Below are 49,812 nucleotides of genomic sequence, written 5' to 3' on the forward strand. Positions count from 1 at the left end.
CTGCATGCCGAGCGCCCAGCTGCCGATCAGCCAGGCCACGCCGGTGATGACGACGACCCCGACGACGTTCACCCACGCTCCCGCGCGCGCCATCTGGCCGATGGTCACCGCGCCGGAGCCGAACACGATCGCGTTCGGCGGTGTGCCGACCGGCAGCATGAACGCACAGGTCGCCGCCATCGCCGCCGGGATCAGCAGGGTCGCCTCGTCGATCCCGATCCCGAGGGCAACCGCACCCAGCAGCGGGATGAAGGTGGCCGAGGTGGCCGTGTTGCTGGTGACCTCGGTCAGCAGCAACACGATGGAGACGACCGCGAACACCAGCAGCAGGGTCGGCAGCACGCCGAGCGCCCCCACCTGGCTGCCGATGAACTCGTCGAGCCCGCTCGCCGACACCGAGCCCGCGAGCGCGAGGCCACCACCGAACAGGACCAGGACGCCCCAGGGGAGCCCCTTCTGCGCGTCGTCCCAGACCAGCACCATCGGGTATCGGGCACGACCCTCGCCCGCCGGACCCGCCGGGACCAGGAAAAGCACGATGCCTGCGGCGATCGCGATGGCGGTGTCGTTGAGGTTCCCGAGCCACGGCAGCGCGGCGTCGACGGCGTCGAACTCGGAGAGCAGGGCGGGGACGATCCAGAGGAAGGCCGCGGCGCCGAACACCGCGAGCACACGCTTCTCCGCCGAGCTGATCGGTCCCATCTCGCGAAGCTGCTCGTCGATCATCTCCCGGCCGCCGGGGACCTCGGGCAGCGCGGTCCGGAACAGGAACTTCGTCAGGACCAGCCACACCGTGATCAGCAGGATCACGGTGACCGGGACGCCGATGAGCATCCACTGCAGGAACCCGATCTCGCGGTCGAACTCGTCGGCGAGGAAGGCGACGACCATCGCGTTCGGGATCGACCCGACGATGGTTCCCAGCCCGCCGATCGACGACGACCAGGCGACGGCCAGCATGAGGCTGATCCCGAACCGTCGGACGTCCCGGTTGTGGATGACCTCGGACACGGCGGACCCGGGGGTGAGCTGCTCTCCGCTGACCCGCTCGGCGACCAGCGCCAGCACCGACAGGGCGATGGGCAGCATCATCAGTGCGGTGGCGGTGTTGTTCACCCACATCGACAGGAAGCCGCAGGCGATCATGACGCCGAGCACGATCCGGTCCGGGGTGGTGCCGACCGCGCGCAGTGTGAGCAGCGCGATCCGCCGGTGCAGGTTCCACTTCTGCATCGCGATCGCGATGAGGAAGCCACCGAGGAACAGGAAGACGATGGGATCGCCGTAGCGGGCCGCGGCGTCGGACACGGTCACGATGCCGAACGCCGGGAAGGCGACGATCGGGATCAGGGCGGTGGCCGGGAGGGGCAGCGCCTCGCTGACCCACCAGGTTGCCATGAGCACGCCGATCGCGGCGACGACGCGGGCGTCGGGCGCGATGGTCCCGGACAGGCCGAGTGCCAGCCAGGTCAGCCCGGCCAGCGCGAGGCCGAGGGCCCGCAGGCCCCACACCACTGCGGGTGCCCGACCGGTACCGGGCTCGCCTGGTGGACCGGATTCCAGCCGCTGCTCAGAGGTCGTCTCGGTGGGCATCCATGTCCTCTCTCCGCACCCCGGTCGGGGCGAGCTGGGGGGCGGGCGCGGTGCATCCCCGACCGGTGGACGGTGGCACCCCTCGCCGATCAGAACTGCAGGCCGAGCGCCCAGCCGCCGAGCAAGAAGGCGAACAGGGTGATGAGCAGGACGCCCACGATGTTCAGCCAGACCCCGCCACGGGCCATCTGCCCGATCGTGACGACCCCCGAGCCGAACACGATGGCGTTCGGAGGTGTCCCCACGGGGAGCATGAACGCGCACGTCGCCGCGAGAGCGGCCGGGATCAGCAGGGTCATCGAATCGGCCCCGATGCCGATCGCGACCCCACCGAGGACCGGGATGAAGGTGGCCGCCGTGGCGGTGTTGGAGGTGACCTCGGTCAGCAGCAGCACGATCGCGACCACCGCTCCGACGAGGAGCAGGATCGGAAGCACCCCGAGCCCGGCCACGCTGGTGCCGATGAACTCGTCCAGTCCGCTCGCCGAGACCGCGCCGGCCAGTGCGAGACCGCCACCGAACAGGAGCAGGACGCCCCAGGGCAGCCCCTTCTGCGCGTCGTCCCACACCAGCAGCATGCGGTAGCGGCGGGGCGGGCCCCCCTGCGCAGCGGGCTCCGGGGAGGTGCCGGCCTCTCCGGGCGGTGTGCTGCCGGCCGGCATCAGGAACAGCACGATCCCGGCGAGGATGGCGATCGCGGTGTCGTTGAACTCGCCGAGCCACGGGAGTGCGTTCTCGATGACGTCGAACTCGGTGAGCAGGCCCGGCACGATCCAGAGGAAGGCGGCGCCGGCGAACACACCGAGCACCCGCTTCTCGGCCGCGCTGGCCGGGCCCATCTCGTGCAGCTGCTCGTCGATCATCTCCCGGCCGCCCGGGATCTCGGTCAGGTCGGTCCGGAACAGGAAACGGGTGATCAGGTACCAGGCGATCGCCACGAAGACGATGACGATCGGGACGCCGAGCTGCATCCAGCCGAGGAAGCTGATCTCGCGCTCCAGCTCGTCCTGGACGTATCCGGCGACGATCGCGTTCGGCGGGCTGCCGAGCAGCGTGCCGAGTCCACCGATGGACGACGCCCACGCGATCGACAGCACCAGGCCGATGCCGAAGATCTGCACCGACGGGTTGCGGATGGTCTCGCTCAGCGGTGCGCCGCGTCGGACGGCGTCGTCCGCGCCTCCGGCGCGTTCGGCGACGAGGGCCAGCACCGAGAGTGCGATCGGCAGCATCATCAGGGTGGTCGCGGTGTTCGACACCCACATCGACAGGAACGCGGTGGAGATCATCATGCCGAGCACGATGCGGGTCGGCGTCGTGCCGACCGCACGGAGCGTGAGCAGGGCGATCCGCCGGTGCAGATGCCACTTCTGCATCGCGATCGCGATGAGGAAGCCGCCGAGGAACAGGAAGACGATGGGGTCGCCGTAGCGGGCGCCGACGTCGGACACGGGCAGGACCCCGAAGGCGGGGAACAGCACGAGCGGGAGGAGTGCGGTCGCCGATAGCGGGATGGCCTCGGTCACCCACCACGTCGCCATGAGCACGCCGATCGCGGCGACCGTGCGGGCGTCCGGGTCCAGGGTCTCGGCCAGCCCGAGCAGGAGCCAGGTCAGCAGGCTCAGCCCGAGCCCCAGGGCGCGGAAACCCCAGGTGCGGCCGGGGGAGCGCCTGTCGGCAGCGGTCGCACCTCCGGTACCGGCAGGTGGATCGTCACCGGAGATCCGGTCCTGTTCGGTCTCCGGATCACGTGCATCGGAGTCGGTCGTCGCCATGCTGATGCCCCCTCGCTGCAGCTGAGCCACGGACCGTCCGCGCGCGGCGTGCCGGGAACCTACCTGATCGGGACAGCCTGTTCGCTACACACGGTATGCCGGAAACCTCCGGTGGGGACGACGCGGGTGAGCCGGTCCGGGAGCTCGGCGACCGGCATCCCGCGCCCCAGCGCCCGCCCACCCCATCTCCGGCAGCGCGTCGAGGGGTACACGGGTGTCGCCGAGACCGGCCTCGACAGCCCTCAAGTGCCGCTCGAGCTGTCCGACGGTGGGTCGGGGGAGGAGTTCGGTCAGGGGACGCGGCGGAGAGATCCGTGCAAACGTCGGGCAGCACCCCCTACGACGCACCGGAGCCCCGGTCCGCATCACGCGGACCGGGGCTCCCGGGGTGCGGTGGAACTCAGGCGGCGCGCAGGACGCCCTGGATCTCCAGGTTGACGCCCACCTTCTCGCTCACCACGACACCGCCGCCCTCCATCGGCAGCGAGATGTCGACGCCGAAGTCGGAGCGCTTGATCATGGTGCTGGCGCTGAAGCCGGCGCGGGTGCCGCCGTAGGCGTCCGGCCCGATGCCGACGACCTCGAGGTCCAGCTCGACCGGCTTGGTCACACCCTTGATGGTGAGGTCACCGGTCAGGACGTACTCGTCGTCCTTGGCGACGATCCCGGTCGAGGTGAACGACCAGGTGGGGTACTTCTCGACCTCGAAGAAGTCGGCCGACCGGATGTGCCCGTCGCGCTGCTCGTTGCCGGTGCTGATGGAGGTGGCGTCGATGGTCGCGGTCACGGTCGAGTCCTCCAGCTGCTCGCCGGTGACGATCTCGCCGGAGACGTCGCCGAACCGCCCCTTGACCTTGCTGACCATCATGTGACGGACACTGAACGAGACGTCGCTGTGCACGGGGTCGATGTCCCAGGTGCCTGCGACGTAGTTGGGGATGCTGGTCATGGGGAACGCCTCCGATGTGGTGGGGTACTTCAGACTCTTAGTTGAACTCTCACTTGTTGAGAGTGATACTAGAACCAACAAGATGAGCGCTCAACAATTCCGGAGGGTGACGTGGAGCACGCGCGCTGGCTCGACGACGACGAGCAGCGGACCTGGCGGTCGTTCCTGGCCGCCCAGCGTCTGGTGCTGGACCGCGTCGAACGTCGCCTGCAGTCGAACGCGGGGATGCCGCAGGCGTACTACGAGATCCTGGTGCGGCTCTCCGAGGCGCCCGGGCGGACCCTGCGGATGAGCGTGCTCGCCGAGTCGGCGTGGTCCTCGCGCAGCCGGCTGTCGCACGCGGTCGCCCGGATGGAGGAGGCCGGCTGGGTGGTCCGCCGGTCCTGTCCCACCGACCGTCGCGGCCAGCTCGCCGAGCTGACCGACGAGGGGTTCGAGGTGCTCCGCAACGCGGCGCCCGATCACGTCGAGAGCGTGCGGGAGGCCGTCTTCGACGGGCTCACCGCGGCGCAGCAGGCCGGGCTCCGGGAGGCCTGCGAAACCCTCGTCGAGTACCTGTCCGGAACCGGGCAGTGGCCGGTGACCCGTGACGCAGGACCGGACGGCCCCGGCTCGGCCCGAGCGTCCTAGGCTGGGCGCATGCCTCATTTCGACGTCGTCGTGCTCGGAGCCGGACCCGGTGGATACGTGGCGGCCATTCGTGCCGCCCAGCTCGGCCGCAGTGTGGCGGTGATCGAGGAGAAGTACTGGGGCGGCGTGTGCCTGAACGTCGGCTGCATCCCGTCGAAGGCGCTGCTGCGCAACGCCGAGATCGCGCACATCGTCACCAAGGAGCAGAAGACCTTCGGGCTCTCCGGCGACGTGACGCTGGACTTCGGCGCCGCCTTCGACCGCAGCCGCACCGTCGCGGACGGCCGGGTCAAGGGCGTGCACTTCCTGATGAAGAAGAACAAGATCACAGAGATCGACGGCTTCGGCCGGTTCACCGGGCCGGGCGAGATCGAGGTCGACCTCACGAAGGGCGGCTCGGAGACCGTCACCTACGACGACGTGATCATCGCCTCCGGTTCCACGGTCAAGCTGCTGCCGGGCACCGAGCTGTCCGAGCGGGTGGTGACCTACGAGGAGCAGATCCTCACCCGCGAGCTCCCGGAGAGCGTCGTCATCGCCGGTGCCGGCGCGATCGGTGTCGAGTTCGCCTACGTGCTGGCCAACTACGGCGTCGACGTCACCATCGTCGAGTACCTGGACCGGCTGCTCCCGCTGGAGGACGCCGACGTGTCCAAGGAGCTGCTCAAGCGCTACAAGAAGCTGGGCGTGACCGTCCGCACGTCGACCAAGGTGGAGTCGATCGCCGACGACGGCAAGGGCGTCACGGTCACCGTCTCCGACGCCAAGGGCACCCACGAGCTGCGCGCCGACAAGGTCGTGCAGGCCATCGGCTTCGCCCCCCGGGTGGACGGCTTCGGCCTCGACAAGCTGGGCGTGGAGCTGACCGAGCGCGGCGCGATCGCGATCGACGACCGGATGCGGACCAACGTCGAGCACGTCTACGCGATCGGCGACGTCACCGCGAAGCTGATGCTCGCGCACGTCGCCGAGGCCCAGGGCATCGTGGCCTCGGAGACCCTGGCCGGGGCCGAGACCCAGGAGCTCGACTACAAGATGATGCCGCGGGCGACCTTCTGCTCGCCGCAGGTCGCCAGCTTCGGCTACACCCAGGCCGAGGCCGAGCAGCTGGCCGACGAGAAGGGCTGGAAGGTCAAGGTCGCCCAGTTCCCGTACACCGCGAACGGCAAGGCGCAGGGCATGGCCGAGCCGAACGGCTTCGTCAAGCTGATCTCCGACGACACCCACGGCGAGCTGCTCGGCGGGCACATCATCGGTGCCGAGGCCACCGAGCTGCTGCCCGAGCTGACGCTGGCCCAGAAGTGGGACCTGACCGTCCACGAGATGGCCCGCAACGTGCACGCCCACCCGACCCTGTCGGAGGGCCTGCAGGAGGCGATCCACGGCCTGGCCGGCCACATGATCAACCTCTGACACCGCCGTCACACGGCCGTCGGGCCCGTACCCCGCCCGGGGTGCGGGCCCGACGTGTGCGGTGCGGGGGTGCGGCCGGTGTCAGTCGGTGGGCCGGCCGGGCTCGCGCCCGGCGGAGTGCTCGCGGCGCGTCGACGGGCGCTGCGCGTCGCGCTTCTTCTCCTGGCGCTCCGCGGCGAGGGCGGCCTCCACCGCGGCCTGCACGGCGGCGGTGTTCACGTCGGGATCGATCAGCCGGGCGGCGGCGAGCGAGCGGGCCGAGACCGAGATGCTGACCATGCGGGACTCCAGAGTGTTGCGTGGGGTACTGGCGGCGGGTGCCGGTGCGGACCGGGAGGCCCCACGCTGGGCCCTCCCCGTCGTGTCGTCGCGCGACCCGCCGGGTGTTAACCGATCCAGTGCCCGGTGTGGGTGATCTGCATTACCCGTCGGTAAACGGGCAGGCGGGGGACACTATCCGACGGCGTCGTCGAGCCATCGGCGGGTGACCACGCGGCCGTCGGGCGCCCAGGGGTAGGCCGGTGAGTCGAGCCGGGACCGCAGCTCGTCGAGCGTCCACCAGCCGCCCTCGGCGACCTCGGCGGGCTGGTGCACCACCGGACCGTCGCAGAACGCCTGGTAGGCGTGGATGTGCGCGCGCAGCCCGTGCGGGCCGGTCCCGGGGCCGGTGTCCACCTCGAGCGCCGCGGCGTCGAAGGCCATCACGAACAGCGGCTGCAGGGCGACCCCGGTGACGCCGAGCTCCTCGGCCAGCTCTCGGGCCGCACCGGTCCCGGGGTCCTCACCGGTGCCGAGCACGCCGCCCGCCCAGCTGTCCCAGCGCCCCGGCATGGTCATCTTCGAGTCGGTGCGGCGGTGCACGTAGATCCGCGCGCCGTCGGTGCTGCGCAGCGCGACGGCGGTGCTGGCGTGCCACAGCGACCGGGCGTAGACCTCGCCCCGCTCGGCGACGCCGGTCGGCCTGCCGTCGGCGTCGAGCACCGTCAGACGCTCGCGTGCGGGGTCGGTCACGCCCGCGATGATCGGACAGTGGCCGATGCCGCCGCGCGGCGGGGTCGCGCCGGGCTCGGTGACGGTTAGGCTCGGGTAATGCAGTCTCGCGCAGGGAGCCGGTCGTGACGGCGCGGCGGATCATGGGCACCGAGGTCGAGTACGGCATCGCGGTGCCCGGCGACCCGACCGCCAACCCGGTGGTGACCTCCACCCAGGTGGTGCTCGCCTACGCCGCGGCCGCGGACGTGCCGCGCAACCGGCGGGCCCGCTGGGACTACGAGGTCGAGTCGCCGCTGCGCGACGCCCGCGGCTTCGACCTGTCGTCGCCGTCGCTGGCGCCGCAGCTCGACACCGACCTCGACGACCTCGGCGCGGCCAACGTCATCCTGACCAACGGCGCCCGCTTCTACGTCGACCACGCCCATCCCGAGTTCTCCACCCCTGAGGTGCTGACCCCGCGCGACATCGTGATCTGGGACAAGGCCGGCGAGCGGATCATGCTGGAGGCCGCGAACCGGGCGGCGACCGTGCCGGGCGCGCCCCGGATGCAGCTCTACAAGAACAACGTCGACGGCAAGGGCGCGAGCTACGGCTCGCACGAGAACTACCTGATGGCCCGCAGCACGACGTTCCCGTCGATCGTCACCGGGCTCACCCCGTTCTTCGTGTCCCGCCAGGTGGTCTGCGGCTCCGGCAGGGTCGGGCTGGGCCAGCAGGGCGACGATCCGGGCTACCAGCTGGCGCAGCGCGCGGACTACATCGAGGTCGAGGTCGGCCTGGAGACCACCCTCAAGCGTGGCATCATCAACACCCGCGACGAGCCGCACGCCGACGCCGACAAGTACCGCAGGCTGCACGTCATCATCGGCGACGCGAACCTCTCCGAGGTCGCCACCCTGCTCAAGGTCGGCACCACGGCACTGGTGCTCGACATGATCGAGCACGGCCGGTCGTTCGAGGACCTGCGGCTGGCCGAGCCGGTGAAGTCGGTCTCCCGGATCAGCCACGACCCCAGCCTGCGGCAGACCGTGCCGCTGGCCGACGGCCGGCAGCTGACCGGGCTGAACCTGCAGGAGGAGTACCTGACCCGGGCGGTCGCCCATCTGGAGCAGACCGTCGGGAACGACCGGGCCGGCTGGGACCCGGACACCCGTGAGGTCGTCGAGGAGTGGGAGTCGGTGCTCACCGACCTGGCCCGGGACCCGATGCTCACCGCGGACCGCCTGGACTGGACGGCGAAGCTCAAGCTGCTCGAGGCCTACCGCGAGCGGGACGGCCTGACCTGGGCGTCCGGCCGGCTCGGCATGGTGGACCTGCAGTACTCCGACGTCCGGCTGGCCAAGGGCCTGTACAACCGGCTGGTGACCCGGGGGTCGATGCGCAGGCTGGTCTCCGAGGAGCAGGTGATGGCGGCGATGACCGAGCCGCCGGAGGACACCCGCGCGTACTTCCGGGGTACCTGCATGAGCCGCTACCCGGTCGAGGTTGCCGCCGCGTCCTGGGACTCGGTGATCTTCGACCTGGGCCGCGAGTCGCTGGTGCGGATCCCGACGCTGGAGCCGCTGCGGGGCACCCGCAAGCACGTGGGGGAGCTGTTCGAGGCAGTGTCCAGCGCCGAGGAGCTGGTGGACAAGCTCACAGCCCACTGAAGCGGCACCGGCCCGGCACCGGCGACCCACCACCGCGCAACAGGCGATTTTGTCGGTGCCGATCGGTAGGGTGAGTACGTACCGGATGTGCTCCGGTGCGCTCCGGTGGTGGCCACCGGTCGCACCGGTCGGGTCCGGTGGGTCTCGAGTGACTCAGCGCGAGGAGGAGACGTCATGTCGCAGGAGCAGACGAAGCGCCAGGGCGGTGGCGACGGCGACGACGAGTCCGCCGAGGGTGCCTCCGGATCCGGGCAGGAGCGCCGCGAGAAGCTCGGCGAGGACGTGGACACCATCCTCGACGAGATCGACGACGTCCTGGAGGAGAACGCGGAGGACTTCGTCCGGTCCTACGTCCAGAAGGGCGGCGAGTGACCCGATCGCGCCGCGCCGGCTGACCGGCGTCGCGCGGGCGCCAGGTCCGTTCCCGTACTACCGTCCCGGCCGGGTCCGCACCAGCGGGCCCGGCCGTGCCGGAGGCCCCGCCGCCCGGCGGCGCGTCCGGCGCACGCAGCTCGAACGAGAGGCACGTACCCGAAGATGGAGTTCCGGCCGTCGGTCACACCCGGGATCGTGCCCGGGCACCACACAGGTCAGCTCGGCACCTTCCTCACCGGATCCGAGTCGTTCACGGATTTCGTCGGGGCCACAGCACCGCACCTGCTGCCGGGCGCCGGGATCGCGGCCTCGCCGGCGCACGGCGGGAACGCCGCCGACACGCTCGGCGTGCCGCACGGCACCACGATCATCGCCCTCACCTACTCCGGCGGCGTCGTCATCGCCGGTGACCGGCGGGCCACCAGCGGCAACATGATCGCCCAGCGGGACATCGAGAAGGTCTTCGTCACCGACGAGCACTCGGCCGTCGGCATCGCCGGCTCGGCCGGGATCGCCGTGGAGATGGTCCGGCTGTTCAGCGTCGACCTGGAGAACTACGAGAAGCTCGAGGGCGTGCCGCTCTCGCTGGACGGCAAGGCGAACCGGCTTGCCGGGATGGTCCGGCAGAACCTCGGCGCGGCGATGCAGGGCTTCGTCGTGGTCCCGCTGTTCGCCGGGTACGACACCGACATCGCCGACCCGGCCCGGGCGGGCCGCATCGTGACCTTCGACCCCACCGGCGGCCGGTACGACGAGAACCTCGGCTTCCACGCGGTCGGTTCCGGCTCGGTCTTCGCGAAGTCGTCGCTGAAGAAGCTGCACGACCCGGCCGCGGACCTCGCCGGCGCGGTGCGGACGGCGATCGAGGCGCTCTACGACGCGGCCGACGACGACACCGCCACCGGCGGGCCGGACACCGTCCGCCGGATCTACCCGGTCGTCGTCGGGATCGACGCCGACGGAGCGGTCCGCCGCGGCGAGGACGAGATCGCCGCCGTCGTCGAGCAGGTGATCGCCGGGCGCCGGGAGCGTCCCGGCGGACCTTCCCGCTGACCGACGTCCGCCGCCGCCCGCACCGTACGAGCCACTGGAGCGCTCCCCATGACGATGCCGTTCTACTCCTCCGTCGACCAGCTGCTGCGCGACCGCTCGGAGCTCGCCCGCAAGGGCATCGCCCGCGGTCGCAGCGTGGTCGTGCTCACCTATGCCGGCGGCGTGCTGTTCGTCGCCGAGAACCGCGGCACCTCGCTGCGGAAGGTCTCCGAGATCTACGACCGGATCGGCTTCGCCGCGGTCGGCCGGTACAACGAGTTCGAGAACCTGCGCACCGGTGGCATCCGGATGGCCGACTACCGCGGCTTCACCTACGACCGGCGGGACGTGACCGGCCGGATGCTGGCGAACGCCTACGCGCAGGCGGTCGGCACCGCGTTCGTCGAGCAGCAGAAGCCGTTCGAGGTCGAGCTGTGCGTCGCCGAGGTCGGCGAGCGCCCGGACGGCGACCAGCTCTACCGGATCACCTACGACGGCTCGATCACCGACGAGCCGCGATTCGTGGTGATGGGCGGCCAGACCGAGCCGATCTCGACGAAGCTGGGCGAGACCTACCAAGCAGGCCTGGAGCTGGAGGCGGCGATCGCGGTCGCGCTCGGCGGCCTGCAGGTGCCGGGCGCCGATCCGGCGTCGGGCGGCAACGGCAGCAACGCCCAGCCCCGGGTGCTCGGGGCGGACGCGCTCGAGGTCGCCGTCCTCGACCGGACCCGGGCCCGCCGCACCTTCCGCCGGATCGACCGGGACGCGCTGGCCGGGCTGCTGCCCGCCGCCAACCGCGGGACCGCGGAGCCGGAGCCGGGTGTCGCCGGCGGTGACGACGCCGCGGCCGCCGAGGGCGCCCTGGACGACGGCGGCGACTCCTGACCCGGTTCTCCGCCACCACCGAGTCCGAGGCGGTCGTCACCGCGGACCGGACGGCGGTGTGGCGGGTGCTGACCGATCCGCGGCTGCTGCCGAAGCTCACCCCGCTGCTGAGCCGGATCGACGCCACCGAGGACGACGAGGGCACCTGGTGGCGCTGGCACATGGTGCAGCTCGCCGTCCTCGGCGTCGGGATCAAGCCGGTGTTCACCGAGCGGATGACCTTCACCGAGGGCAAGCGGATCGAGTTCACGCACGTCCCGCCGCCGGGTGTCACCGAGTGGGCGGGCGCGGAGGGCCATTACGCGCTCACCGACGCCGAGCCGGACGCCGACGGGACGCCCGCCACGCACCTGGAGATCGCCCTCACCCTGGACGTCGCCCTGCCGCTGTCCCGGCTGGCGGCGCCGGTCGTGACCCGGACGATGCGCGCGACCATGGACATGACCGGCGACCGGTTCTCGGCGAACCTGCTGCGGCACCTGGATGCGCGGGAGCGCTGACCGCGCGGGCTCAGCGCTCGGCCGCCGGCCGCGAGCCGGGATCGGCCAGGAACTGGATGCGCTCGGTCACCGGGTTGTGCCGGGTGTTCTGGAACGCGGCGATCCGCCACCGCTCACCGTCCCGGACGACGGTGTAGGCCTGCACCTTGCCGGGCACCCGTGGCGGCGTGTCCTCGCAGGTGTCGCCCCGGGAGGACACGACCGCCACGTCGGGATGCACGAACCGCACCGACAGGTAGGAGCTCGTGAGCCGGGTCCCGGAGAGCACCCCTCGAGCAACGCCCGGTGCCCCTCCACGATGTCCGCCCGGCCGGCGTAGTGCGTGCCGACCCAGCCGGTGTAGGTGGCGTCGGCGGTGACGGCCGCGCCGTAGGCGTCGGCGGCCTCCCATGCCTCGGTGAGCGAGCCGAGCGCCGCGCACACCAGCTCGTGGTCGGCGCTGCCGGCGACGGCGGATCCGGTCACCGGGGCAGCCGCGCAGTCCGGCGTCCCGATGACGGCGGGCGTGGACGTCGCGGAGACTCAGAGGTACCCGCCTGCGCCCAGGGCGGCGACGGCCGCGACGGCGATCGCGGCGCGGCGCAGCCGGCGCCGTCCGGCCCCGGGGCCTGCCCCCGGACGGCGACTCGGCACCGGGGTGGCCGGTCCCGGCGCCGGTCCTGCGGTCCGCGGCGGTGTCGGTCATGATGCCTCCAAAGCGTGTGCGAGGCGCCGTCGTCCGGTTCCACCTGCAGGCGGCCGAGCGGTCCGGCCTCGGGCCGACCGACTACCAGGCGGCGAGCCTGCTAAAGCTGGACGGCCCGACCACCACCGGCGCCCTCGGCGGGCGCCTCGGCCTGACCGCGGGCTCCGCGACCCGGGTGGTGGACCGCCTGGTGGCGGCGGGACTGGCCCGGCGGATCGCCGACCCGGGCGACCGACGGCGGGTGCTGGTCGAGCACACCGGGGTGCTGCCGGACGGGCTGGCCGGGCTGCTGGACCGGGTCCGGGCGCCGCTCGGTGAGCTGATGGCCGGACTCACCGGGCCGGAGCGGGCCGGCGTCGCCCGGTACCTGGCGGTGGCCGAACGTGCGTACCGCGAGGAGCTCGACGAACCCGGTCCACCCCTGGAATGATTGAACGAGCAACTACGTTGGGGCGGTGCATGAGCGACTACGTTTTCGGACTGGACACCTTCGGCGACGTCCCGACGGACGACGGGGGCGCGCTGCTCTCGCATCCCCGGGCCATCCGGCAGGTGGTCGACGAGGTGGTGCTGGCCGACGGGGCCGGTGTCGACGTCGTCGCACTGGGGGAGCACCACCGCCCCGAGTACTCGATCTCCACCCCGGAGACGGTGCTCGCCGGGATCGCCACCCGCACCTCCCGGATCCGGCTGTCCTCCGGTGTGACGGTGCTGAGCTCCGACGACCCGGTGCGGGTCTACCAGCGGTTCGCCACCCTGGACGCGCTCTCCGACGGCCGGGCCGAGGTGATCGTCGGTCGCGGCTCGTTCACCGAGTCGTTCCCGCTGTTCGGCTACGACATGGGCGACTACGAGGTGCTGTTCGACGAGAAGCTGGACCTGTTCGTCAAGCTCCTCGAGGAGAAGCCGGTCAGCTGGCAGGGCAGCACCCGGGCCGCGCTGGACGGCGTCGAGGTGTTCCCGAAGGCGGGCCGCCGGATCCCGGTCTGGGTCGGCGTCGGCGGCTCCCCGGAGTCGGTCGTCCGCACCGCCCACCACGACCTCGGTCTCATGCTCGCCATCATCGGCGGCCCGCCCCAGCGGTTCGCCGCCTACGTCGACCTCTACCACCGGGCCGTCGAGCAGTTCGGGAACCAGCCGCACCCGGTCGGGATGCACGCGCCGGGCTTCATCGCCGACACCGACGAGGAGGCCCGGGAGATCTTCTACGCGCCGTACAAGGCGCAGATGGACCTGATCGGCGCCCAGCGCGGCTGGCCGCCGATGGAACGGTCGCGGTTCGACGCCGAGATCGAGCAGGGTGCGCTGCACGTGGGCTCCCCGGAGACGGTCGCCCGCAAGATCGCCGACTCGGTGCGCGCGGTCGGCGCCCGGCGCTTCGACCTGATCTACACCGTCGGGCCGCAGCCGGTGTCGGCGCGGCTCAAGGCGGTCGAGCTCTACGGCACCCGGGTCATCCCGATGGTGCGGGAGCTGCTGGCCTGATTCCCGGTGCCGCGCGGTCCGTCCCGGTCCCGGGTCCCGGGTCCCGGGCGGCGGCCACCGCGCGCCCGGCGGCGGCCCGCAGCGCCGCGCCGAGCGCGCGCAACGGCGGCAGCGCGGCGTCCTGCTCGCGGGTCGCCAGCACCAGCGACCGCCCGATCGCCGGGGTGCAGGACAGGAACCGCACCCCGTCCGGCGGCGGGGTGACCGCCACCCCGGGCACCACGGCGACCGCCAGCCCGGCCCGCACCAGGGCGAGCTGGGTGGCGAAGTCGGCGAACAGGTAGCGGATCTCGGGCTCGACGTCGTTCGCCCGCAGCAGCTGCACCAGCGCCTCGTACGGCTCGGTGCCGGCCGGGCTGGACGCCCACACCTCACCGGCCAGCTCACCCAGCGGGGCCGGGTCGCGCTCGGCGACCCGGTGCCCCTCCGGGACGGCGAGCAGCACCGGCTCGGTGACCAGCGTCGTCACCCGGACCCCCGGCGGCAGCCGGGCCGGCCGGTGCGTCCAGCTCTCCAGGAGCACGGCGTCGAGATCGCGGGAGCGCAGCGCGGGCAGCAGATCGACCACCTCGCCGTCGTGCACGGTGGGCACCAGCCGGGGATGCTCGGCCGCCAGCGCGCCCAGCACCTCGGGGAACAGCGCCCGCAGCGCGGAGGCGACCGAGCCGATCCGCAGCGGCCCGGCCACCTCGTCCTGCAGTGCGGCAAGGTCGCGCTCGGCGTCGGCGACGGCCCCGGCGATCGCCGCGGCGTGCCCGGCGAGAACGTGCCCGGCCGCGGTCAGCCGGATGCCGCGGCCGTCCGGTTCGACCAGCCGGGTGCCCGCCTCGCGTTCGAGCCTGCGCAGCTGCTGGGTGACGGCCGGGCCGGTGATGTGCAGCGCGGCCGCCGCCCCGCCGACCGAACCGTGCTCGGCGACGGCGGCGAAGACCCGCAACCGGTCCCAGGTAATCACGTAGCCATTCTAATCAGTGCACCACACAAACAGTCATTAGCGCTTCGTGGTCTTGCTGGGGACGCTGGATCACGTGACCGCTCCCGCCGCTTCCCCCACCTCCCCGCCCACGCCGACCGACCCGCGGGCCGTCGGCGCGCTGCTCGCCGGGGCCGCGGTGCTCGCGTGGACCGGGATCCTGGTCGCGCTGACCGGGGCCGACCCGGCGACCGCGTCGTTCTGGCGGTGCGTGCTCGCGCTGGTGGTGCTGGTGCCGTGGGCCCTGGCCGAGTACCGCAGGCACGGCCCGGTGACGGTCGCCGCGGCCGGCTGGGCGCTGCTGTCCGGGGTGCTGCTGGGGGCCGACTTCCTGCTGTGGACCCGGGCAGTGCTCGACGCCGGGTCCGGGATCGCCAACGTCGTGCTCAACGTACAGGTGCTGGCCCTGCCGCTGATCGCCTTCCTGGTCGCGGGGGAGCGGATGGCGCGCACCCAGTTGCTCGCCGCGCCGGTGCTGCTCGGCGGGATCCTGCTGGCCGGCGGGGTGCTCGGCGCCGGGGCGGGCGGACCGGCCCCGGTCCGCGGTGCGGTGCTCGGCACGCTCGCCGGGATCGCCTACGCCGGGTTCCTGTACCTGAACCGGCAGGTGTCCCGCCGGAACCCGCGGCACCTGGTCACCCCGGTCGCGCTGGCCACCCTCGGTGCGGCGGTGACCTGCGGGCTCGTGGGCGTCGGGGGCGCCGGGATCGCGTTCGACCTGCCCGCCGCGAGCTGGGCCTGGCTGATCCTGCTGGCGCTGGCCGGGCAGGTGGTGGCCTGGGTGCTGATCGGGCGGGGGACCGCCGGGATGGCGCCGGGCACGGCCGGGGCGCTGCTGCTGGTGCACCCGGTGCTGTCGGTGCTGCTGGGCATGCTGGTGCTCGACGAGCGCCCGACCGCCTGGCAGCTCGCCGGCTGTGTGCTGGTGGTGGTCACGGTCGCCGCGGTGGCCCGACCGGCCCGACCGGCCCGAACTGCCCGGCCGCGGGCCACGCGTACCGCGATCCCGGCCTCGTCGGGCTGACCGGCCGGCTCACAGCTCGATGCGCTGCTCTCCGGTGTAGACGTTGCCGGTGTCGCCGCGCAGGAACCCGACCAGGGTCACGCCGGCCTCGTCGGCCAGCTCGACGGCCAGCGACGACGGCGCGGACACCGCGGCCAGCACGGGCACCCCGGCCATCACGGCCTTCTGGATCAGCTCGAACGACGCCCGCCCGGAGACCATCAGCACCGTCCCCGCGGCGGGCACCCGGCCGTCCATCAGCATCCGGCCGAGCACCTTGTCGACCGCGTTGTGCCGGCCCACGTCCTCCCGGGCCACCAGCAGCTCGCCGGTGGCGTCGAACAGCGCGGCGGCGTGCAGCCCGCCGGTGGAGCCGAACACCTTCTGCCGCTCGCGCAGCCGGTCCGGCAGCTCCAACAGCACGGCGCGGGGGAGCCGCAGCGGATCGGCAGCGGGCGAGTAGCGGGACTTGAGCTTCACCGCGTCCAGCGAGGCCTTGCCGCACACCCCGCACGACGACGTCGTGTAGAAGTTCCGTTCGAGCGACACGTCCGGCGGTTCGACGCCAGGTGCCAGGCCGACGTCGAGCACGTTGTAGGTGTTGCGGCCCTGCTCGTCGAGCGAGTCGCAGTAGCGTGCCGTCGACAGGTCGGCGCCGGACCCGATCACGCCCTCGGTGAGCAGGAAGCCGTGCGCGAGCTCGACGTCGTGCCCGGGGGTCCGCATGGTGACCGTCAGCGGCGAGCCGTCCACCCGGATCTCCAGCGGCTCCTCGGCCACCAGCGTGTCCGGGCGCCGGCGGGTGGTCCCGTCGGCGTTGAGCCGCAGTACCGGGCGCCGGACCGTCAACCGTCCCATCTCGTCCTCTCCCTCCGGTCGCGACGGGTCGGGCGGGTCGGGTCGCGGCCGGACCCCCAGGGTAGGAGCCCGGCCGTAGGATCGCCCGCGTGCGTGGCTACGGGGGGCGCCGGACAGCGGCCGGGATCGTCCTCGCCGGTGGCCGGTCCTCGCGGATGGGTGCGCCGAAGGCCGATCTCGACTGGCACGGTGCGGCGCTGCTGACCCGGACCGTCGCCGTGCTGTCGCGGGCGGTCGACGGCCCGCTGGTGGTGGTGCGTGCGGCCGGGCAGCCACTGCCGGAGCTGCCCGGCGGCACCGAGGTGCTCGACGACCCGGTGCCGGGCCTGGGGCCGCTCCCGGCGATCGGGACCGGGCTCGCCGCCGTCGCGGACCGGGTGGACGTCGCGTTCGTCGCCTCCACCGATCTGCCGCTGCTGCATCCGGCGTTCGCCGCGCGGGTGCTGGACCGGCTGGCCGGGCACGACGTCGCGCTGCCGGTCGCACACGGCCACCACCAGCCGCTCGCGGCCGGCTACCGGGCCGCGCTGGCCCCGGTGATCGCGGAGCTGACCGACGCCGGCGAGGGGCGGCCGCCGTCGCTGTTCGCCCGGGTCGGGGTGTGCCGGATCGACGAGGCGTCGCTGCGGTCCGATCCGGTGCTGGCCCGGCTCGATCCGGGGCTGGACTCGCTGGTCAACGTCAACACCCCGGAGGAGTACGCCGCCGCGCTGCGCCGGCCGGCGCCTGCGGTGAAGCTGCACGGGGCCGGCGGCACGACGACGGCACGGGCGGCGACGGCGGGTGCTCTCGGCGGGCCGGTCGTCGCGGTGGGGGAGACGGTGGCCCCGGCCGGGCCGCTGCCGGCCTGGTTCCCGCTCGTCACCGGCGACGAGCTGCGGATCGGATGACGGTGCGCCCGGGCCGGCGGCCCCGGGTGCCCCGTGATCCGGCGGCTCAGGTCGGGTCCGCGGCGCCGCCGGGGGTCCGGAGCACGGCCCGCAGGAACCCGGCCAGCGCGTGCCCGACGTGGTCGGCGACCGGTTCCCGGGGATCGAAGCCCCACCACAGCAGCGTGCCCTGCCAGTAGGTCGCGAGCATCCCGCCGATCCCCGGCGGGGCGCCGGACGTGCCGGCCAGGCAGCCGTCGAGCACCCGGGTGAGCGTGCCGCGCCAGACCGCGCCCCGGGCCCTCACCTCGGGATCGAGCAGGTCCTCGCGCAGGACCAGCAGGGCGTCGGCGTAGCTGTCGATCCCGCCGTACTGCTCCGACAGCCCGGACAGGAAGGCGATCGCGCCGTCCGGGGTCGGCTCGGCCGCGTCGCCGAGCTCGGCGGTGCGGTGCTCCAGCCGGTCCCAGGCGTGCAGCAGCGCCCGGCGCAGCAGGCCGGCCTTGGTCCCGAACCGTTGCACCAGGGTGGCCGGCGCCAGCCCGGCCGCCCCGGCCAGCGCGGCGAAGGTGAGCGCCTGCGGGCCGCGCGCGTGCAGGAGGTCCAGCGCGTGGTCGAGGACCTCGGTATCGGACATCAGCTTGTGGCGGGGCATGGCGCCATCGTATATATAAACGAGTATTCGGTTATGAAGGAGGGCACATGACACTCGCCGGGCGGGTCGCGCTGGTCGCCGGGGCGACCCGCGGAGCGGGGCGCGGGATCGCGGTCGAGCTGGGGGCGGCGGGGGCCACGGTGTACTGCACCGGCCGGACCACCCGCGCGCAACCGTCCGAGTACGGCAGGCCGGAGACGATCGAGGACACCGCCGACCTGGTCACCGCGGCCGGGGGCACCGGGATCGCGGTCCCCACCGACCATCTCGACCCGGCGGCGGTGGCCGCGCTGGTGGATCGCGTCGAACGCGACCACGGGCGGCTCGACGTGCTGGTCAACGACATCTGGGGCGGTGAGCTGATGGTGGAGTGGGACGTCCCGGTCTGGCGGCACGACCTCGCGAACGGCCTGCGGACGCTGCGCCTGGCGATCGAGACCCACCTGGTGACCGCGCACCACGCCCTGCGGCTGCTGTCGCGCACCCCGGGCGGGCTGGTCGTCGAGGTCACCGACGGCACGGCCGACTACAACGCGCAGAACTACCGGCTCAACGTCTACTACGACCTGGCCAAGGTCGCCCCGATCCGGCTGGCCCGCTCCTGGGCGCACGAGCTGCGCGGGTACGGCGGCACGGCCGTCGCCGTCACCCCGGGGTGGCTGCGGTCGGAGCTCATGCTGGAGCACTTCGGCGTCACCGAGGACACCTGGCGGGACGCCCTGGAGCGGGAGCCGCACTTCGCGATCTCGGAGACGCCGCGGTTCGTCGGCCGGGGGATCGCGGCCCTGGCCGCGGATCCGGACCGGCACCGGTGGAACGGGCGCTCCACGTCGTCCGGTGAGCTCGGGCGCGAGTACGGCGTGGACGACCTGGACGGGTCCCGGCCGGACGCGTGGCGGTACGTGGTCCAGGTGCAGGACGCGGGACTGCCCGCGGACACCACCGGGTACCGGTGAGCGCGGTCAGCCCCGGTCGCGGCGCCTCAGCAGCTGCGGGGCGGCGAGCGCCGCGGCCGCGAGCACCGCCACCCCCGCGCAGAACCCGATGCCCGCGGTCCGCAGGTCCCACACCTGGCTCGCCGCGCCCAGCCCGATGATCGGCGCCGGGATCGCGACGTAGAGCACCACGAAGTAGGCCGACGTCATCCCGGCCCGCTGCCGGGGGTCCACCCGGGCGTTCACCGCGGCCAGCCCGGTGGCGAACGTCATGCCCTGCCCGGCGCCGGCGACCAGCGCCCCGGCGACCAGCTCGGCCATCGAGCCCTGCGCGACCGACAGCGCGACCAGGCCGGCGCCGAGGACGAGCAGGACGCACCCGGCGTCGAGCGTCCGCTCCGTGGCGCGGGCGCGGGCGCGGACGACGACCTGCGCGACGACCGACGAGCCCAGCATCAGCAGCGGCATCAGGCCGGCGACCGCGTGGTCCCGGTGCCCGATGATCTCGGGACGATTCGCGGGGACAGCGCCGTGAACAGGCCGATCGTCGCGAACCCGGCGATCCCGGCCGTCGCCGAGATCGCGAACACCGCCCGGGCCGGGGCCGGGACCGTGAGCGCCCGGGGCGCAGCACCGGGTGCGCCGGACGGTCGCGGACCGTCTCCGGTGCGGCGAGCACCAGCAGCCCGCAGAGCGCGACGGCGACGGCGTGCACCGCGAAGGCCAGGTGCAGCGGTGCCGGGAGGTACTGGACGGCGAGCCCGGCCAGTGCCGCGCCGAGCCCGAGGCCGCCGATGTTCGCGACGGTCGCGACCGCCGGGCCGCGGTCCCGCCACCCGGGCGGGGCGGCCTCGATCACGGCCGCGGTCGCGGCACCGGCGTAGATGCCGGTGGTCCCGATCATGACCACGGCGAAGGTAGTCGCGAGCCCCGCGAACGCGGCGGACGGTCTCGGGCGGACGATGATCGGGGCCTTCCGGGGGCGTGGGTTGCAGGATGCAGCGGTCATGATCCTCGTCCGGTTCCGCCGTCGCCGCCCGGCGGCCCCGCCCGGCCGCATCCGGAACGCTCCGTCAGCGTGGCGGACGACGCCCACCGGCCGGGCCGGTCAGGGCCTGCGGCGCAGCACGTGCAGGTCCACCCCGTCCGGCAGCGGCCGGGTCCGCACGATCCACCGGTCCTTGTTCTCCGCCAGCCATCGGGGCGTCTCCGGCCGCCCGGGATCGGTCAGCCACACCGCGGCCCGCCTGCTGGTCACCCGGGGCAGCAGGGCGGTGAGCGCCGCCGCGGCGGCCGCGCCGTAGAGCACGTCGGAGGCGAGCACCAGGTCCCAGCGGGTGGCGTCGAGTACCGGGTCCCGGCCGTCGAACGAGGCGGCCGCGGTCTCCACCCGCAGCCCGGACCGGCGCGCGTTCGCGGCGGCCCAGGCGACCGCCGCGGGTGACCGGTCGGTCGCGACCACCGGCACCGCGCCGGCCCGGGCGGCGACCAGCGACGGCAGCCCGAGGCCGCAGCCCAGCTCCAGCACCCGGCGCCCGCCCAGCCGGGACGGGCCGGCCCGGTCGACGGTCGTCGCGAGTGCCACGGCGGAGGGCCACAACCGGGCCCAGTGCGGCGGGTGCAGCTCCTCGACGCCCTCGGCGACGGTGACGGCGTCGAACCCGACCGCGTCCGGGTCGGCCGGGCGGAGCAGGGTCAGCGGCCCGCGGGGGAGGGCGATCCGCTCCAGCACGCCCGGCCCGGTCGGTCCCTGCGGCCCGGGCGACGGTGGTGTCGTGCCCTCAGATCCCGGCACGGTGCGTCCAGCGACCCCCGACCAGCGTCCCGGCGACCGGCATCGCCCGCAGCGTCGCCGGGTCGCACGAGGTCGGGTCCGCGTCGGTGAGCACGAGATCGGCGCGGGCGCCCTCGGTCACGGCCGCGACCGAACCGGGCATCACCCCGAAGGACGCGCCGAGCGCGGTGGCCCGGCCGATCTCCTGCTCGGGATGCCAGCGGTCCCGCCCGTCGGCCGACCGGTGCACTGCCGCGGCCAGCGCGACCCACGGGTCGAGCGGGGCGACCGGGGCGTCCGACCCGAGTGCCAGCCGGGCGCCCGCCCGGTGCAGCGAGGCGAACGCGAACGCCCGCCCGGTGCGGCCGGCCCACAGCCGGTCGGCGACGTCCCGGTCGTCCAGCGCGTGCTCCGGCTGCACGCTGGCGACCAGGCCGAGCGCGGCGAACCGGGGCACGTCGTCGTCGGTGAGCAGCTGGGCGTGCTCGATCCGGCCGTGCGCACCGGTGCCCGCGAACGCGTCCAGCACCAGGGTGTTCGCGTGGTCCCCGATCGCGTGCAGGGCGGCGGTGAGACCCGCCGCGTGCGCCCGGGACAGCAGCGGGAGCAGCTCCTCGGGCGGCACGACCAGCAGGCCGCACGGATGGTCGAGGACCACCCCGGGCGGCGCCGGATAGGGGTCGTAGCAGTAGGCGGTGCGGGTGTTCAGCGACCCGTCGGTGATCACCTTCAGCGGTCCGGCGGTCAGCAGCCCGCCGGTGCCGTCGACGACGTCGCCGGAGCGCAGACCGGTCGCGATCATCGCGTCCAGCCGGTCCGGCCAGACCGACGCCTCGACCCGCAGCCCGGTCACGCCGGCGTCGATCCGCCGCTGCCAGTCCGGCAGCGACCAGGGGGCCTCGAAGTCCACGACGCCGACCACCCCGCGGGCCGACGCCGCCCGCGCGGCCTCGGCGACGAAGCCGTCGAGCACGTCGGCCGGCACGTCCTGCAGGGCGACGGTGACCTCGAAGAACTCGGACTCGCGGATCCGGCCGGTCGGATGGCCGGGATGCCCGAACCGGGCCGCCGCGGCGCCGTTGAGCCAGCCCTGGTGCAGGTCGCCGGAGACCAGCACGACCGGGACGTCACCGGCCGCGGTCCGGGACACGGCGTCGAGCAGCGAGCGGTGCGCCTCGTCGGGCCACAGCGCGTCCCGGAAGCCGAAGCCGACCAGGACCTCGCCGGGCGCCGGCGGGTCCGTGGCGATCCGGTCGGCGACCAGCGCGGCGCACCGGGCGGCCGACCGGGCCCCGGACAGGTCGAGCCGGCGCCGGGCCAGCGACCACTGCGCCATGTGCACGTGGTGGTCCCACAGCCCGGGCAGGAGCGCGCGGCCGTCGCACTCGACGGTCTCGATCCCGGTCCCGGCCGGTTCGAGCCCGCGCCCGACCGCGGCCACCCGGTGCCCGGACAGCAGCACGTCCACCGGCTCGCCGAGGCCGTCGCAACCGGGCAGCAGCGGGCGGACCGACCGCAGCAGCAACGGCGTCATCCCTGGTAGGGGCGGTCGCGGCCGGTCCAGCGGTCCTCGTCGCGCCGGTAGACCGGGATGGGCCGCTCGGCGACCCGGAACGTGTAGCGGCCGGCCTCCTCGACCACCTCGCCGTCGGTCGCCAGCATGCTCGGCTCGAGCAGCTCCACGTCCAGGCGCGGCACCTCGCGCTGGTGGTAGACCCGGCTGTGGCCGAGCGCGCCCAGGATCAGCGCCAGCACCACCCGCAGCCGGGAGAACCGCACGTCGGCGCGCAGCCAGCGGATGTCCAACAGGCCCGAGTCCAGCGTCGGCCGCCAGGCCGGCACGGCACCGCGCGGGTGGTAGGGGCCGTTGCCGACGAACAGGAACCACACCTTGTACCAGCGGTCGTCGATCTTCACGCTGATCTTCTCCGAGCGCCGCAGCACCGTGATCAGCGCCGCCGCGAAGGCCGGCCACTTGCCGTAGCGCGGCTGCCACTGCTCGCGCAGCCGCACCAGCTCCGGGTAGGAGCCGATCGAGGCGGTGTTGATGAAGTAGCGGGTCCGGGTGACCGAGGCGTCCTCCGGATCGTCCAGCCGACCCGGGTGCGCCTCGACGAGTGCCAGGTCGACGGCGACCGCCTCACCGGCCTGGGTCGCGTCCACCGCCTCCTGGGTGTCGTAGACGCCGACGTCACGGGCGAAGTGGTTCAGCGTGCCGCCCGGGACGACGACCAGCGGCAGCCCGTACCGGTCGGCCACCGCCGCGGCGGTCGCCACCGTGCCGTCCCCGCCGGCCACGCCGACCGCGCGCACCCACTGCCCGCGCTGCGCGATCGCGTCCTCCAGCATGTCCTCGACCTTCACCCCGTCACCGACGACGAGATGGTGCGCGGCGGGCAGCCGCTGCCGGACCTCGTCGGAGACGTCGTGGTCGGGCGGCCCGGAGAACGGGTTGGACACGATGACCAGGCCGTCGCCGTGCGGCAGCACCGGCACCGTGTCGATCGGCCGGGCCCGCGCCTCGTCGCTCGGCCGGACCGGCCACCAGCGGCGGGTCAGCTGCGCGACGCCGGTCCCGACGGCGGCGCCGGCCAGCACGTCGGAGGTCCAGTGCACCCCGACGTGCACCCGCGACCAGCCGACCAGCGCGGCCAGCGGCACCACCACCGGCGCGGCCCGCCGGTGCTCCAGCACCACCGCGGTGGCGAACGCGGCGGCCGACGCCGCGTGCCCGGACGGGAACGACGACGACGACGGCGGGTCGCTCACCGTCCGGTACACCGGGAGCCCGGCCGCGGCCGGCCGGCGCCGGGGCAGCAGCGGCTTGAGGACCGCGTTCGCGGTGAGGCTGGTCAGCGCGATCGACGCGACGCCGCGCAGCGCCGCCTTGCGACTCGCCCCGCGCCGTGCCGCGAGGATCCCGGCCACCGCGAACCACAGCAGGCTGTGATCGGCCGACCGGGTGAGACGGCGCAGCGTGGTGTCCACCCGGCTCGGCGGGCGGCTCGCGATGAAATCGGTGATGCCCTGGTCGACCTGCGAGACCGTCGCGATACCCCCGTCCACCCGGCGGGACCGACGTGCGACGCGCTCGAACCATCCGCTCACAACACTGACAGTAGAGGGGGTCGGGCGCCTACCCTGAACGGCATGCAGCGTCGGATCTTCGGGATCGAGACGGAGTTCGGTGTCACGTGCACCTTCCACGGGCAGCGCCGTCTGTCCCCGGACGAGGTGGCCCGCTACCTGTTCCGGCGGGTCGTGTCGTGGGGCCGTTCCTCCAACGTCTTCCTCCGCAACGGTGCCCGTCTGTACCTCGACGTCGGTTCCCATCCCGAGTACGCCACCGCCGAGTGCGACTCGCTGACCCAGCTCGTCGCGCACGACAAGGCGGGCGAACGCATCCTCGAGGACCTCCTGGTCGACGCCGAGCGCCGGCTGGTCGACGAGGGCATCGGCGGTGACATCTACCTGTTCAAGAACAACACCGACTCGGCCGGCAACTCCTACGGCTGCCACGAGAACTACCTGGTCGCCCGGCAGGGCGAGTTCTCCCGGATCGCCGACGTGCTGCTGCCGTTCCTGGTCACCCGGCAGCTGATCTGCGGCGCCGGGAAGGTGCTGCAGACCCCGCGCGGCGCGGTGTACTGCCTGTCCCAGCGGGCCGAGCACATCTGGGAGGGCGTCTCCTCGGCGACCACCCGGTCCCGCCCGATCATCAACACCCGCGACGAGCCGCACGCCGACGCCGAGCGCTACCGCAGGCTGCACGTCATCGTCGGCGACTCGAACATGTCCGAGGTCACGACCCTGCTCAAGGTGGGATCGGCGACCCTGGTGCTGGAGATGATCGAGGCGGGCGTCCAGTTCCGGGACTTCACCCTGGACAACCCGATCCGGGCGATCCGGGAGATCAGCCACGACCTGACCGGCCGCCGCCCGGTCCGGATGGCCGGCGGCCGGGAGGCCAGCGCGCTGGACATCCAGCGCGAGTACCACGCCCGCGCCGTCGAGTACCTGCAGAGCCGCGGGCACGAGGACAAGGTGATGGAGCGGGTCGTCGAGCTCTGGGGCCGCACGCTGGACGCGGTCGAGCAGCAGGACCTCTCGCTGATCGACCGCGAGATCGACTGGGCGATCAAGCACCGGCTGGTCGAGCGGTACCGCAACAAGCACGACATGGAGCTGTCCAGCGCCCGGATCGCCCAGCTCGACCTGGCCTACCACGACGTGCGGCGCGGCCGCGGGCTGTTCGACATGCTCCAGCGCAAGGACCTGGTGGACCGGGTGACCGACGACGGCGAGATCGAGGCCGCCAAGGACACCCCGCCGCAGTCCACCCGGGCCAAGCTGCGCGGCGACTTCATCGCCGCCGCCCAGGCCGCCGGCCGCGACTTCACCGTCGACTGGGTGCACCTGAAGCTCAACGACCAGGCCCAGCGGACCGTGCTGTGCAAGGACCCGTTCCGGGCCGTCGACGAGCGGGTGGACCGGCTCATCGCCTCGCTGTAGCCGCGCTGCGGGTGGCCGCCGCGGCGGCCACCCGCAGCAGGGTTCAGGACTGGATGCTGTCCGGCTGGGCGACCCGCCCGAAGCGGGACTCGGACGGATCGGCGAACACGTGCAGGCCGAACCGGCGGGACAGCTCACGGCAGACGGCCACGCCGCGCACCGAGTTGCCGTGCCGGTCCAGCCCGGGGGAGTAGACGCCCAGGCCGAAGTACCGCGGCAGGGTCCCCATGATCCCGCCGGACACCCCGCTCTTCGCCGGGATGCCGACGTCGTGCGCCCACTCGCCGGCGGCGTCGTACATGCCGCACATGCTCATCACGCTGATCACCGTGCGCAGGTGCTCGCGGTGCAGCGCCGTCTCGCCGGTCAGCGGGTTGACGCCGCCGTTGGCCAGGGTCGCCGCCATCACCGACAGCTCCGGCGTGGTGACCGTGATCGAGCAGGCCGACAGGTAGACGAACAGGTTGTCGTCGATGTCGCCGTGCAGCATGCCGAGGCTGCGCATCAGGTAGGACAGGCCGAGGTTGCGGTCGTTGGAGACCAGCTGCTCGTCCAGGATCTGCTGGTCGACGACGAGTTCCGGGTTGCCCGTGTAGGCCCGGTAGCGCTCCAGCAGCCGCTCGACCCGCTCCTCCTTCGACGACCCCTTGACCAGGTTCGCCGCGACCAGCGCGCCCGCGTTGATCATGGGGTTGAACGGGCGGTTGTGCACGTCGTCGAAGGTGATGGAGTTGAACGGGTCCCCGGAGGGCTCGACGCCGACCGCGTCGAGGGTGGCGTCCAGGCCGTTGTCCTCCAGGGCCAGCCCGTAGGTGAACACCTTGGAGATCGAGTGCAGCGGGAACCGGATGTCGCAGTCGCCGACCCGCCACTGGGTGCCGTCGACGTTGGTCCCGGCGAGCCCGAACTCGTCGGCGCGGGCCTCCATCTCGGCCGGGTAGTAGCTGACGACCTCCTCACCGGGCAGCAGGCTCCCCCGGCCCGCGGTGCAGGTGTTGCGCAGGTCCTCGAGCTGCTCCTGGACCAGCTCGCGTTCCTTCTGGGCGACCATGTCGTCCCTCCCCGTCGACGATGTGGACCACCGCAACGTAGAGGTCCGGCGGCCGGTCCGCGCTACAGCCCCTCCGGCAGCCAGCCGTCCCCGGACGGGTACATCTCGGTGGCGTCGTCCCGCCGGCCGGGCCGCACGATCCGGCCCAGCCGGGACTCCGACGGATCGGCGAACACGTGCAGCCCGAACCGGTCCGACAGCGCCCGGCACACCGCGACCCCGCGGGCGGAGTTGCCGTGCCGGTCCAGGCCGGGGGAGTGCACGCCGACCCCGATGGCGTCCGGGATGACGGCCAGGATCGCGCCGGACACGCTGGACTTGGCCGGGATGCCGACGTCGTAGTGCCACTGCCCGGCGGCGTCGTACATGCCGCACATGCTCATCACGCTGAGCACGTCGCGGGTGTAGGTGCGGGGCAGCGCCGGGACGCCGGTGAACGGGTTCGCGCCGCCGCGGGCGATGGTGGCGGCCATCGTCGAGAGCTCGACGCTGCTGACGCACACCGAGCACGCCGCCAGGTACACGTAGAGGTTGTCCTCGATGTTGCCGTGCAGCATGCCGAGGCTGCGCATGAGGTAGGACAGCGAGACGTTGCGGTCGTTGGAGACGAGCTGCTCGGCGAGGATGTCCTCGTCCACGGTGAGATCGGGGTTCCCGGCGTAGATCCGCAGCCGGGTGAGCAGCCGCTCGACCTTCTCCTCCTTGGTCGAGCCGTGCACGAGGTTCACCGCGACCAGCGCCCCGGCGTTGATCATGGGGTTGAACGGGCGGTTGTTGACCTCGTCGAAGCTGATCGAGTTGAACGGGTCGCCGGAGGGCTCGACGCCGACCCGGAGCATGACCTCCTCGCGGCCGTTGTCCTCCAGGGCGAGTCCGTAGGTGAAGACCTTCGAGATGGAGTGCAGCGGGAACCGGACGTCGGCGTCGCCGACCTGCCACTGGGTGCCGTCGACGTCGGTGGCGGCCAGGCCGAACACGTCGGCGCGGGCCGCCATCGACGGCGGGTAGTAGGAGACCACCCGGCCGTCCGGGATGCCGCCGGGGCGGCCGACGACCTGGTGCAGCTCCTCGAGCTGCTGCTGGACGATCTCGCGCTCGGTCTGCTCCATCCCGCCCCCTCCGCCGTCGCTCGGCGCGGGGGCCCGTCCCGCCGCGACCGGTGCGCAGCGGAACCTAGATCACGCGGGCGGCTCACTCGATGCCGGGCATGATCCTCCGCCGGAGCTCGGCCAGCTCGTCCTGTACCTCCGGGTCCGCGGGGCCGGCCTTCTCCGGGGCCGGTGCGATCCCCATCGCGCGCAGCAGCCCGGTCGCCGCGGCCGCCGGGTCACCGGTCTCGCCGAGGACCGGGTGCAGCCCCTGTTCGGCGAGATGGTGGAACACCAGGTTCACCACGGTCCACGGGTTGTACGTCTCCTGGTCGGGCGTCACGGGGCCACCTCCACGTCCGGCGTCGTCGCCGCCGACGAGCCTTTCCCCAACGCGCAGGGCCGTCAACAGCCCTGTCGCAGGATGAGACACCCGGTCGCGCCCGGTCCGGTGTGTCCGGGGCGCCCGGTGCGGGCCGGTGCGCGCGGATACGATGCCGGGGTGTCCTCCGCCCGCGCCGAGCGACTGGTGAACCTGGTGCTCTGCCTGATGTCGACGCGGCAGTTCCTGTCCGCGGAACGGATCCGGGCGACCGTGCCGGGCTACGCCGAGGCGGCGAGCGACGAGGCGTTCTTCCGGATGTTCGAGCGGGACAAGGCGGAGCTGCGCGAGCTCGGCGTGCCGCTGGAGACCGGGCAGAACTCTGTGTTCGACACCGTCGAGGGCTACCGGATCGCCCGCGCCGACTACGAGCTGGGCGAGATCGAGCTGACGCCGGACGAGGCGACCGTGGTGGCGCTGGCCGGGAACCTGTGGGACTCCCCGGAGCTGGCCGGTGCCGCGCACGGGGCGCTGGTGAAGCTGCGGGCGGCCGGGGTGGAGGTCGCGGAGAACCCGGCGGCGACCGTCCGGACCGGCCTGCACGCCGGCGAACCGGCGCTCGCGCCGCTGCTGGCGGCGACCCGGACCGGGCGCGCGGTGCGGTTCGCGCACCGCCGCGGCGGGCCGGCCGGCGAGCCGATCCTGCGCGAGGTGGAGCCCTGGGGGGTGGTCTCGTTCCGCGGCCGCTGGTACCTGGTGGGGCACGACCGCGGCCGGGACGACGTGCGCTGCTTCCGGCTGTCCCGGATCCACGGCGAGATCCGGACGACCGGGCCGGAGGGCGCGGTGCGGGTGCCGGACGGGATCGACCTGCGGGAGATCGTACGCCGCTCCGCGGGGCCGCCGCCGGTCTCGGGCACGGCGCGGGTCTGGGTGGCCGGTGGCCGGGCCGCCGGGCTGCGCCGGCTGGGCCGCGAGATCGGCCCGGCCGAGCACGCCGGGCGTGCCGGGATCGAGATCGAGCTGGACGTGCGGGACCGGGAGACGGTCGCCCGCTGGCTGGCCGGGCACGGGCCGGACGTCGCCGTGCTGGACCCGCCGGAGCTGGCCGGTGCGGTCCGCGCGCTGTGGGCGGGCGCCGCGGACCTCGCGACCGGGGCCGCCCGGTGACCCGGCACGGCGTCGCGCAGCGGCTGCCCCGGCTGCTGTCGCTGGTGCCCTACCTGCGGGCCCGGCCCGGGGTGCCGGTCGCCGAGGCGGCCGCCGACTTCGGCGTCGACGAGAAGCAGCTGCGCCGCGACCTGGAGCTGCTCTGGATGTGCGGGCTCCCCGGCTACGGCCCCGGGGACCTGGTCGACCTGTCGTTCGCCGGGGACACGGTGGACGTCGTGTTCGACGCGGGCCTGACCCGGCCGCTGCGGCTCACCACCAGCGAGGCTACGGCGCTGCTGGTCGCGCTGCGGATGCTGCACCAGGCGCCGGGCGTGGTCGACTCGGACGCCGTCGCCCGGGCGATCGGCAAGATCGAGGCCGCGGTCGGGACGGCGGGGGAGCGGGCCGGCGTGGTGAGCGTCGAGTCCGGGACCGCGGACCGGGAGACCACCGCGGTCGTCCGGGGCGCGCTGGACCGCGGGCGCGCCCTGCGCATCGTCTACTTCACCGCGGGCCGGGACGCGGTGTCCCGGCGCGACGTGGACCCGATGCGGCTGGTCGTCGCCGAGGGCCGCGGCTACCTGGAGGCGTGGTGCCGGCGGGCGGCGGGCGTCCGGATGTTCCGGCTGGACCGGGTCGAGCAGGCCGAGGAGCTCCCGGAGCCGGCCCGCCCGCACCCGGAGGCCGAACCGACCGACGTCACGCACGGCCTGTTCAGCCCGCGCTCGGAGCACCGGCACGCGGTGCTGGAGCTGGACCCGCAGGCGCACTGGGTGGCCGAGTACTACCCGGTGGACGACGTGCGGGCCCCGGAGCCGGGCGCCGACGGCCCGGCGCCCGGGCCCGGCGGTGTGCTGCGCGTGCTGATCCGGTTCGCCGACCCGGACTGGCTGGTCCGGCTGGTGCTGGGGCTGGGCGGGCGGGCCCGGATCGTCGAGCCCGCCGAGCTGGCCACGGCGGTGCGCGAGCGCGCCCGGGAGGCCCTCGCGATGACTGACGGAGCGTGACAGTACGATCACGTTCGGCTTCGTCGCGGGAACGTGAACTCGCGATGACGATCGCTTGGTTCATGCCGGGCACACAGGGACGGCACAGGTGCCGTGCGTAGACTCGGCCAGGTCGAGATCGACGGAGGTTGACACCATGCCCGGTGGCTACGAGTGGCTCATCATCATCGCGGTGCTGCTGCTGCTGTTCGGCGCGAAGAAGCTCCCCGAGATGGCGCGTTCGGTCGGCCAGTCCGCCCGCGTGTTCAAGGGTGAGATGAAGGGTCTGAAGGACGACGACGCCCGTTCGCAGGCGGCGGGATCGGACAAGGCCGCCGAGGCGCCTGCCCCGCAGGAGCTGCCGGCCGCCTCGGCCCCGCAGCGCCAGGCCGAGCCGGCCCCGCAGCAGCCGCAGGACCGCGGCGCGGGTTCCACGAACTGAGGTATCCAGCGCCGTGAAGTCGCCGTTCCGTCGGAAGCGCACCGTCAATCCCGACGGGACCATGACGCTGATCGAGCATCTCTACGAGCTGCGCAACCGGCTCGGGATCTCGCTCGCCGCGATCGCGGTGACCACGGTGTTCGGCTACATCTGGTTCGAGGTGTCGTTCTTCGGCTGGTCCAGCCTGGGCGAGCTGCTCAAGGAGCCGTACTGCTCGCTCCCGGCGACCTCGCGGGCGTCTTTCAACGCCGACCCGAACTCGTGCACGCTGCTCGGCACGACGCCGTTCGACCAGTTCATGCTGCGGCTGAAGGTCGGCGCGACGGCCGGGGTGATCCTGGCCTGCCCGATCTGGCTCTACCAGTTCTGGGGCTTCATCACGCCGGGGCTGCTGAAGAAGGAGCGGCGCTACGCGCTGAGCTTCGTCTCGGTGGCGGCGCTGCTGTTCGTCACCGGCGCCGTGCTCGCCTACCTGATCATCCCGCAGGCGCTCGGCTTCCTGCTGACCATCGGTAGCGAGATCCAGACGACGGCGCTGACCGGCTCGTCGTACTTCTCGCTGGTTGTCAACCTGATCGTCATCTTCGGCGTCAGCTTCCTGATCCCGCTGGTCGTGGTGGCGCTCAACGCCGCCGGGGTGGTCACCTACGCGGCGCTGGCGAAGGCCCGCCGCGGCCTGGTCTTCGGCCTGTTCGTGTTCGCCGCGATCGCGACGCCCGGGCAGGACCCGATCTCGATGCTCGCGCTGGCGTTCGCGCTGACGCTGCTGTTCGAGGGCGCGATCCAGATCTGCCGGTTCAACGACCGCCGCAAGGCCCGCAGGCGGGTCGAGGAGGGCTGGGACGGGCTCGACCCGGACACCCCGTCGCAGATCGACACCACGCCGTCCCGGCTCGACGGGCCGTCCCGGATCGACGAGCCGTCCGACGTCGCGGGCAGCACCCGGACCGCCGCGCCGCCGGTGGCGACCCGCCCGCCGGACCCGACGCCGCCGCAGCAGCGCCGTGACGATCCGGCCCCCGGCTACGACGACATCACCTGAGCCCTCCGCACCGTGTCCCCCGCACCGCGGGTGGCCGCGGACACGTCCGTAGGCTCGTCCCGGACCGGGATCGGCGGGCAGGACAGGCGAGGAGTGGGTCGGGGCGCATGAAGTACAACCGGGTGGTCATCAAGCTCAGCGGGCAGGCGATGGCCGGTGACGACGGCTTCGGCTTCTCGGCCCCCGCGCTGACCCACCTGGCGTCCCAGATCCAGCAGGTCCGCGCGCTGGGCGTGCAGATCGCCGTGGTCGTCGGCGGCGGCAACGTGTTCCGCGGGAACCGCTCCGACTCCTGGGGCATCGACCGCGTCGAGGCCGACAACATCGGCATGCTCGGCACCGTTATCAACAGCCTGCTGCTGCGCGGCAAGCTCTCCGCCGGCGGCGAGGACAACGTCCGGGTGATGACCGCGATCCCGATCAACGCGGTCGCCGAGCCGTTCCTGCGGCTGCGCGCCAAGCGGCACCTGGACAAGGACGCCATCCTGATCTTCTCCGGCGGGAACGGGCAGCCCTTCATCACCACCGACTACCCGAGCGTGCAGCGGGCGCTGGAGATCGGCGCGGACGCCCTGCTCGTCGCCAAGCACGGCGTCGACGGCGTCTACGACACCGATCCGCGCAAGGACTCCGACGCCCGCCGCTACGAGCGGCTGCCCTACGACGAGGTGCTCTCCCGCCGGCTCGCGGTGATGGACCAGACCGCGTTCATCCTGGCCCGCGACCACGGCCTGCCGCTGCACGTGTTCGACATCGAGAAGGACGGCCTGATGGCCGCCATCTGCCGTGGTGAGCACCACGGGACCGAGATCAACTCCGACATCGTGGAGCCGGAGTTCGCGCAGGACGCGTGACCGCCGTCTCCGCACCGGCGGTGTCCCGGCACACCGTCGGGGGTGTGTGACAGCCTGGGGCCGTGAGTACCCGTGCAGGGAGCAGCGACCCGGCCGCCGCCTACGCGGCGGCGAAGGCGAGGGCCGCGCATCCGCGGCTCGCCGAGTTCACCGGTCTGCTGCCGTTCGAGCTGGACGGCTTCCAGCGGGAGGCGTGCGAGGCCCTGGAGGACGGGCACGGCGTGCTGCTGTGCGCGCCCACCGGCGCCGGGAAGACGGTCGCCGGCGAGTTCGCCGTGCACCTGGCGCTCACCGAGGGCCGCAAGTGCTTCTACACCACCCCGATCAAGGCGCTGTCCAACCAGAAGTACGCCGATCTCGTCGACCGCTACGGCGCCGACGCGGTCGGTCTGCTGACCGGTGACACCGCCGTCAACGGGGACGCGCAGGTGGTCGTCATGACCACCGAGGTGCTCCGGAACATGATCTACGCCGACTCCGACGCCGCGGCGAACCGCAGGCTCGACCATCTCGGCTACGTCGTCATGGACGAGGTGCACTACCTCGCCGACCGCTTCCGCGGCGCGGTCTGGGAGGAGGTCATCCTCCAGCTGCCCGAGCACGTCGCCGTGGTCGGGCTGTCCGCGACGGTGAGCAACGCCGAGGAGTTCGGCGACTGGCTGGTCGAGGTCCGCGGGGACACCACCGTCGTCGTCGACGAGCACCGGCCGGTCCCGCTGTGGCAGCACATGATGGTCGGCAACCGGCTGTTCGACCTGTTCGGCGAGCGGCGGCGGCCCGGCGACGGCGCGGCCGAGCTGGTGGTCGATCCGGATCTCGTGCGCTACACCCGCGAGATGCAGCGCCGGGACTTCGCCGGAGCGCGGGCCGCCGACCGGGCCGGCGACCGCGGCCCGCGCTCCGGCGGTGGGCGCGGCCGCGGCGGCCCGCGGGACCGCAACCGCACCCGCGGCGGGCGCGACGCGCGCACCGACGCGACCGCCGTCGTCGGCCGCGGGCCGCGGCCGGGCGGCCCCGGCCGGCCCGGCGAGTTCCGGCCGCCGTCCCGGGTCCAGGTGATCGACCGGCTGGACCGGGAGGGGCTGCTCCCGGCGATCACGTTCGTGTTCTCCCGGGCCGGGTGCGACGCCGCCGTCGGGCAGTGCGTGCGGGCCGGGATCCGGCTCACCGAGCCGGACGAGGTCGACGAGATCCGCCGGATCGTCGAGAAGCACACCGGCGACCTCCCGCAGGCCGACCTGGGCGTGCTGGGGTACTGGGAGTGGCGGGAGGCGCTCGAACGCGGCGTCGCCGCGCACCACGCCGGTATGCTGCCCGCGTTCAAGGAGACAGTCGAGGAGCTGTTCGTCGCCGGCCTGGTGCGGTGCGTGTTCGCCACCGAGACGCTGGCGCTGGGCATCAACATGCCGGCCCGCACGGTGGTGTTGGAGCGGCTGGTCAAGTTCAACGGCGAGGCGCACGTCGACCTGACGCCGGGGGAGTACACCCAGCTCACCGGCCGGGCCGGGCGGCGCGGGATCGACGTCGAGGGGCACGCGGTCGTGCTGTGGACGCCCGGGATGGACCCGGAGCAGGTCGCCGGGCTGGCGTCCACCCGGACCTACCCGCTGCACAGCTCGTTCCGCCCGGTCTACAACATGTCGGTCAACCTGGTCGGCCGGCTGGGCACGGACGCCGCCCGCGAGCTGCTGGAACGCTCGTTCGGCCAGTTCCAGGCGGACCGCTCGGTGGTCGGCCTGGCCCGCCGGATCGACCGCAACACCGAGGCGCTGGCCGGCTACCGGGAGTCGATGACCTGCCATCTCGGTGACTTCGCCGAGTACGCCGAGCTGCGCAGGCGGATCTCCGAGCGGGAGAAGTCGCTGCGCAGGCAGAACACCGCGGTCGCCCGGGAGGAGACCGCCGAGTCGCTGCGCGAGCTGCGCCCCGGCGACGTGATCGCCGTCCCGTCCGGCAGGCGGGCCGGGATCGCGGTCGTGCTCGACCCGGGCGTGGGCGCGGTGTCGGCGAACGGCCGCGACGATCCCGAGCCGCGGCCGCTGGTCTGCACCGAGGACCGCTGGGCGGGTCGGCTGTCCGCGGCCGACTTCCCGGCGGCGGTCGAGGTGTTGGGCCGGATCAAGCTGCCGAAGCGGGTCGAGCACCGGTCCCCGCAGGTCCGCCGGGACCTCGCGTCGTCGCTGCGGAACTCGCGCATCCGCCCGCCGGACAGCGGCGGCGGCCGCCGCGGCAGGCACGGCGCGCAGGACGATCCGGAGCTGGTCACGCTGCGCCGGGCGCTGCGCGTGCACCCCTGCCACGGCTGCGACGACCGGGAGGCGCACGCCCGGTGGGCCGAGCGGCACCAGCGGCTGGAGCGGGAGACGGAGTCGCTGCGGCAGAAGGTCCGGGCGACCACGAACTCGCTGGCGCGGGCGTTCGACCGGATCCGGGCGCTGCTGTCCGAGCGCGGCTACCTGGTCCCGGCCGACGAGGCCGGGCCCGGCGAGGACGAGGTGACCGCGCACGGCCGGGTGCTCGCCCGGCTGTGGGGCGAGTCGGACCTGCTCGCCGCGGAGTGCCTGCGGCACGGCGTGTGGGACGGTCTCGAACCGGACGAGCTGGCCGCGGTGGTCTCGGCGCTGGTGTACGAGTCCCGCCGGGACGACGCGCCGATGCCGCGGCTGCCCGCCGGGCCGGTGGCCGACGCGCTGGAGCGGACCGTCGCGCTGTGGGACGAGCTGGACGCCGACCAGCGCCGGCACAAGGCGGAACGCACCCGTGCCCCCGACCTGGCGTTCGCCTGGCCGATGCACCGCTGGGCGCGCGGGGAGTCCCTCGCACAGGTTCTGGAGGCCGCCGAACGGAACGGGCACGAGCTGTCCGCGGGCGACTTCGTACGCTGGGCCCGACAGGTGCTCGACCTGCTCGACCAGATCGCCGGCGTCGCCGGCCGGTCGAGCGGCGTCGGGCGGGCCGCGCACCGGGCGTCCGGTGCGGTGCGCCGCGGCGTCGTCGCGGCGGGCATGGAATGAGGCGCCCGGTGCGACACCTCCGGGCGGACGACGGACGGGCGAGAGGTCGGCGATGAGCAACCCGCAGGGACCGGAGCGGCGTGGCGCGGACGACGCGGACGCCACTGAGCAGACGGGGGAGATCCCGGCGTGGGGCACCCCGCCGCCGGGCGGGTGGGGTGCCGACCCGGAGTCGACCGGGGCCTGGGCCCCCGGGTGGGACGGCGACGAGGACCGGGCCCGGCAGGCGGACACCGGCGGATGGGCGCAGCAGGACGCCGGCGGCTGGGCCGGCACCCAGCAGGACGGCGCCGGCGGCTGGGCCGGCACCCAGCAGGACGACGCCGCCGGTGGCTGGGCGGGTACACCGCAGGACGCCGGTGGCGGCTGGGGCGCCGCGCCGCAGCGGGATCCCGGCGCCGGGGACCCGGCGGGCGCGCAGCAGGACGGCACCGGGAGCTGGGCCGGCGCGCAGCAGGACGGCGCGCCCTGGGGCGACGAGGCACCGCAGGCCCAGGACGACACCTGGGCCGTCCCGACCGGGCGCCGCCGCAGGCGCCGGGCGGCCGAGGAGCCGACCGACGCGGTGCCGGCGTCGTCCCCGTCGTCGGCCTGGGCCGGGGACACCACGACCGCGCAGCCCGCCGACGGTGGCTGGGGCGCCGACCAGCCGTGGGCGCCGCCGGAGAAGGTGCAGCGCCCGTCCGGCACCCGCACCTGGATCCTGGCCGGCGGCGCCGTGCTGCTGGTCGCCGTGCTCGCGCTGTCCGCGTTCGTCTGGCCGGCCTGGGCGATCACCCGCCAGCTCGACCAGACCGCGCTGCAGGCGGGCGTCAACCAGGTCCTCACCGAGGACTACGGGCTCGAGGTCGGCGCCGTGCAGTGCCCGGACGACGTCGTCGTGTCGGCCGGGACGGCGTTCTCCTGCCAGGCGGTGGTGGACGGCGAGCAGGTCGAGGTCCCGGGCCTGGTCACCTCCGACGAGGGCGACTACCAGGTCAACCGGGTCTGACCGGAATCGGGTGGCGGCCCGCCGCGGCACCCGGAAGGCTCGGCGGACGTGAGCGCAGAGCACGACGTGGCAGTCCTGACCGATCCCGCCGACCGGCGCGCCGCCTACGAGGTGTTCCGCCGGACCCTGCACCGCGGCCCGGTCCCGGAGGCCGACTGGGAGTCGCACGGCCAGTCGCCGGACGAGCACTGGCTGGGGGTGCGCGGCGCCGACGGCGAGCTGGTCGGCAGCGCGTTCTCCTTCCCGTCCCGGCTGACCCTGCCCGGCGGCGGCCGGATCGACGCGGCCGCGGTCAGCGCGGTCGGTGTCCGCGCCGACCACACCCGGGCCGGCCGGCTCACTGCGCTGATGCGCACCCAGCTGGGCGCCGCCCGGGACCGCGGCGACGCCGCCGCCGTGCTGCGGGCCAGCGAGGCCGCGATCTACGGCCGGTTCGGCTACGGCATCGCCTCCCGCGGCAACCACGTGCAGGTCGCCGCCCGCCCGCAGTGGCGGCCGGACACCCCGGCGCCGGGCCGGGTCCGGATGCTCGGCGCGACCGAGGCCGGCAAGCTCCTGCCCGAGCTGCAGGACCGGCTCGCCGGGTCGCGGCCCGGCGCGATCACCCGCAACGCCCGGTGGTGGCGGCGCGGGATCGACCCCGGCGGCGAGTCGGCCGCCGAGTACCGGGGCATCGCCGTGCACACCGGCCCGGACGGCGACGACGGGTTCGTCGTGTGGGGCGTGCGGGACGGGAAGCGGTTCGGCGAGGACGAGATCGTCGTGCACGACCTGTGGGCCGGCTCGCCGTCGGCGACGTCGGGGCTGTGGCGGTTCCTCACCGGGATCGACCTGTCCACCGGGGTGCTCGCCTGGGCCCGGCCGCGCGACGAGGACCTCGACCTGATGCTGGCCGATCCGCGGCTGCACCGGATCGTCGGCCGCGGCGACGATCTGTGGCTCCGGATCGTCGACGTGCCGGCCGCGCTCGGCGCCCGCAGCTGGGGCGACGGCGACCCGGTGGTGCTCCGGCTGCACGATCCGCTGTTCGACGACGCGGGCACCTGGCGGCTCGGCCCGGACGGTGCCGTCGCCGCCGGCGGTGCCCTGCCGGACCTGGAGTGCGGCCTGGAGTCGCTCGCGCAGGCGTTCCTGGGCGACCGGCCGCCGTCCGCGCTGGTCGCGGCCGGCCGCTGGACCGAGCACACGGCGGGAGCCGGGGCCACCGCGGACGCGCTGTTCGCGGTGCCCGGCCCGGCGCCCTGGTCCGGCACCTTCTTCTGACGCCGCGCCGGTCAGGCCCGCGCGGCCGGGCCCTCGGCGTAGGTGAGCGCGACCGTCAGCGCCGCGAGATCGGCCGGATCGGCCGGGTCCCGGCCGGTCACCGCCCGGATCCGGCCGATCCGCTTGCGCACCGAGTTCGGGTGCAGGTACATCCGCCTGCCGCACTCGCGGACCGAGCCCGCGCAGGCGACCAGGGTGCGCACCGTCGCCAGCAGCTCGGTGCCGTGCACCCGGTCGTGCCGGGCCAGCGGCTCCCACAGGTGCTCGTGGAAGGGCTGCAGGTAGGCCGCCGGCAGGCAGCGGGCCAGCGAGTCGAGCGAGGCGAGATCCGCCGCGGTGGCCGGGCGGCCCCGGGACCGGGCGAGATCGAACGCGGCGACCGCCTGCGCGAGCAGCCGCGGCAGGTCCGACGGCCGGCCCGGCCCGCTGGTCCCCTCGGCCGGGCCCGCCGCGGCCGACGGCGGCTCCCCGGCCCGGTGCAGCACGACGATGCGGTCGCCGAGATCGGCCACCAGCGTCCGGCCGGACGCCGACACCGCCGGGCCGGGCGCCGATCCCCGGGCGTGCACGCTGACCTGCAGCGCCCGCTGGTCGCCGTCCAGCCCCGGGGCCCGCTGCAGCAGCACCTCGGGACCGGCCCGGCCGAGCCGCACCAGCTCCACCAGGTGCCCGTTCTGGCTGCGCTCCTGGTGGGCCATCCGCTCCCGGGACAGCTGCTCGGTGAAGTGGATGAACGGCACGTCGGTCGGGATCTCGAAGACCGGGATGCCGCGCCGGTTCGCCTCGCGCACGAGCACCGGCGGCGCGCTCGCGTGCACGACCCCGATCGCGTACCCGATCGCCGCCGGCCGGGTCGGCGCCAGCGCGGCGACGAACGCCCGGCAGGCGGCGGCGTCGGCCATCGACAGCCCGGTCACCAGCACCAGCTCCGAGCCGCGCAGGTAGGGGGACGGATCGGGCAGGTCTGTGGCCTGCGCCCAGCGCACCGGGCGGTCCAGGCCGGTCTCCGCACCGACCAGCCGCAGCCCGGGCGCCCAGCCCAGCACGTCCCGCACCACGATGAGCGGTTCGTCCGGTCCGGCGAGCACGCCGTGACGCTAGGCGCGTGCGGTCACGCGGGTGTGAACCCGGTTGTCCGTCGTGTTGCCGGGCGGTGTGCGATCGGACACCACCCGGCGGTGATCGGGTGCGATCGGGACAGGACCGGGCCCCGCCCCTGGTGGCCGGCCGGTCCGGGACCGTCCCATCAGGAGGCCCCCGTCGTCCCCGAACCCGTCCGAGGTGTCCCGTGGCCACTCCACCGACCTCCGCTGCGCCGGCCCGCACGGCCGTGATCGACCGGGACCGGCCGCTGGAGCGGATACCGGTCGCCGAACGCAAGGGCGTGGCGTCGGTCGCCGTCGTCATCGCCGGATTCGGCTTCTTCACCCCCACGATGATCACCGGTGGCGCGGTGGCGTCGGAGTTCTCGTTCGCCACGTTCGCGGTGCTCGCCCTGACCGCGGCGGCCGTGCTGGCGCTCTACATCGCCGCGCTCGGGATCGCCGCCGGGCGCACCGGGCTCACCACGGTGCTGCTGTCCCGGCTGGTGCTGGGCCGGCTCGGCGGGAAGTGGGCGTCGATCCTGCTCGGCGGCACCCAGGTCGGCTGGTACGGGATCACCATCGCGGTGCTCGGCGACCTGCTCGGCACCGCGCTGGGCGTCCCCACCTGGCCGGTCGTGCTGCTCGGCGGGATCGCGATGGCGGTCACCGCCTACTACGGCTTCCGCGGCATCGAGTTCCTGTCCTGGATCTCGGTCCCGCTGATGACGCTGCTCTGCGTGTGGATCGCGGTCGGCGCGGTCGGCAACGCCGGCGGCTGGTCCGGGCTGCTGGCCCAGGACGGCGCCGGCACGCTGAGCGTCGGCGCCGCGCTGACCCTGCTGATCGGCACCTTCGTCAGCGGCGGCACCCAGATCGGCAACTGGACCCGGTTCTCCGCGGGCGGCCGGCTCGCGTTCGGCGTGACCGCGGTGACGATCATGGTCGTGCAGTCGGCGATGCTGCTCTTCGGCGGCATCGGCGCCATCGGCTTCGGCGAGCCGGACCTCTCCGGCATCCTGATCATGACCGGCTCGATCGGGCTGGCCGTCTTCCTGATCATCTCGAACCTCTGGACGACGAACGACAACGCCGCGTACGCCTTCGGGGTGGCCGGTGCCGAGCTGACCGGCCGCCCGGACAAGCGGCCGTTCGTCGTCGGCGGCGTGGCGGTCGCGATCGTGCTCGCGCTGACCGGCGTCACCGACGGCCTGACCACCTTCCTGGTCGTGCTCGGCGTGCTCATCCCGCCGCTCGGCGGGGCGATCATCGGCACCTTCCTCGGTCCGTGGCGGCGCCGGGACCCGGGCACCGCGCTGGACGTGGTCGGCGCGGTGCGCCTGCCCGGCCTGCTCGCCTACCTGGGCGGCACCGCGGCCGCCGTCGTCGGGGCCTGGTTCGACGTGGGCATCCCCGCGGTGCAGGGGATCCTCGTCGCGGCTCTGCTGGCGGCTCTGCTGCCTGCTCTGCTGCCTGTGCCGGGCACCGGCCGCCGGGCGGTGCGGCGCTGATGGCACTGGTCCTCCGCGACGCCGAGGTCCTCACGATGGACGCCGACACCGGGGCCACCCCGGTCCGGCGCAGCATCCGGATCGACGGCGACACCATCACCGAGGTCGGCGCGCGGGTGCGCACCGACGACACCGACACCGTGCTCGACGGCCGGGACCGGCTGGTCTGCCCCGGCTTCGTCAACGCCCACACGCACTCCTGGGAGTACCTGGCGAAGGGCCGCTACGACAACCTGCCGCTCGAGCTGTGGATGCTGTACAGCTACCCGATCCTCGGCGCCCGCCCGCTGCCGCCGGACCTGGTCCGGCAGCGCAGCCTGCTGTTCGCCGCCGAGTCGCTCAAGTCCGGGGTGACGACGCTGGTCGACGACGTGCTGGAGACCCCCGGCCAGGACCTCGACCAGCTCGACGCCGTCGTCGACGCCTACGACCGGATCGGGATCCGCGCCGACGTCTCCGGGCACGTGATCAACCGGCCGTTCGTCGACACCGTCCCGTACGCCGCCGACCGGCTGCCGGCCGACGTCGTCGCCGAGGTGCGGGCCCGGCCGGTGCCGACCGCGGGGGAGTACCTGGCGTTCAGCGAGGAGGCCCTGAAGCGGTACCGGGACCGGGCCGGGGGCCGGGTCCGGTACATGCTGGCGCCGTCCGGCCCGCAGCGCTGCACCGACGACCTGATCAGCGGCGCGGCCGAGCTCGCCGTCGCACACGACGTGCCGTGCCACATCCACGCGCTGGAGACCAAGGTGCAGGCCGTCACCGGCCGCGAGTTCCACGGCCGCACGCTGGTCGAGCACCTGCACCGGATCGGCGGGCTGACCCCCAACACCACCCTCGCGCACGGCATCTGGGTCACCGACGCCGACATCGACCTGCTCGCCGGGCACGACACCTGCGTCGCCCACAATCCGGTGTCGAACCTCAAGCTCGGCTCGGGCATCGCGCCCTGGCGGAGCTACCACCGGGCCGGGGTCACGCTCGGGCTGGGCACCGACGGCTGCTCCAGCAGCGACACCCCCCGGATGCACGACGTGCTCAAGGCCGCCGCCCTGCTGCACAAGGTCACCGGGCCCGACCACCACGACTGGCCGCGGGCCGACGAGGTGCTGCGGGCCGCGACGGCCGGCGGCGCACGCACCGCGCGCCGGCACCGCGAGATCGGCACCATCGCCCCCGGCATGCAGGCCGATCTGCTCGTCTACGACCTGTCCACCCTCGCCTTCACCCCCCGCAACCGGGCCGAGCTGCAGCTCGTCCACTCGGAGAACGGCTCGTCGCTGCGCCGGGTGCTGGTCGCCGGCCGCACCGTCGTGGAGGACGGCAGGCTCACCACCGTCGACGAGGACGCGCTGCGCGCCGAGCTCACCGCCCTGCTGCCGGACATCCGGGCCGGGCAGGACCGCATCGAACGGCAGAACGACGTCTTCGCCGCGGCGTTCGAGTGGATGCACCGGACCTGCGCCGCGCAGGACGTGGGGGTGCACCGCTGGTCCGGCCCGGACCCGTCACGGAGCCGGGACGGCTGAGGGACCGGTCCGGCCGGGATCAGCGCCGCCGGCGGGCCCGGACGACGGCGTCGTGGGCGATCACCTCGTACCCGTCCGGGTGCGTCACCGGATGCGGCCGGGCGTCGGCGGCCTGCACCTCCCACTCCGCCTCGTCGAGATCGGCGGCGAGCTCGATCTCGTCGGCGAACAGGTCCCGGTCGTGCGGGCGGCGCAGCGGCCCGTCCAGGTCCTTCGGGTGGTGGGCGACCAGCAGCAGCGTCCCGCCCGGTGCGACGGCGGCGGCGAGCCGGGCGTACGCGGGCCGGCGCAGCGCCGACGGCAGGTGCAGGTACTGGGCCGTGACCAGGTCGAACGCCCGCTCCGGCGGCTGCTGGGTGCGCAGGTCGGCGACGTCGAGGGTGATCCGGTCGGCGACCCCGGCCGCCGTCGCCGCCGCCCGGGTCCGGTCCACCGCCACCGTCGAGACGTCGGTCGCGGTCACCTGCCAGCCGCGCCCGGCCAGCCAGACCGCGTCGCCGCCCTCACCGCAGCCGGCATCGAGCGCGCGGCCGGGTTCGAGCGCGGCCGCGTCGGTGACCAGCCAGCGGTTCGGGTTCCCGCTCCACAGGTGCTCCTGGGTCGAGTAGTGTGCGTCCCAGAAGGCGGCCGACCACTGGTCGGCCGCCGGATCGGGATGCCGGTGCCGGGCCGCGACGGCCGCCGCGACGTCGGCGGTCAGCAGGTCCCGGGTGATCGCCGCGGCGGCGGTCGCCCCGGCCGCCACCGCCACCGGGACGGTCGCCATCGGGTCGGTGACGTTCCCGGCGGCGTACAGCCCGGGCACACCGGTCGCCCCCATCGCGTCGACCGGCAGGTGATCGCCGAGCCCGGACGGGTGCGCGACCGGGACCAGCCCCAGCCCGTCGAGGAACCCGGCGCGGGCCCGGACCGGCGGGGACACGGCGAGCGCGTCGCAGGGCACGACGGTGCCGTCGGCGAGCCGTACCCCGGTCAGCCGGTCTCCGTCGGACCCGCCGCCGGACTCGAGGCCGGCCACCCGCCCGTCGACGACGGTGATGCCGCGGGCGGCGAACCCGGCCCACTGCTCGTCGTCGGGCTCCGGGCCGGTGTGCAGGAACAGCGTGACGGCGTCGGTCCAGCGGGTCACCAGCTGGGCCTTCACCAGGTCGTGCGGACCGGTGCAGAGCACCCCGATCCGGCTGTCGCGGTGCTCCCAGGCGTGGCAGAACGGGCAGCCGAACACCGCGCCGCCCCAGTGCCCGGCGAGCCCGTCGAGATCGGGCAGCTCGTCGGTCAGCCCGGTGCTGACGAGCAGCGCGCGCCCGGTCCGGCGCTGCCCGTCGGCGGTGGTCACGGTGAACCCACCGGTGGCGTCGGCGGTGGCGGACACGACGCGCGCGTCCTGCACGACGCCGCCGTAGCCGCTCACCTCGGCCCGGCCGATCCGGGCGATCTCGGCGGGCGGCAGGCCGTCCCGGGTGAGCCAGTTGTGCACGCCGGCGGCCGGTGCGTTGCGGGGCGTCCCGTCGTCGAGCACCAGCACCCGCCAGCGGGCCCGGGACAGGGTGAGCGCGGCGGACAGGCCGGCCGCGCCGCCGCCGATGACGATCACGTCGTACGAGGTCATGGTGTCCAGGCTGCCCCGCTCCGGCGCGCAATGGCAAAGGTCGTTGCCGGAGTGGCAAAGTGACGGCATGGACGACGCCATCGCGGACACCCTGGCAGGGGTCGGCCCGCGGCTCGCCGGGCTGCGCACCGGGCGCGGGATGACCCTCGCCGACCTGTCGGAGGCCACCGGCATCTCGGTGAGCACGCTGTCCCGGCTCGAGTCCGGCGGCCGGCGGCCCACCCTGGAACTGCTGCTGCCGATCGCGTCGGCGCACCAGGTCCCGCTCGACGAGCTGGTCGCCGCCCCGCCGGTCGGGGACCCGCGGGTCCGGCTGCGGCCGCGCCGCGCGCAGGGCGCGACCGTCGTGCCGCTGACCGAGCGTCCGGGCGGTCTGCAGGCGTACAAGATGCTCATCCCGTGGCGCGGCGACCGGCCCGATCCGCGGGTGCACGAGGGCTACGAGTGGCTCTACGTGCTCGACGGGCGGCTGCGCCTGGTGCTGGGCTCGCACGACGTCGTGCTCGGGGCCGGCGAGGCCGCCGAGTTCGACACGCACGTCCCGCACTGGTTCGGCTCCGCCGCGCCGGACCGGGCGGTCGAGGTGCTGAGCCTGTTCGGTCCGCAGGGGGAGCGGATCCACACCCGCGCCGCTCCCCGCGGCCGCTGACCGGCTCTACGCTCGTCGGCGTGACCGCCGTCCCGATCCCGGCAACGACCCGGCCGCGGTGGTTCCCGGCCGGGATCGCGGTGGCCGGGACCGCCGGGATCGCGGTCGCCGTCGCGGTCCGGTGGACGACCGGGACCGACGCGTTCCCGGCCGACCCGGTCGGCGTCCTCGCGCTCGCGGCCGGCGCACTCGCCGCGGCGCGGGTCCGGGAGCGGCTCGCCGGGGCCGGTGCGGCGACCGCGGCCGCCCACGCCGGGATGCTCGCCGGCGCACTGCTGCTCTACCTGTTCAGCGGGCTCTGCGCCGTCGTCGCCTGGCCGGGCGGCGGTCTCGCAGGCACCGTCGCCGTCGCCGTCTGGAACGTCGCCTGGGTGCCGCCGCTGGTGCTGGTCCAGCTCTGCGTGTCGGCCGCGATCCGGGCCGGTCCCGGGCGGCCGTGGACGCACCCGGCGCTCACCGCGCTGACCGGCCTCGCGGTACTGGCGGCGCTGCTGCTCAGCGAACCGGCGGCACCGTTCGCCGGGCTGCCCGCGGTCGCCCCCGAGGCGTGGGCGCACCACGCTCGCCCCGGCTGGTGACGCCGCGACGCTGCTCGGGATCGGCGCCCTGCTGATCGTCCCGGTGAGCCTGTGGCGAGCGGCGCTGACCTCGCGGGCGGCGGCCCGGGCCCGGGTCGGGATCGCCGCGGCCGGTGCCACGACGGCCCCGCTGACCGTCGCCTTCTGCCTGCTGCTCGCGATCGCCCGCGACCCGGGCCAGGTCGAACCGGAACTCGGGTCGGTGGCGTTCCTGGTCGCGCTCTCCGGCGCCACGGCCGTCGGTGCCTGGTGTGCGCTCCCGGCCGCACGCGGCCCGGCCGCACGCGGCCCGGCCGGTCCGCGCCGGGTTCGGCCTGCGCGCCGCGCGCGGGACGCCGGCCGGGGCGCCCTGAGTCACCGGTCGAAGAACGACGGCACGTCCACCGGGCCGCCCGCGGCGGCGAACTCGGCGGCGACCGCGTCGCGCAGGCCGGCGTCGTGCAGCAGATCGGCGACGACCAGCGCCAGCCCGGCCGCCCCGTCGACGACGCCCCGGTCCCCGCCCGGCCCGCCCGCCGCCTGCGCGAACCCGACGGTGTGCAGGGCGGTGCCGGGCTCGGCGATCGCCAGCATGATGGATCGACGGCACCCGCAGCGACACGTTCCCCAGGTCGGTCGATCCGGTCTCGGACTCCGGCACGACGCCGCGCGGCCAGACGGTGCGGCCCCGCTCCGTCTGGTGCACCGCCCACCGCGCGGCCAGCGTCCGGTTGTGCCGGATCGGCAGGTACGGCGGCCGCGGGTCCCAGGTCAGGGTGTAGCCGCAGCCGGTCATCGCGGCGGCACCGACCGCGATCGCCTGCACCCGCGTCGTGAGGTCGAGCAACGACTCCGGGTCCTGGGACCGCAGGTAGTAGCGGGCCGCCGCCCGCTCCGGCACGACGTTCGGCACCTGCCCGCCGTCGGTCACGATCCCGTGCACCCGGTCCCCGTCGGGCAGGTGCTGGCGCAGCATCGCCACGCCCTGGTACCCGAGCACGACGGCGTCCAGCGCGTTGCGCCCCATGTGCGGCTGGGCCGACGCGTGCGCGGCGACGCCGTGATAGGTGACCTCCAGCTGGCGCCGCCCCAGGAACGGGTGGTCGGCGATGTCGTGCGCGAACGGATGCACCATCACGGCCGCGTCGACCCCGTCGAACGCGCCGGCGCGGGCCATCGTCTCCTTGCCGCCGCCGCCCTCCTCGGCCGGGGTGCCGAGCAGTAGCACGGTGCCGATCGGGGCGTCGTCGCGGGCCAGCAGCCGGGCCAGCGCCAGGAACGCGCCGACGGCGGCCGAGCAGATGACGTTGTGCCCGCAGGCGTGCCCGATCCCGGGCAGCGCGTCGTACTCGGCGAGCACCGCGACCGTCGGGCCGGACCCGGTCCCCGCCGTCGCGCGCAGCGCGGTGTCCAGGCCGTACCCGCCGACCTCGGCGGCGATCCCGTGCAGGTCCAGCAGCGCCGCCACCGCGGCCGCCGCCCGGTGCTCGGTGAAGGCGGTCTCCGGATCGGCGTGCAGCCCGTGCGAGAGCTCCAGCAGCTGCTCGGCCAGCTCGTCGTCCACCGCAGCGGTCAGCAGCCGCCGCACCGCGGGCGGCGCCCCGTCGTGCGGCGAGGTGATCGGCTCGGCCGCCGCGGCCCGGACCGCGGTCTCCCGGGTGACGGCGTCGTCGTGGGCCCGGCTCGGCTGCAGCGGGGCCTGGTGCTCGGGACAGGTCACGCCCCGATCATGGCAGGGCTCAGGAGGCGGCCGCGTCCAGTGCCGTGCGCAGCCGCCGCACCGAGGACTCCAGGCCCCAGCGGGCGGCCAGCTCGTCGAGCCGCTCCGGATCGGCCGGCGTGCGGGGGAGCGCGGGGTCCCGGTCCAGGGCCACCGGCGCGTCGGTCACCACCCGCACCACCGGCTCGACGACGCCCAGGTAGTCGCTCGCCGCCATCAGCTTCGCCCGCACCCCGGCCGCCATCCGGCCGTCGTCCGGCCGGGTCACCGCGGCGAGCAGCTCGCCCCAGGAGTCGAACCGCCCGACCAGCGTCGCGGCCGTCTTGGCGCCGACACCGGGCACCCCGGGCAGGCCGTCCGAGGGGTCGCCGCGCAGCATCGCCATCTCCGCGTAGGCCGCGCCGGCCCGCTCCGCGGGCAGCCCGAACTTCGCCGCGACCTCGGCCGGGTCCAGCAGCTCGGCCCGGTTCAGGCCGCGCCCGATGTAGAGCAGCCGCACCTGCGGCTCGTCCCGGACGATCTGGATCAGGTCGCGGTCCCCGGACACCGCCAGCACCGGCCCGGTCCCCGCCCGGTGCGCGAGCGTCCCGATGACGTCGTCCGCCTCGTGCCCCTCGGCCCCACCGGTGCAGATCCCGGCCGCCGCCAGCACCTCCATGATCACCGGGACCTGCGGGGCGAGGGTGTCCGGCACCTCCTCCGGGACGCCCGCAGGCACCTGGTCCGCCTGGCTCGCCTCGACCACCCGGTGCGCCTTGTAGGACGGCAGCGCCGCCACCCGGAACGCCGGGCGCCAGTCCAGGTCAAGGCACGCCACCAGCTCGCGCGGCCGGTGCTCGGTGACCAGCCGGGCGATCATGTCGGTGAACCCGCGCACCGCGTTCACCGGGGTGCCGTCGGGTGCGGTAATGCTCTCCGGGACACCGAAATAGGCACGGAAGTACATGCTCGCGGAGTCCAGCAGCAGCAGCGGGCGGTCGCTCATGGGCGATGAGTTTGGCATTGGTACCCCTTGGGGAGCGCCCGGCCACCACCCGTTCGGCATGATGGGGCCGTGGAGCACAGCGGAACTGCCCCGGTGGGCAGGGGTGAGCAGGAGTGGGCCGTGGACCGCGACGGGTTCGTGCTGGCGCAGGAGCGGAACGGGCACGCGGAGGACGGCCTGGCCGAGGCCGGGCCACTGGCCAGGGAGTTCGCCGCGCTGACCGGTGAGCTGCTGGCCGCCGGCACGGTCGCCGACGTGCTGGCCAGGGTGGTCGCCGCGGTGCGCCGGGTGATCCCGGCCGCGGACCTGGTCAGCGTGACCCTGCGGGACGACGACGGCGGCTTCCACACCCCGGTCGAGACCGGCCCGGCCGCGTCCGACATCGACGCCGAGCAGTACCGCAGCGGCCGCGGGCCGTGCGTGGAGTCCGCCAGGGCCGACGGCCCGGCGCTCGCCTACACCGACGACCTGCGCTCCGACGACCGCTGGCCGGAGTTCGCCGAGGCCGCCGTCCGGCACGGCTACCTGTCGGTGCTGGCGAGCTCGCTCGTGCCCGACGCCGTCCCGCCGCGGCTGCCCGGCGCACTGAACGTGTACGGCCGGGAGCCCGGCGCGTTCGTCCCCGCCGACCGGGACCGGCTGCTGCTGCTGTCCACCCACGCCTCGCTCGCGCTCGCCTCCTGCACCGCGGTGTCCGCCGCCGGCCTGCAGGAGGCGCAGCTGCGGCAGGCGATCGCCTCGCGGGACGTCATCGGGCAGGCCAAGGGCATCCTGATGGCGCGCCGCGGGCTCACCGCCGACGCCGCGTTCGACGTGCTCCGCCGCACCTCGCAGGACCTGAACGTGAAGCTCGTCGAGATCGCCGGGACCCTCGCCGCGCGGCCCTCCGCGCTCGACGGGGAGTGACCGGCCGGACGTGACGATCGTCGCTCCCCGCAGGTGGGCAGCTGTACCCGGGCGGCGGTCGCACACCCCGCGTGCCCGCATACGCTGCGAGCCATGACCGACGCCGTCGCCACCGGGCTGTTCGCCGACCGGCTCCGCCGGGCCGGCGAGCACGCCGCCGATCAGGGCACCGACGTGCTCTTCCTGACCCCCGGTACCGACCTGCGGTACCTGACCGGATTCGAGGGTTCGTCGCACGAGCGGCTGACCTGCCTGATCGTCCCGGCGGCCGGGCACCGCGCGCCGCCCGCCCTGGTCGTGCCGTCGCTGGAGGCGCCCGGCCTGGCCGGCATCCCGCTCGACGCCCTCGGCATCGACCTCGTCACCTGGACCGACGGCGAGGACCCCTACCTGCTGGTCAGCGACCTGGCCGGGGGACCGACCCGGGTCGCGGTGGACGACGACATGCCGGCCCGGCACGTGCTCGGCCTGCGCGACGCCTTCCCGGACGTCCCGCAGACCCTCGGCGGCCCGGTGCTGCGCGAGCTCCGGATGCGCAAGGACGCGGCAGAGGTGGCCCGGCTGCGCGCCGCGGGCGAGGCGATCGACCGGGTGCACGCCCGGATCGGCGAGTGGCTCAAGCCCGGGCGGACCGAGGCCGCGGTCGCCGCCGATCTCACCGAGGCGATCCTCGCCGAGGGGCACACCGAGGCGGCGTTCGTCGTCGTCGGCTCCGGGCCGAACGGGGCCAGCCCGCACCACGACGTGTCCGACCGGGTGATCGAGCCCGGCGACGTCGTCGTCGTCGACATCGGCGGGCCGCTCCCGAGCGGCTACAACTCCGACTGCACCCGCACCTACGCGGTCGGCGCGGAGCCCGCCGCGGGCGTCCGGGAGACCTACGCGGTGCTGCAGGAGGCCCAGGAGCGCGCGGTCGCCGCGGTGCGCCCCGGCGCCACCGCCGCGTCGATCGACCGGGCCGCCCGCGAGCACATCGCCGCCGCCGGGCACGGTGCGCTCTTCATCCACCGCACCGGCCACGGCATCGGCCTGGACGTGCACGAGGAGCCCTACATCGTGGACGGCAACGACCTGGTCCTCGAGGAGGGCATGGCGTTCTCCGTGGAGCCGGGCATCTACCAGGCCGGACAGTGGGGCGCCCGGATCGAGGACATCGTCGTGGTGACCGCGGACGGCGCGGAGCGGCTCAACCGCAACCCGCGGGACCTGGTCGTCCTGTAGGGGGTGTTGTTCCGGGGTGCGCTCGGGGTATCCCCTGAGCGCGCACACGCCCCGCCCTGCCAGGGTGGGTTGTGTACCCGTCGCCCACCCCGAGGAGATCCCGGTGAACGTCCCGCAGTCCCGCAGCCTGGTCCGCCCGCGCAACGGCACGGTGATCGCCGGGGTCTGCGCCGGGCTCGCCGACCGGTTCGGCCTCGGCCGCAACACCGTGCGGCTGCTGTTCGTGCTGTCCTGCCTGCTGCCCGGCCCGCAGTTCGTGATCTACCTGGTGCTGTGGTTCATCATGCCGAAGGCCGAC

General features: G+C 74.3%; 47 protein-coding genes and 1 pseudogene. 28 read left to right on the forward strand and 20 right to left on the reverse strand.

Annotated elements, in window-relative coordinates; all coding sequences use genetic code 11:
* The 3 genes from ACVJO7_RS30585 to ACVJO7_RS30595 form a co-directional block, all read right to left on the reverse strand.
* A partial coding sequence (locus tag ACVJO7_RS30585) for an SLC13 family permease (protein ID WP_491675842.1) occupies nt 1-1,593 on the reverse strand: 1,593 nt, incomplete at its 3' end.
* A gap of 89 nt (nt 1,594-1,682) precedes the next feature.
* The gene (locus ACVJO7_RS30590) at nt 1,683-3,368 is read right to left on the reverse strand and encodes an SLC13 family permease (RefSeq protein WP_491675843.1); all 1,686 of its coding nucleotides are present in this window, start codon (nt 3,366-3,368) and stop codon (nt 1,683-1,685) included.
* A gap of 400 nt (nt 3,369-3,768) precedes the next feature.
* The gene (locus tag ACVJO7_RS30595) at nt 3,769-4,317 is read right to left on the reverse strand and encodes a YceI family protein (RefSeq protein WP_491675844.1); all 549 of its coding nucleotides are present in this window, start codon (nt 4,315-4,317) and stop codon (nt 3,769-3,771) included.
* 111 nt (nt 4,318-4,428) lie between these two features.
* Between ACVJO7_RS30595 and ACVJO7_RS30600 the strand changes: the two genes are divergently transcribed.
* Entirely contained in the window at nt 4,429-4,947 is a 519-nt protein-coding gene (locus ACVJO7_RS30600) for a MarR family winged helix-turn-helix transcriptional regulator (RefSeq protein ID WP_491675845.1), read from the forward strand.
* A gap of 9 nt (nt 4,948-4,956) precedes the next feature.
* Nucleotides 4,957-6,360 carry a dihydrolipoyl dehydrogenase gene (gene lpdA, locus ACVJO7_RS30605; protein ID WP_491675846.1) on the forward strand — a complete coding sequence of 468 codons (1,404 nt, stop codon included), beginning with the start codon at nt 4,957-4,959 and terminating at the stop codon, nt 6,358-6,360.
* An 81-nt stretch (nt 6,361-6,441) separates the two neighbouring features.
* Here the strand turns inward: lpdA and ACVJO7_RS30610 are convergent, their stop codons facing one another.
* Both ACVJO7_RS30610 and ACVJO7_RS30615 read right to left on the reverse strand, forming a co-directional pair.
* Nucleotides 6,442-6,639 (reverse strand): hypothetical protein, encoded by a 198-nt coding sequence (locus ACVJO7_RS30610; RefSeq protein WP_344017483.1) that lies wholly within the window; start codon nt 6,637-6,639, stop codon nt 6,442-6,444.
* Nucleotides 6,640-6,813: 174 nt separating this feature from the next.
* Nucleotides 6,814-7,371, reverse strand: a complete 558-nt coding sequence (locus tag ACVJO7_RS30615) for an NUDIX hydrolase (protein WP_491675847.1) — start codon at nt 7,369-7,371, stop codon at nt 6,814-6,816.
* A 122-nt stretch (nt 7,372-7,493) separates the two neighbouring features.
* On the opposite strand from ACVJO7_RS30615, the gene dop reads away from it, so the two are divergent.
* The 5 genes from dop to ACVJO7_RS30640 all read left to right on the forward strand — a co-directional run bounded on the left by dop (nt 7,494) and on the right by ACVJO7_RS30640 (nt 11,794).
* Entirely contained in the window at nt 7,494-9,002 is a 1,509-nt protein-coding gene (dop, locus tag ACVJO7_RS30620) for a depupylase/deamidase Dop (RefSeq protein WP_344017992.1), read from the forward strand.
* 174 nt (nt 9,003-9,176) lie between these two features.
* Nucleotides 9,177-9,374: a ubiquitin-like protein Pup gene (locus ACVJO7_RS30625; protein WP_085912278.1), complete on the forward strand. Its 198-nt coding sequence runs from the start codon at nt 9,177-9,179 to the stop codon at nt 9,372-9,374.
* A gap of 165 nt (nt 9,375-9,539) precedes the next feature.
* The gene (prcB, locus tag ACVJO7_RS30630) at nt 9,540-10,430 is read left to right on the forward strand and encodes a proteasome subunit beta (RefSeq protein WP_344017486.1); all 891 of its coding nucleotides are present in this window, start codon (nt 9,540-9,542) and stop codon (nt 10,428-10,430) included.
* A gap of 48 nt (nt 10,431-10,478) precedes the next feature.
* Nucleotides 10,479-11,294: a proteasome subunit alpha gene (gene prcA, locus ACVJO7_RS30635; RefSeq protein WP_491675848.1), complete on the forward strand. Its 816-nt coding sequence runs from the start codon at nt 10,479-10,481 to the stop codon at nt 11,292-11,294.
* A complete protein-coding gene (locus ACVJO7_RS30640; RefSeq protein WP_491675875.1) occupies nt 11,291-11,794 on the forward strand; it encodes an SRPBCC family protein in 504 nt (167 codons plus the stop codon). Before prcA ends, ACVJO7_RS30640 begins: the two co-directional genes overlap by 4 nt.
* Nucleotides 11,795-11,804: 10 nt before the next feature.
* On the opposite strand, the gene ACVJO7_RS30645 is transcribed toward ACVJO7_RS30640, so the two are convergent.
* Nucleotides 11,805-12,062, reverse strand: coding sequence for a nuclear transport factor 2 family protein (locus ACVJO7_RS30645; RefSeq protein WP_491675849.1), 258 nt, complete (start codon nt 12,060-12,062; stop codon nt 11,805-11,807).
* A 433-nt stretch (nt 12,063-12,495) separates the two neighbouring features.
* On the opposite strand from ACVJO7_RS30645, the gene ACVJO7_RS30650 reads away from it, so the two are divergent.
* Together ACVJO7_RS30650 and ACVJO7_RS30655 are read left to right on the forward strand one after the other, a co-directional pair.
* Entirely contained in the window at nt 12,496-12,909 is a 414-nt protein-coding gene (locus tag ACVJO7_RS30650) for a MarR family winged helix-turn-helix transcriptional regulator (protein ID WP_491675850.1), read from the forward strand.
* Between the two features lie 29 nt (nt 12,910-12,938).
* Nucleotides 12,939-13,964 (forward strand): LLM class flavin-dependent oxidoreductase, encoded by a 1,026-nt coding sequence (locus ACVJO7_RS30655; protein ID WP_491675851.1) that lies wholly within the window; start codon nt 12,939-12,941, stop codon nt 13,962-13,964.
* Here ACVJO7_RS30655 and ACVJO7_RS30660 read toward each other — a convergent pair.
* On the reverse strand, nt 13,933-14,919 hold the full coding sequence (locus ACVJO7_RS30660) for a LysR family transcriptional regulator (protein ID WP_491675852.1): 987 nt from the start codon (nt 14,917-14,919) through the stop codon (nt 13,933-13,935). The genes ACVJO7_RS30655 and ACVJO7_RS30660 overlap by 32 nt on opposite strands.
* Nucleotides 14,920-14,992: 73 nt before the next feature.
* Here ACVJO7_RS30660 and ACVJO7_RS30665 point away from each other — a divergent pair, with 73 nt between their 5' ends.
* A complete protein-coding gene (locus ACVJO7_RS30665) occupies nt 14,993-15,961 on the forward strand; it encodes a DMT family transporter (protein WP_491675853.1) in 969 nt (322 codons plus the stop codon).
* Nucleotides 15,962-15,970: 9 nt separating this feature from the next.
* On the opposite strand, the gene fdhD is transcribed toward ACVJO7_RS30665, so the two are convergent.
* Nucleotides 15,971-16,798: a formate dehydrogenase accessory sulfurtransferase FdhD gene (gene fdhD, locus ACVJO7_RS30670; RefSeq protein WP_491675854.1), complete on the reverse strand. Its 828-nt coding sequence runs from the start codon at nt 16,796-16,798 to the stop codon at nt 15,971-15,973.
* 89 nt (nt 16,799-16,887) lie between these two features.
* Here fdhD and mobA point away from each other — a divergent pair, with 89 nt between their 5' ends.
* Nucleotides 16,888-17,688, forward strand: coding sequence for a molybdenum cofactor guanylyltransferase (gene mobA, locus ACVJO7_RS30675; protein WP_491675855.1), 801 nt, complete (start codon nt 16,888-16,890; stop codon nt 17,686-17,688).
* A 46-nt stretch (nt 17,689-17,734) separates the two neighbouring features.
* On the opposite strand, the gene ACVJO7_RS30680 is transcribed toward mobA, so the two are convergent.
* A complete protein-coding gene (locus ACVJO7_RS30680) occupies nt 17,735-18,322 on the reverse strand; it encodes a TetR family transcriptional regulator (RefSeq protein ID WP_344017495.1) in 588 nt (195 codons plus the stop codon).
* Between the two features lie 47 nt (nt 18,323-18,369).
* On the opposite strand from ACVJO7_RS30680, the gene ACVJO7_RS30685 reads away from it, so the two are divergent.
* A complete protein-coding gene (locus ACVJO7_RS30685) occupies nt 18,370-19,278 on the forward strand; it encodes an SDR family oxidoreductase (RefSeq protein WP_344017496.1) in 909 nt (302 codons plus the stop codon).
* A gap of 6 nt (nt 19,279-19,284) precedes the next feature.
* Here ACVJO7_RS30685 and ACVJO7_RS30690 read toward each other — a convergent pair whose 3' ends face one another.
* The 4 genes from ACVJO7_RS30690 to ACVJO7_RS30705 all read right to left on the reverse strand — a co-directional run bounded on the left by ACVJO7_RS30690 (nt 19,285) and on the right by ACVJO7_RS30705 (nt 24,139).
* Nucleotides 19,285-19,725 (reverse strand): hypothetical protein, encoded by a 441-nt coding sequence (locus ACVJO7_RS30690; protein ID WP_491675856.1) that lies wholly within the window; start codon nt 19,723-19,725, stop codon nt 19,285-19,287.
* A gap of 640 nt (nt 19,726-20,365) precedes the next feature.
* A complete protein-coding gene (locus ACVJO7_RS30695) occupies nt 20,366-21,052 on the reverse strand; it encodes a class I SAM-dependent methyltransferase (RefSeq protein ID WP_491675857.1) in 687 nt (228 codons plus the stop codon).
* The gene (locus tag ACVJO7_RS30700) at nt 21,039-22,565 is read right to left on the reverse strand and encodes an amidohydrolase (RefSeq protein ID WP_491675858.1); all 1,527 of its coding nucleotides are present in this window, start codon (nt 22,563-22,565) and stop codon (nt 21,039-21,041) included. The genes ACVJO7_RS30695 and ACVJO7_RS30700 overlap by 14 nt, the downstream gene beginning before the upstream one ends.
* Nucleotides 22,562-24,139, reverse strand: a complete 1,578-nt coding sequence (locus ACVJO7_RS30705; protein ID WP_344017510.1) for a bifunctional phosphatase PAP2/diacylglycerol kinase family protein — start codon at nt 24,137-24,139, stop codon at nt 22,562-22,564. The genes ACVJO7_RS30700 and ACVJO7_RS30705 overlap by 4 nt, the downstream gene beginning before the upstream one ends.
* Nucleotides 24,140-24,181: 42 nt before the next feature.
* On the opposite strand from ACVJO7_RS30705, the gene pafA reads away from it, so the two are divergent.
* Nucleotides 24,182-25,543 carry a Pup--protein ligase gene (gene pafA / locus ACVJO7_RS30710; protein ID WP_344017511.1) on the forward strand — a complete coding sequence of 454 codons (1,362 nt, stop codon included), beginning with the start codon at nt 24,182-24,184 and terminating at the stop codon, nt 25,541-25,543.
* A gap of 43 nt (nt 25,544-25,586) precedes the next feature.
* Here pafA and glsA (ACVJO7_RS30715) read toward each other — a convergent pair whose 3' ends face one another.
* The 3 genes from glsA (ACVJO7_RS30715) to ACVJO7_RS30725 all read right to left on the reverse strand — a co-directional run bounded on the left by glsA (ACVJO7_RS30715) (nt 25,587) and on the right by ACVJO7_RS30725 (nt 28,025).
* Entirely contained in the window at nt 25,587-26,594 is a 1,008-nt protein-coding gene (glsA, locus tag ACVJO7_RS30715; RefSeq protein WP_344017512.1) for a glutaminase A, read from the reverse strand.
* A gap of 62 nt (nt 26,595-26,656) precedes the next feature.
* Nucleotides 26,657-27,703, reverse strand: coding sequence for a glutaminase A (gene glsA, locus ACVJO7_RS30720; RefSeq protein WP_344017513.1), 1,047 nt, complete (start codon nt 27,701-27,703; stop codon nt 26,657-26,659).
* An 82-nt stretch (nt 27,704-27,785) separates the two neighbouring features.
* Nucleotides 27,786-28,025, reverse strand: a complete 240-nt coding sequence (locus ACVJO7_RS30725) for a hypothetical protein (protein WP_344017514.1) — start codon at nt 28,023-28,025, stop codon at nt 27,786-27,788.
* A gap of 159 nt (nt 28,026-28,184) precedes the next feature.
* Here ACVJO7_RS30725 and ACVJO7_RS30730 point away from each other — a divergent pair, with 159 nt between their 5' ends.
* From ACVJO7_RS30730 to ACVJO7_RS30765, 8 genes are all read left to right on the forward strand, one after another.
* Entirely contained in the window at nt 28,185-29,174 is a 990-nt protein-coding gene (locus tag ACVJO7_RS30730; protein ID WP_491675859.1) for a helix-turn-helix transcriptional regulator, read from the forward strand.
* On the forward strand, nt 29,171-30,163 hold the full coding sequence (locus tag ACVJO7_RS30735; RefSeq protein WP_491675860.1) for a helix-turn-helix transcriptional regulator: 993 nt from the start codon (nt 29,171-29,173) through the stop codon (nt 30,161-30,163). The genes ACVJO7_RS30730 and ACVJO7_RS30735 overlap by 4 nt, the downstream gene beginning before the upstream one ends.
* A 136-nt stretch (nt 30,164-30,299) precedes the next feature.
* Nucleotides 30,300-30,584 carry a Sec-independent protein translocase subunit TatA gene (gene tatA, locus ACVJO7_RS30740; RefSeq protein ID WP_344017517.1) on the forward strand — a complete coding sequence of 95 codons (285 nt, stop codon included), beginning with the start codon at nt 30,300-30,302 and terminating at the stop codon, nt 30,582-30,584.
* Nucleotides 30,585-30,645: 61 nt separating this feature from the next.
* On the forward strand, nt 30,646-31,626 hold the full coding sequence (gene tatC / locus ACVJO7_RS30745) for a twin-arginine translocase subunit TatC (RefSeq protein ID WP_491675861.1): 981 nt from the start codon (nt 30,646-30,648) through the stop codon (nt 31,624-31,626).
* 107 nt (nt 31,627-31,733) lie between these two features.
* A complete protein-coding gene (pyrH, locus tag ACVJO7_RS30750) occupies nt 31,734-32,480 on the forward strand; it encodes a UMP kinase (RefSeq protein WP_344017519.1) in 747 nt (248 codons plus the stop codon).
* A 62-nt stretch (nt 32,481-32,542) separates the two neighbouring features.
* Nucleotides 32,543-35,494, forward strand: coding sequence for a DEAD/DEAH box helicase (locus ACVJO7_RS30755; protein ID WP_491675862.1), 2,952 nt, complete (start codon nt 32,543-32,545; stop codon nt 35,492-35,494).
* Between the two features lie 52 nt (nt 35,495-35,546).
* Entirely contained in the window at nt 35,547-36,485 is a 939-nt protein-coding gene (locus ACVJO7_RS30760; protein WP_491675863.1) for a DUF4333 domain-containing protein, read from the forward strand.
* Nucleotides 36,486-36,533: 48 nt separating this feature from the next.
* Nucleotides 36,534-37,748 carry a GNAT family N-acetyltransferase gene (locus ACVJO7_RS30765; protein ID WP_491675864.1) on the forward strand — a complete coding sequence of 405 codons (1,215 nt, stop codon included), beginning with the start codon at nt 36,534-36,536 and terminating at the stop codon, nt 37,746-37,748.
* An 11-nt stretch (nt 37,749-37,759) separates the two neighbouring features.
* Here ACVJO7_RS30765 and ACVJO7_RS30770 read toward each other — a convergent pair whose 3' ends face one another.
* On the reverse strand, nt 37,760-38,836 hold the full coding sequence (locus ACVJO7_RS30770; RefSeq protein ID WP_491675865.1) for a PucR family transcriptional regulator: 1,077 nt from the start codon (nt 38,834-38,836) through the stop codon (nt 37,760-37,762).
* Between the two features lie 200 nt (nt 38,837-39,036).
* Between ACVJO7_RS30770 and ACVJO7_RS30775 the strand changes: the two genes are divergently transcribed.
* Together ACVJO7_RS30775 and ACVJO7_RS30780 are read left to right on the forward strand one after the other, a co-directional pair.
* A complete protein-coding gene (locus ACVJO7_RS30775) occupies nt 39,037-40,341 on the forward strand; it encodes a cytosine permease (protein ID WP_491675866.1) in 1,305 nt (434 codons plus the stop codon).
* Nucleotides 40,341-41,867, forward strand: coding sequence for an amidohydrolase family protein (locus tag ACVJO7_RS30780; RefSeq protein WP_491675867.1), 1,527 nt, complete (start codon nt 40,341-40,343; stop codon nt 41,865-41,867). Before ACVJO7_RS30775 ends, ACVJO7_RS30780 begins: the two co-directional genes overlap by 1 nt.
* A 19-nt stretch (nt 41,868-41,886) precedes the next feature.
* On the opposite strand, the gene ACVJO7_RS30785 is transcribed toward ACVJO7_RS30780, so the two are convergent.
* Complete coding sequence (locus ACVJO7_RS30785; RefSeq protein ID WP_491675868.1) at nt 41,887-43,476, reverse strand: FAD-dependent oxidoreductase; 1,590 nt, start codon at nt 43,474-43,476, stop codon at nt 41,887-41,889.
* Nucleotides 43,477-43,543: 67 nt separating this feature from the next.
* Between ACVJO7_RS30785 and ACVJO7_RS30790 the strand changes: the two genes are divergently transcribed.
* Together ACVJO7_RS30790 and ACVJO7_RS30795 are read left to right on the forward strand one after the other, a co-directional pair.
* Nucleotides 43,544-44,125 (forward strand): helix-turn-helix domain-containing protein, encoded by a 582-nt coding sequence (locus tag ACVJO7_RS30790; RefSeq protein ID WP_491675869.1) that lies wholly within the window; start codon nt 43,544-43,546, stop codon nt 44,123-44,125.
* 20 nt (nt 44,126-44,145) lie between these two features.
* Nucleotides 44,146-44,703: a hypothetical protein gene (locus tag ACVJO7_RS30795; RefSeq protein ID WP_491675870.1), complete on the forward strand. Its 558-nt coding sequence runs from the start codon at nt 44,146-44,148 to the stop codon at nt 44,701-44,703.
* Between the two features lie 354 nt (nt 44,704-45,057).
* On the opposite strand, the pseudogene ACVJO7_RS30800 reads toward ACVJO7_RS30795, so the two are convergent.
* Nucleotides 45,058-46,375: pseudogene (locus ACVJO7_RS30800) on the reverse strand (M20 family metallopeptidase).
* A gap of 46 nt (nt 46,376-46,421) precedes the next feature.
* Nucleotides 46,422-47,387 carry a 5'-3' exonuclease gene (locus ACVJO7_RS30805; RefSeq protein WP_491675871.1) on the reverse strand — a complete coding sequence of 322 codons (966 nt, stop codon included), beginning with the start codon at nt 47,385-47,387 and terminating at the stop codon, nt 46,422-46,424.
* Nucleotides 47,388-47,507: 120 nt separating this feature from the next.
* Between ACVJO7_RS30805 and ACVJO7_RS30810 the strand changes: the two genes are divergently transcribed.
* The 3 genes from ACVJO7_RS30810 to ACVJO7_RS30820 form a co-directional block, all read left to right on the forward strand.
* Nucleotides 47,508-48,293, forward strand: coding sequence for an ANTAR domain-containing protein (locus ACVJO7_RS30810; protein WP_491675872.1), 786 nt, complete (start codon nt 47,508-47,510; stop codon nt 48,291-48,293).
* 93 nt (nt 48,294-48,386) lie between these two features.
* Nucleotides 48,387-49,514 carry a M24 family metallopeptidase gene (locus ACVJO7_RS30815; protein WP_491675873.1) on the forward strand — a complete coding sequence of 376 codons (1,128 nt, stop codon included), beginning with the start codon at nt 48,387-48,389 and terminating at the stop codon, nt 49,512-49,514.
* A 103-nt stretch (nt 49,515-49,617) separates the two neighbouring features.
* The coding region (locus ACVJO7_RS30820) for a PspC domain-containing protein (RefSeq protein ID WP_491675874.1) at nt 49,618-49,812 on the forward strand (195 nt) is incomplete at its 3' end.

It is taken from the genome of Pseudonocardia sp. DxW, from assembly GCF_058448985.1.

Excerpts from the sequence above, each read along its gene's own strand:
- dop (WP_344017992.1), top strand. The coding sequence starts at position 7,494 with ATGGGCACCGAGGTCGAGTACGGCATCGCGGTGCCCGGCGACCCGACC.
- pyrH (WP_344017519.1), top strand. The coding sequence starts at position 31,734 with ATGAAGTACAACCGGGTGGTCATCAAGCTCAGCGGGCAGGCGATGGCC.
- ACVJO7_RS30625 (WP_085912278.1), top strand. The coding sequence starts at position 9,177 with ATGTCGCAGGAGCAGACGAAGCGCCAGGGCGGTGGCGACGGCGACGAC.
- ACVJO7_RS30780 (WP_491675867.1), top strand. The coding sequence starts at position 40,341 with ATGGCACTGGTCCTCCGCGACGCCGAGGTCCTCACGATGGACGCCGAC.
- pafA (WP_344017511.1), top strand. The coding sequence starts at position 24,182 with ATGCAGCGTCGGATCTTCGGGATCGAGACGGAGTTCGGTGTCACGTGC.
- ACVJO7_RS30680 (WP_344017495.1), bottom strand. The coding sequence starts at position 18,322 with ATGCCCCGCCACAAGCTGATGTCCGATACCGAGGTCCTCGACCACGCG.
- ACVJO7_RS30590 (WP_491675843.1), bottom strand. The coding sequence starts at position 3,368 with ATGGCGACGACCGACTCCGATGCACGTGATCCGGAGACCGAACAGGAC.
- ACVJO7_RS30685 (WP_344017496.1), top strand. The coding sequence starts at position 18,370 with ATGACACTCGCCGGGCGGGTCGCGCTGGTCGCCGGGGCGACCCGCGGA.
- glsA (WP_344017513.1), bottom strand. The coding sequence starts at position 27,703 with ATGGAGCAGACCGAGCGCGAGATCGTCCAGCAGCAGCTCGAGGAGCTG.
- prcA (WP_491675848.1), top strand. The coding sequence starts at position 10,479 with ATGACGATGCCGTTCTACTCCTCCGTCGACCAGCTGCTGCGCGACCGC.
- glsA (WP_344017512.1), bottom strand. The coding sequence starts at position 26,594 with ATGGTCGCCCAGAAGGAACGCGAGCTGGTCCAGGAGCAGCTCGAGGAC.
- tatA (WP_344017517.1), top strand. The coding sequence starts at position 30,300 with ATGCCCGGTGGCTACGAGTGGCTCATCATCATCGCGGTGCTGCTGCTG.
- ACVJO7_RS30760 (WP_491675863.1), top strand. The coding sequence starts at position 35,547 with ATGAGCAACCCGCAGGGACCGGAGCGGCGTGGCGCGGACGACGCGGAC.
- fdhD (WP_491675854.1), bottom strand. The coding sequence starts at position 16,798 with ATGGGACGGTTGACGGTCCGGCGCCCGGTACTGCGGCTCAACGCCGAC.
- prcB (WP_344017486.1), top strand. The coding sequence starts at position 9,540 with ATGGAGTTCCGGCCGTCGGTCACACCCGGGATCGTGCCCGGGCACCAC.
- ACVJO7_RS30595 (WP_491675844.1), bottom strand. The coding sequence starts at position 4,317 with ATGACCAGCATCCCCAACTACGTCGCAGGCACCTGGGACATCGACCCC.
- ACVJO7_RS30700 (WP_491675858.1), bottom strand. The coding sequence starts at position 22,565 with ATGACGCCGTTGCTGCTGCGGTCGGTCCGCCCGCTGCTGCCCGGTTGC.
- ACVJO7_RS30790 (WP_491675869.1), top strand. The coding sequence starts at position 43,544 with ATGGACGACGCCATCGCGGACACCCTGGCAGGGGTCGGCCCGCGGCTC.
- tatC (WP_491675861.1), top strand. The coding sequence starts at position 30,646 with ATGACGCTGATCGAGCATCTCTACGAGCTGCGCAACCGGCTCGGGATC.
- lpdA (WP_491675846.1), top strand. The coding sequence starts at position 4,957 with ATGCCTCATTTCGACGTCGTCGTGCTCGGAGCCGGACCCGGTGGATAC.
- ACVJO7_RS30655 (WP_491675851.1), top strand. The coding sequence starts at position 12,939 with ATGAGCGACTACGTTTTCGGACTGGACACCTTCGGCGACGTCCCGACG.
- ACVJO7_RS30805 (WP_491675871.1), bottom strand. The coding sequence starts at position 47,387 with ATGAGCGACCGCCCGCTGCTGCTGCTGGACTCCGCGAGCATGTACTTC.
- ACVJO7_RS30785 (WP_491675868.1), bottom strand. The coding sequence starts at position 43,476 with ATGACCTCGTACGACGTGATCGTCATCGGCGGCGGCGCGGCCGGCCTG.
- ACVJO7_RS30610 (WP_344017483.1), bottom strand. The coding sequence starts at position 6,639 with ATGGTCAGCATCTCGGTCTCGGCCCGCTCGCTCGCCGCCGCCCGGCTG.
- ACVJO7_RS30815 (WP_491675873.1), top strand. The coding sequence starts at position 48,387 with ATGACCGACGCCGTCGCCACCGGGCTGTTCGCCGACCGGCTCCGCCGG.
- ACVJO7_RS30690 (WP_491675856.1), bottom strand. The coding sequence starts at position 19,725 with ATGCCGCTGCTGATGCTGGGCTCGTCGGTCGTCGCGCAGGTCGTCGTC.